Genomic DNA, 42,954 nt, shown 5'->3' with positions numbered 1-42,954 from the left:
GCGATTGATTTTGAAGCGGTTTGGACTCGTAATAAGAAGTCTACTGCATATTTCGGGTTAAATTCCATTTGACCTCTTTATAAAACGGCAATAATGGATTTTACCTTAAGAGCAAATTTATATTTGTGTAACTGCAAGATTGCGGCTACGCAGTTGAATTAAATTTTTAGAGTGTTTTAATCTGATTGATCAGCCAACTATGCTGACTGCGACTAAGGGGTATTTTTTTTCCTGCAATGTGAACTTCCGTAGAATCAATTGCATCTATGGCTGTCAGATTGATCAAAAAAGACTTGTGAATCCTAGCAAAAAAATGAGTGTCCAGTTTTCTCTCCAACTCTTTCAAGATTGCACGGATTACAAACTTTTTATCTTTAGTAAAGACCTTGGTATAATTTGCATCCGCTTCAAAATAAATAATATCCTGAAACTGGATTTTCACTAACATTCCATTGTGGCGCACAAATAAGCTGTCTTTTAGTACAAACTCATTTTCTTGGTGAGAAATAGAAGATTTTTTTTGTTCTGCTTTAAAATTAGCCAATGCCATTTCCAGTGTTGTATGGATGTCCTTTTCTGCAAATGGTTTAACCAAATATCCATAAGGGAGAACCTTTTTTGCCCTTGAGAGTGTCATTTGGTCTGCATGAGAAGTTAAAAACACAATTGGTATTTTAAAATTCTCATTGATTTCTTCGGCCAATTCGATACCGTCTTTTCCTCCCTTGATTTTGATATCGAGTAAAGCCAAGTCTACATCCTCTGTCCCCAGAATCTGTAAGGCTTCTCTTGCTGAAATAGCAGTACCTACCACATCGTATCCCAGATTTTCTAATATATCGCTCAAATCCTCAGCGATAATCAATTCCTCTTCAACTATTAAAACTCTAGACTTTTCCAAGTGACTCAACTATATAGAATAATGGATTTAAAGAATAACTTTTAATACTAAAAATAGAACTAAAGTGTTTAAATCAAACAGCGAATAGAAGATTTTAAACTTTTTCGCCGAAAACTAGCTATCAAACACTTTTTCTTAAATCAAAGCCTCCCAAAGGATCTCCACCGGATGCTTGGCTTTGCGACCGGTACCATCCGCAATCTGATGTCGGCAGGAAGTTCCAGGAGCAGCGATCAGTGTATCCGCTTCAGCTTTCCTTACCGCGGGAAATAGCACCAACTCTCCGACTTGCTGAGAAACCTCAAAGTGCTCTGCCTCATAACCAAAAGAACCAGCCATTCCACAGCAGCCACTTGGGATCGTTTCCACGGTAAAATTAGATGGAAGCGAAAGGATCTTTTGCGTCCAGGTCAGGGAAGAAAGTGCCTTTTGATGACAATGCCCATGCAACTTGATTTTTTGAGCCCTGTCCGTGAATTGTTCGGATCTGATATTTCCGGCCGCTACTTCCTGACCTAGAAACTCATCGATCAGCTTGACATGAAACTTAAGTTTTTTCGCTCCTTCTACCAACTCTTTTCCTACAATTCGAGGATATTCATCTCTGAAACTCAAAATTGCTGATGGCTCCAGACCAATTAGAGGAGTATTCCCGTCAATCAGTTTTTCGAAAATTTGCACATTGGCCTCGGCGTGCTTTTTAGCTTTTTCCAAAAGACCTTTGGAAAGAGCCGAACGACCGCTTTCCTCATGATCTACCACCTTGACCTCATATCCCAACTTCTTTAGAAGCGAAATGGCTTTGATCCCAATTTGGGTATCATTGTGGTTGGTGAACTCATCCACAAAGAAGTACACCGATTTGATCGTCTTTACAGGCCCGTCAAGGGAAGGATAGTTCTTTTTGTACCACTTTCTTAGGCTGATTGGACTGATTTCCGGGAGATGACGGCTTGGAGCTACTCCCAAAATGGATTTCATTAGCCTCCCAGTTAGAGAATTACTCAGGAAGAAATTAGCGATTCCAGGAACTTTGGAACCCAGCTCATTCAATTCATTGATATAGGCAAAGGCCTTGGATCGAAGAGGAATGCCATGCGTCTTCTGATATTGATAGAGGAATTCTGCCTTCATGCTAGCCATGTCCACATTGGAAGGGCACTCAGCCGTACAGCCTTTGCAGCTTAAACACAGGTCCAAGGCCTCTTTGATCTCTGGGTGGTCAAAGGCATTTTCCTTTTTATCCAAAGTCAAAAACTCCCGAAGCGTATTCGCTCTGCCTCTGACTGTATCTTTCTCATTTCGGGTTGCCATATAGCTCGGACACATGGTTCCGCCGGAACCCGGAAGTTTACGGCAATCCCCAGAACCATTGCATTTTTCAGCCAAACGCAAAATCCCTCCCACATTGGAAAAATCGATGATTGTTTTGTGGTCTGGAGTTTTCATCCCTGGCTCGTAGCGCAGGAATTTATTCATCGGCGCGGCATCCACGATTTTGCCGGGATTGAAGATGTTTTTGGGATCCCAGGTATATTTAATCCTTCGGAAAAGCTCATAATTCTTTTCTCCCACCATCAGCGGGATAAAAGCAGCGCGTACTCTGCCGTCTCCATGTTCCCCAGAAAGCGAACCCTGATATTTTTTCACTAACTGTGCGGATGCCAAAGAAATTTGATAAAACTCCTCCACATCCTCTGCCTTTTTCAAATCCAAAATAGGACGCAAATGGATCTCTCCCGCTCCGGCATGGGCGTAGTGAACAGGCTTTTGGTTGAAACCTTCCATCATGGCATCGACTTCATCGATGTAATCTGCTAAGTCTTCTATATCCACCGCGGTGTCTTCGATACAAGCAACTGCTTTAGGGTCGCCGGGAATGTTTCCCAAAAGGCCCAAGCCTGCTGCACGAAGAGCCCAAGCTGAAGCGACTTTTTCAGGCTCAATAATCGGAAAGGCATAGCCATAGCCGCCAGCTTTCAGGTCAGCTACTAATGACTCTCCTTTTTCCATGGCTTCCTCCAAGGTTTTGCCCCGGAACTCAATCATCAAAATCGCTTCAGGATCTCCCTCTACGAAATAGCGGTTTTTGGAGTACTCTATGCTCTCTTTGGTACAATCCAAGATGATTTTATCCATCAATTCCACCGCTGTAGCCGGATGCTTCATGGCGACCTGAGCGGACTTCATGCTTTCGTGTATGGTCGCGAAGTGAGCCGCTACGACGATTTCCACCGGATCGGGCAAGGGATCAAGACTGATTTTGATTTCGGTGGTAAAAGCCAAAGTTCCCTCCGAACCTGCTAATAGTTTACAGAAGTTGAATTTTTCCTTTCCTTCGAAAAGCTCTGCTTTCAGCAACTCATCCACTGCATAGCCGGTATTTCGGCGGTGGATGGACTTTTTGGGAAATTGAGCATGGATTTCTTCCCTGATTTCAGGGTTATTGAGTTCGTCGAAGATTTGACGGTAGATTATTCCTTCCAGATCCTTTTGTCCACATTTCCGATCAAACTCATCCTGAGAGATCTCTCCGAACACGACCTTATTCCCATCACTGAGAATGGTATTCATAGAAATTACCTTGTCCCGAGTTACCCCATATACAATGGAAGTAGTTCCTGAAGAATTGTTTCCCACCATGCCACCTATCATCGCCCGGTTGGCAGTAGAAGTGATAGGGCTGAAAAACAATCCATGTGGCTTCAAAAAGCGATTGAGTTCATCCCGAACCACTCCCGGCTGCACGCGAACCCAGCGTTCCTCCTTGTTGAATTCAAGGATTTGGGTGAAATGCTTGGAGACATCCACGACGATCCCGTTTCCCACACATTGCCCGGCCAAAGAGGTGCCTGCTGTTCGGGGAATCAAGGAAGTTCCGTTTTCATTGGCAAACTGAATCAGTTTCTGTATATCCGATTCAGACTTAGGAAAAGCTACCGCCAAGGGCATTTCCCTATAGACAGAAGCATCGGTGGCGTACAGGGTACGAGTGAGTCGGTCAAACTGCAAACTACCCTCCAGTTGGGTAGCTAGTTTTTCCAATTGAGGAACTAGATTGGGTTGGTTTGAAAGCATCATCAAAAATAGCTCTCTGACCAGATTAAAGAAATGATATGGGAAGAAATAAAATGAACAATAGTCAATGAGCCCACACCATACTCAAAGATTCCAATCCTCCTTAGAAGAGTCTACTTGAATTTAAAAATTAACCATCCGCACCGGTATGCGTCCCCACAGACCGTAGTTCTTTAATCAATAAATGCTTTCAAGACTCTTTCTTTTGGCCAAATCAAAGGATCAACTAGCAATGACCACTTCTACCAGTCCTTCAATCCACTTGAGCAGTCCATCCCAAGATCTCGCAGACTCGCAGAAAGCAGATTTTCCCGGTTTCTCAACTCCATCGGAGAACCCCTGTCTTTCAGCATTCCTTTTTCCAAGATCAATACCTCATCTGCAAGCAATGCCGGTTGGATGCGATGAGTGACTACCAAAACAGGAATCTCTTTCTTTACCTTCAGGATCAAGTCAAGCATTTTCTGCTCGGTCATCCGATCCATGGCTCCGGTGAATTCGTCCAGCAGAAGTACCTTAGGACGTTTGATCAAAGCCCTGGCAATGCCTACCAGCTGCCTTTGGCCTCCCGATAGATTCACTCCTTCTTCTCCCACCTGAGTAAAATAGCCCTGAGGCATCCGATCGAAAAATTCATGCAAGCCCAACTCTTGGCATCGCCGAACCACCTGTTCAAAACAAGCCGGATTGGGATCCAAGCTGAGGTTATACCCCAGACTCCCGTTGAAAATCTTGATCTCCTGAGGCGCATACCCCACCGGTCCACGCCAGCTTTTTTTAGAAATATCTTTCATGGACCTATCCTCATTGATCAGCATAACAGGAATCTGAAGGGCAATCAATTGAATCAGTAATTTGATAGGATAAGTTATCCATAGCCATTCTTTACGAAAATCAAGCAACTCATAAACTCGGGATTCGGAAAACTTATCAGAATAAAATTCATAAAGAACCAAATCATTCAAAACAACATAATCAATTAAGAAATAGAAAAGAACATAAAAAATAAAGTATATGATAAGAATTACCTTCATTACTTGCTAAAGAAAACATTTAAGTCCTTAATCCACTCTTTCAAAAGTCATTTCGGTCGGGCCAAGTTATCCACCTTTCCTTACAAACCTTAATTTCAGATTCGAATCATTTACAGAAGATACAAAGAACTTTAGAGGGTTTACTTTTCCAGATTCAAAAACAATCAGAGTATCTGATTTTAAGAGAAATTTTCCTTTCTTTTCCGAGACAGAGAAGTCAGGACCTGCATTCGTGAAAAAAATAGAGTCCTTCTGAAATGAATAAAAGGTATTATTCAAAACGAATTCCATACCTTGAATAGCATCTAACTTCTTTTCCTCCGACAATTTATTAAATGCATCGCTACCGACCATAGTCGTAAAACCAGTAAAATCAATCAACTTCCACCTTCCTTCTAACTTACTATTAAGATGGAAAGCAAAAATGGTGAATAAGTAAAAAGCCAAGATCATAAATACTTTTTTCAAAAACCTATTTTCGAATAAACATCCCTACTTCTAGCTAAATCTCCATTTGGAAAAATCAACCTAGTATATAATTCTTCTTCTCGACTTAATTCAATTAAATAGTTGTAAGTATAAATTTTATCATAATCAAAAATTTTCAAAGTATCTCCAATAATTATCCATTTCCCCTTTTTATGAACAATCTTTTTATCTCTTGGATTAACATCAACCCAATAAACTGTATCCTTTTTAAACTCTAAATAAGCATTTTTAAGGTATAGTTCATTTACTTGAATAATTTCATCTTGTTGTTCCTTTGGGGTTGCATGGAATGCAGGTGAATTAATCATATTAAAGTGTGCTTCAGCAAACTTTAAATCCCACTTTCCAAATAGAAGCGTTGGATCAATTATTAAAATGAAAATAAATATCTTAAGCATGAAATTGTTGATTTAGAGATAAAGGAATGAAGGGAGAAATTCTCCCTTCACTTCAAATCGAGTTAGGCTTGGGGATCATAATCTCGACAATAGGTATCAAAGTACTGTACTGCCATAGCATAAAGCTCATCGCTCCCCTGAAATGGACCAATAAAAATAGTCGCATAGAGATTTGCACAATAATCGTTTCCCCCCACTAGATTTTCCATCTGATCATTTGTTAATTTTTCCATAGTTGTTAATTGTTAGAAATAATTAAAAGAATGGTTGATATTAAACTATTTAGTTCATACTTCCAAATCATTGAATTTCAATAGGTTAAAAAAATACGAAAAATACAATTCCCAAAACTATATTTTACGAAATAATATTCTGAGTTCTACCTGCCCCCCCATATTAAAACAGTAGTTTATTTGACTTAAAAATAAACTAACAAAATATTTCATTGATTTTAAACTAATTATTTTTTTATCTCCACTTAGAAAAATACAACGAAGGATGTAATTATAAGTGGCCTATGATTAATTTTCAGGGAATTGAATTCACTTGACCATTAAGTTTGATAATTGCCCATTTCCCTCCTTTATTTGTGTACCACGATCTAAAGTTCCATGTTCTTCTACCTCTCCCAGTTTTTGAGTTTTTTGGCCATGCCTCTGACCATCCTGTTAATCTTGATAATCATTGGAGCGATTTATATCCGAAGAAAATGGGGCAAGAAATTACTTTGGACAGGGATAAGTCTTATGCTCTTTTTCACCAATCCATTTCTTTCCAATCTGGCCTTATTAGCTTGGGAACCTGAATTCAAATCTTTTGAAGAAATAGAAAGTCATGAAATCGGCATTATCCTCACTGGAGTAACCAATATGAGCAAAACCGCCTATGATCGAACCTTTTTTAACAAAGGTGCAGACCGAATCACCCATGCCCTTCAACTCTATCGAATGGGAAAAATCAAAAAAATTTTGATCACAGGCGGGCAAGGTCTTAATCCTTCCAATCCCCAGACTGAGGCTGAATTACTCAAGCGATTTCTAATCATGACCGGAATGCCAGAAGAAGATATCTGGATCGAAGACCAAGCCAAAAACACCGCTCAGAATGCGCAGTTCACCAAAGACTTTTTGGCCCAGAAAGGAATTCCTTTATCCCAGGAATTTATCCTGATCACTTCAGCTTTCCATATGGCCCGAGCCAAAGGTTGCTTTGATAAAGTAGGCCTAAAGACCACGACCTTTCCCACTGATTATTATTCCCACGACATCAAATATGACATTCCTTCCCTTTTATTCCCAGACCCTTTCTCCCTGGAATATTGGACCAAACTATTTAAAGAATGGATTGGGATTACGATGTATAAGCTTGTTGGATATATGTGATTTCGGGAAAGGAATTAAACCAACAAAGTCCCCTGAATAGAATCTCTTAATCTCGGCTCTACTTTCGCCTCCTCAGCAAATTCCTTCCAACGCTTGACAGCTTGCTTCACTTGCTCGATTTTCTCTTCCGGTTTTTTGATATTCATTTTCCGGGCCACTTCCAAAAAATCTGAATCAGTAATTCCCTCCCTTTTTCCATTGACCTGAAGGGATTGCCTACTCACCCAAATGCTACTAGGCCTGTAGGCATGGCAAATATCGTAAGCAGGAGACAAGGCCCACTTTCCAGTTTGATTCATCAAAAACGCAAAGTTTTTGGTATGATCATCACAGTTTCGGGCCAATACATTGAATACCATTCGGACAAACTGCTGCTCTGCTTCTGGATAAGTTAACCTCAGCATACGCATGGTTTCAAAAACCTGCTCATAACTATAACCCCCCACTTGATTGAAATCAAAATGGCGGATACCACAGAGACTCTGCATGTGGATTTTTTCTCCTGAATCCGTCCGATCGAATCGTTTGGTCATAAAATGAGCCCGACCGTTCTCCTCCAAAAGTCGGCATTCATTCATTTCAATTCCAGCTTCTTTAGCCATCAGATAATAGGCCATTTCCACCCTGCCATAACCTACCGTGGCTCCAAACTGGGTGTCATGTACTCCGTCAAATTTGATGATCCAATGAGAGAATCCTTTGGGGGCCTTCACCTGACCGCTTTTCACTTCTCCTGTATCAGGATTAAAAGCAATTACCGCCTTGGCCCTGGCGCCGCCGGCAGAGGTGCCAATCTTCAAAATATCTGCTAAAGCCTCCTCTTCCTCAAGGGAAAGATCAGTTTGAAAATTTTCTTTGCTGTTCAGCACTTTTTGGGCTATGCCCACCAAACTTTCAATCTCCAAAGAACTTGCCCGACCCATTTCCGTACGCAGTGCAGGTTTGATTTCTAATGCCCCTACCCCTCTCTTTCCAATAAAACAAAGCAGTTCCACTGGATTTAAGCTATCGGAAGGCCTTCCATTCTGAACCAACCAAGCGTTGATTAGCTGGTTCCCGTACTTATCAGGCAGCATGTCGGCCAGCAACCCCGGTAAACCTTTAAACGTATCAAACGCATCATCCCGGGATCTCCGGGTTTCAGGAAAAGAGTAGAGTCTTTTTCCCTGTGATAAAGGCATCAAAATAGGTGAAATATCCCATCCCGAGCGAAGAAAATTCCGATCAAATTCAAAACTGGCGACTTGCCTAGATTCATCCCAAAGCACGGCCCCTACCAACTTATTCCAAAGCCAAATCTCAGCTGCATTTACCATTCTGAAGGAGGATTTTCGGCTGCCTGATCAGTATTGCGGACTCGCTGCCGCTCTTGCTTCTTTTGAAGCTTGATGTATTCAAGCGGGCTGATCTGGGTCTGTGTCTTAAAAACCTCCAGAATCTGCAACTCATCCAAAACACGTAAGACCTGAATCAAGGTGATTAAATTGACCTTTTCGCCACGCTCCAATAAGCTGAGTGTAGAACGACTGATCCCAGCCTCATAGGATAATGTATCCTGAGTCTTATTGAGGTCCATTCGCTTCTTTTTGATAAAGTCTCCTATCATCTGAAGAATTGCTGCGTCTGATAATTGTGAGATATTCATGACTTATTTATCATTCATTATAATCAAAATTACAATTTTATGAATGAAAATTCAAACATTATATTATTTATTTTTGAATGATTAATCATGCGTATTTAGATTTTAATACATTTTATGAATGATTTATCACTCATAATTTATTTTTTGAATGTACACTTTATTTTTTCCCGCAGATTTTCACAGAGAAATTCACAGATTTCCGCAGATTTTTAACTTTATACTTTTGACTATATGAGACTAGCTACCCCTACTGACTAATTTTCATTGGCTCTGCTATCCACTACGGAGAAAAAATAAATCAAATCGCTTCTCCAAAGCTCTTATTTTCTCATCATTCCATTTGCTTCAACCAAAACGCCTCTCTGAGGCTGTTTGCAACCCAACCTGTAAATAGCACCAGAGATGTGATTTGGTAAATGCTTTGAAAAATTCCTTTTTCATTTAATACTCTATGTGGTAGAATTTATCGCTGCGACACTGCGAGCTTTTTTTACAAAACCTGCTAAAAGACATTGAGATTGCTTCGTCGTCGTACATCCTCCTCGCAAAGACGGTACGATTTACGCTTTCTAACTTTAGCTTTCAGCCTTTCCAGCTCTCTCACTTCAGACTTTATGCTTTATGAGACCGCTTCGTTCCTCGCGGTGACGACACTATTGATAATCAATGAGCAATCCCATACTGCAAAATGCCTACTGTCTACTTTCAGCTTTCAGCCTTTCCAGCTTTCTCACTTAAGCCTTCATACTTCCTTCCCTGCTCCAAACCATCTTCCATTTCCAGCCTTTTTCTTCCAATAAAATAGGATGATAAGCTAAGGCTGCTTTGGCCGTGGGTGAATTAAAAAAGCGTTGATCATCAGTTAAAACAGCAACCTGATCACCAGAAGGGTCGGCTCGAAGCAAATCCATGACTGCCGATGGTATATGACTGGAATAAGCTGGATCGCTTTCCATCAACTTCTTTTTCAAACTCCAATCAATTTCAAATTTCTCAGCTTCAACTTCCGGTGCAGGAATGGCTCTTTGCTTGCTTTGCTCCCGCACCCAAATCAAATAGGATCTTAAAAGAGATAGACCGGGATTTTGCAATTGACCGGGACGAAAGTCTTCAGGATCTATGGAAGAAATCAGGTGTAATTGCTTTCTGGCTCTACTTATAGCCACATTGAGACGGTTTTCTGCTCCCGATTTACTCAATAAGCCAAAATTGGTTACCAATTTCCCTTCACGATTAGGAGCATAACCCAGGGATAAGATCACCTGATCAAACTCATCCCCTTGCACATTTTCTATATTACGAACTTTGATTCCTGTCTGCTCTACCCCTGCTTTCCAGAGCTTCTCCCGAATCAACTCCATTTGAAAATAGTTGCCTGTCACTATCCCAATACTATCTCCTGAAAAATCTTTTTGAATTTGCCTAACTCTAGTCAAAACTGCATCAGCCTCCACTTGATTGACCTGATTTTCCCAAATCCCCTCTACCTTTTCCCAGGAAAAAGGAGTTTTTCCGGCTTGAATGATTGAATAATCAGGAAGGGTTTCCAATTGACCTTCATAAAAATGGGTATTGGAAAAATGAATCAAGGCAGGGTCAGCAGACCGATAGTGCCCCTTTAGCCTTGCACTTTCGAAGAAATTCCCGGCCAACTCCAACAATGACTCTGCCTCGAATTCCAAACCCTCCTCCTCACTTTCCCATTTGACCTGATAGAAATCTGAAGGCCGCAACTGTTTACTATCACCCGCAATAACCACCTGCTTTCCGCGAAGCATGGCCGGTAAGCCCAATTCAACAGGACATTGGGAAGCTTCATCGAAGATCACCAAATCAAATTGATTCCTTAGAGGAAAAAGAGCAGATACAGTCTCCGGACTGGCCAACCAGCAGGGCAAAAGTTTAAAGACCTCTTCACCCAACTCCTGAACCAATTTTCGAATAGCCCAACGCTGCCTTTTTTTACTAACCTGATGCAAAAGCTCTCTATAAGTCACCCTGTTTCCAAGTCGGTTGTATTCCAAATGCTGACTCATTTGCTCCCGCAACCTCAAAAGAGCCATATGTTGAGACAAGCTTCTTTTTTCCAAAATAGCTATTCGAAGCTCCTCCAGCTCTGACTCCATTTTCAGGGAACCTGCCTCTGCCAATACAGGAAATCTCCGTTCCAACTCGGCAATCCAGGCTAAAAACCAGCCATTCCAAAAAATCTGAACTTTGACAGCAGTACTTTCTTTGGGAAACTCTTGCCAAAGTTCTAATCCTAAATTTTGATTATCCCAGCCTAGTAAAAAGCGATCAAAAGCCACTAATTCCGTATAAACGGCATTCCAGTTCAATTCATTTTCGGGTATGCACGAAGAAAGTCCTTGTTCTAAAAGTGATTGAATCTGAGATTCACTCAACCAGGTATTCCAGAAAGTCCAGGAAGCACTTCCATTCTCCAATACCCCCATCCAAATTTTCAATTGCCCGAAAACATCATTCGTTGAATTCAATAGAGAATACCAATCACCTAATTCCTGCGAAGCGTTTATCCAATCTAAGGCAAGATTTAAGCGATTTATATCGACTTCAGCATCTTCCGAAAAAGGAATAGCCAAGCTTTGAGGTATAGCTTGTTTTTCTTCCTGAAGTTGGATTCTGATTTGAAGTTCCTCTTGAATATCCCGAAGAATGCTAGGACCTAATTTCAGCTCATTAGCCTTCAAGAGTTCAAATACCAAAGGGTACTTTGATTGGTTCAAATTGGCCCAAAACTTTCCGAAAAATGATTGGGATTTAGAAAGCAAAACTTCTAATTCTACTTGATATGCCTGGGGTTCAGCTTTCAATTCAAATTTCAATTGAGCCAATTGTTTCTTCTCTTCAACCAAGAAAAGTTGTTGTTTTCTAAGCTTTTTAACTTGCTCTTTATCTAAAATCAGATGAGAATCCAATTTTTCAGAATTCAACTGCTGCAAAGAATTATAGGCTCTGTGAAACTTCTGGAGTTTATTTTGAATTTGAAGCTCGGTGCTCACTTCTTTTTTCGCTAAACCAGAAGAATCTAACTCCAAAAGCTGTTTTCTAAAGCCCTCCACTTCCCAAATTGCCTGAGAAATACGGGGAAAATCAGCAGCTTGAACTTGGGCAAATGACTTTCTTTCATTCCAGAAACTAGGCTCAAACCTTTCCTGGTAGCGTGCATAGATTTTAAAATCTTGTTCAAAAGTCTTTGCCTGTTCCTGATTGAGTTTTAATAGGCTGCTAGATTTTAGGGCAGGTTTCTCCAAATCCACATTGAGGTACATCGCCTTAATTGGCATACCTGCCATACTATTATCAAAAAGAGCCTGACGGAAATCCTCCAATTTATCAGAAAGTCTGGCTATGCCTCTTGAGTATCGAGAGATTTCTCGTTCCAGATGAATGGCATCTATTCCTCTATTTTGCTCTTGATAGGCTTCGATGGATTCGATCTGCTTTTTAATTTTTTCAAAAAGTTGATTTCGATCCCCCTGAAAATCATGTACCAAAGCCAAAAATTGGCCAAACCCAACTTTTGCCATACGTTCAAAAACCACATCCAAAGCAGCTCTCTTTTGAGATACTACCAAAACCTTCTTTCCTCGAGCAATGAAATCTGATACCAGATTGGAAATTAACTGGGATTTGCCAGTTCCGGGAGGACCCTCTACTACCATACTTTTACCTTGTCGAACCTTCAGGAACACATTTTCCTGTGATGCATCCAAAGGAAAAATGGGAAACATCGCATCTTCTCTGGGAAAGGGGCGATTTTCTGGTACTTCAAAATGGGCTGAGAACAAATCTTCAAGACTCATATCCTGGCCTTCAGCATTCAGCTCCTCATAATCAGAAAAAAGGAAGCTCCCTTTTTGGGCAAAAGGACCCAACACAGCATAGGGTTTTAAAGTAAGCTTTCCTTCCTGATACTGATTCTGATCCGATTGAATCTGAGAATTTGGGAAAGACTGAATCCGATCTTCAAACAAATTGGATTGAACTTGAATTGAGAAATTATTCTGTACTATCTGATTGAGAGAAGTTCTAAATTCAGTAGGATCAGCAGGTAAATTTTCCAATTGCTCATCAGAAAAATTATCCGGTAATCGCTGTTTGGTGGCGTGCCTCCAGGCCAACAAAAAGGCTGGATTCCATCTCCAAGGTTCTGAGGAATTCAATTTCCATTGAGCATCAATCCGTTCTAATCCTACTGGCTTGAGTATCAATGGAGCTCTCATTAATTGTCCATTGATCAACTTCCCCTCTACAAATAGCCATGCCAGATAAAGACTTTGCTCTCCGGTTTCTTCCTGAATTAATTGATCTCTAAAAGCCAAGCGGGAAAGACTTTTTGAAAGCTGATTGGAGCTGGCGGATCTAGGATCCAATTCTGGAATTAAAGAAACTTGCCTTTTGCCTTGTAGTAGCTTTCGAATCAGTTCAAACGCTGGCGCTCCGGTCAAAAAATCAAAATCCTGCAAATCAATCATCCCAAATCCACTCAATCTTGGCATATACAGGGATCTGTTTTTAGTCGACAAATCCGTGAGCCGATTGAGATAAGTTTGAAAGATGGATTCGGGCATTTATTTAAAAGGCGAGTCTTTTTCTTTGGCCATTTGATTATACACAATTCCGTCCAGAATTCCCGGCATCCATTTATTCAGAAACACGGCCAATTTTCCCTGAAAAGTCAAAACCATATCCCTTTTTCTTTTCAATGTTGCCTTCAAAATATGTTGTGCCACTTCCTCCGAAGTCATCATTTTGGCCTCGTCACGGGGAGATTCACCTTGTGAGGAACCATCAGCGGTCAAGGCAGTATTTCGGATATTGGAAGCTGTAAAGCCTGGAGCGACAACAAGAACATGTACTCCTTTTTTCATCACCTCTGTACGGAGGGATTCAAAAAAACCATTCATTGCATATTTACTGGCAGTATAGGCTGTTCGGGCGGGAGTGCCTCGATACCCATTGATGGAAGAAATCCCGATGATCGAGCCTTTGGATTTTAAGATTGAAGGAAGACAATATTTGGTAGCATAGACAGTCCCATAAAAGTTGGTGTCCATCACTTTTCTAAAAACCTCCATATCCAAGTCTTCAAACAAAGCTCTCATGGAAATCCCTGCATTATTGATCAAGACATCTATCCGTCCAAAGTGATTGAGTGTTTTTTCAGCCATGTGACGGTTATCCTCTTCCTTAGCAGCATCTGCCAAAATCGAATAAACCTGAATACCAGATTCCTTTAATTTTTGTTCGGCGTTTTTGAGTTTCTCAGGATTACGGCCAGTGATAGCAATTTTCGCCCCTTCCTTTCCAAAAATTTCGGCACATGCTTCACCGATTCCCGAGGTAGCTCCAGTGATGAGAACGACTTGATCTTTGAATTTCATGAATACGATTTAATGGGATAAAGATAGGGAATGAGTAGCCTTTTGAAAATTTGATTCTGAAATAGAAGAATTTTTGTTGATTTCAATCAAATCGCACCGCTAGGCCTCTGGAAATAAAAAACCTCTTTTTTCAATCTAAAAGTACCGCTGGCGATTTCCTTCCAAAAGGAAAAAATCAAAAGCCACAGAGAGGCGCTTTCAGAAAAATAAAAACTTACATAGACTCGGAGAGGCGTTCTGATTGTAGAAATTAGTAGTGATTAAGTATCCAGAGCTTCGGAGAAGCGATTTGAAATTTTAAATCACCTTTCAAAGAGAAAAGATCTTTGCAACTTCAAATCGCCCCGCTGGGGCTCTGGGGGATAAAACTACCTCTTTCTACAATCAAATCGCGCCGCCGGCGTTTTCATATTTACATGAAACTTCCAATAGCCTCGAAGAGGCGTTCTGGTTGTAGAAATTAGTATCTATTGAGAATCCAGAGCTTCGGAGAAGCGATTTGATTATAAAAAATTATAGTGATTTTAAATCTCATCAGGGTAAAATTCAAATAAATATTCATTCTTGAATTCTATCTCAAACTTCTTTAAAAACCCTATATATTCCTCCCGAAATGACATTGTTTTATGATGTTCCTCTTGGTTTAAAATGTATTTATAAACCTTATCTATTTGAGATTTTGAGTACGAGAAAGCACCATATCCATTTTGCCACTGGAACTTTGAATTTGACCATCTTTTATCTGATAAAAAGTGACTGGACTTAGTTTTTAAATCCTTTACTAATTCGGAGATTTTCATGTCTGGATTTAGTCCAACCAAGCAATGAACGTGATCAGACATTCCGTTTACACAAATAGGAAAATGCCCTAAATCCTTGATCAATGAGAACATAACTTTGAAAAAGTCGTGTCTATATTCTTTTTTTAAAAAGCTTTGACGTCCTTTCACTGCAAAAATCAGATGAATATAGATCTGATGATAGGTGTTTGCCATAACTAAATAAATTGATAAACTTAATCTACTGCAAAATAACATTTTTTAAAAACTTTAGTTATAGATATTTTCTTTTTTCAAATCGCCCCGCTGGGGCTCAGAGGTATAAAATTTTTGCTTTCTACAATCAAAACGCGCCTCTGGCGCTTTCCTACTAAAAAGAAATATCCAAGAGCCACGGCGAGCCGCTTCCAGAATAATAAATACTTCCAATAGCCTCGAAGAGGCGTTCTGGTTGTAGAAATTAGTAGTGATTAAGTATCCAGAGCTTCGGAGAAGCGATTTGACAAAAACAGAAAAACTTGTTATTCCAATGGGTTTTAAAAACCTCAAAGGTCTTCTCCTCCTTTTTCCCTAATTTTGCGGCCATGTCGAGAAAAATGAAAAATAAGGTCATCACCAACCTATTGATCGAGCGGATTGCTTCCGAAGGGAAGTGCGTAGGGCATCATGAAGGAAAAGTGGTTTTTGTCAATCAGGTTGCTCCCGGAGATGTGGTGGATGTTCGAATTACTAGAGGAAAAAGCTCCTTTATGGAGGGTGAAGCAATTCACTTTCACGAGTATTCCAAGGACCGAATCGAGCCATTTTGCTCGCACTTTGGCACCTGCGGAGGTTGCAAATGGCAGCATATCAATTACGATCTTCAGAAAAACTACAAAAGACAGCAGGTAGTCGACCAATTTCAACGAATCGCCAAAGTCCCTATTCCTGAAGTGCTTCCGATCTTAGGATCAGAAAAAACCAGGTACTACAGAAATAAGTTGGACTTTACTTTTTCCAACAAAAAATGGCTAACCCTAGAGCAGATCAGATCAGGAGAGGATTTTGACCGAAATGCCTTGGGCTTTCATATCCCCAAAATGTTTGATAAAATCATCGATATCGAACATTGCTACCTTCAAGGAAATATTTCCAATGATGTCAGGAATGAGTTAAGAGCTTTCGCTTTGGCCAATAAACTCAGCTTCTATGATATTCGTGAGCAAGTGGGCTTATTGAGAAATCTCATCATCCGTACCACCTCTACTGATCAATCCATGGTCATTGTGCAGTTTGGTGAAAATAATCCTGCCGGAATCGAGTTGGTGATGGAGTATTTGAAGAATAAATTCCCGGAAATCACGTCTTTGCTTTATGTGATTAACACCAAAGGCAATGAAACCTTTCATGACCTGGATCTGGTAACCTATGCCGGTTTGCCATATATCGAAGAGGAAATGGAAGGCTTAAAATTCCGAATCGGACCTAAGTCTTTTTATCAAACCAACTCAGAACAAGCTTACGAATTGTATAAAGTCGCACGGGATTTTGCCCAATTGAAAGGTGATGAAGTGGTGTTTGATCTTTATACAGGTACTGGCACTATCGCCAATTTTGTTGCTAAGCAAGCCAAGCAGGTAATCGGCGTTGAGTATGTAGCTGCGGCAATTGAGGATGCCAAGTTGAACTCAAAGATTAATGAGATAGAAAATACGCTTTTCTATGCCGGTGACATGAAGGATGTATTAAATGAAGAGTTTATCCAAAACCACGCTGCACCGGATGTCATTATTACCGATCCACCAAGAGCAGGCATGCATGAGGATGTAGTGAATATGCTTCTGAGATTAGAAGCTCCAAAGGTGGTTTATGTATCCTGCAATCCTGCTACTCAAGCAAGGGATATTGCTATGATGGGAGAAAAATACCAAGTGGAACGAATTCAACCAGTAGATATGTTCCCTCAAACCTATCACGTAGAAAATGTCGTACTCTTAACGCTCAAATCATGATATCTGATTTCAACGATCCAGAATTAAGCGGGAAATATCTAGGAACAATTACCTCAGATTTTGTAAAAATCTCTGATGTACTGAAAGAAGCCTCCTACCAAGTAAGGTCCAGAGGCTTTTCGGATTTCCCGATTTTTCCAATCTCCAAAGAGATGCAACCCATCGGTAAAATATTCTTGGGGAAAGCGGAGAAAAATCTAGACTGGAATTACTTCATCACCTATGTAGATGAATTTGTCCAACGAAAATTGATCGCTGAGGATGCTCTGGAAGAATTTAAAAAGGCCTACAAAGATCCAGATGAATTTTGTTGCCTTTTTGTCATTGATGGAGCCTTTACCAGCTTCGTTTATGTGCCTTATCCGGAAGAGTAGTTAAACATAACAAACCCTCCAAGTCTATTTTATTGCTTGGAGGGTTTATTTTTTTTCGATTTAGGATAATCTGCCTTGGGTTCTTTTACCAAATAATCTTCCAATGCCTTTTCCACCAATTGATTCATTGAGTAGCCAAACCTAGTCGCAGTTCTTGCCGCAGCTCGATGGATTTCAGGTTTTACCCGAACATTGAAAGTCCCCTTGTACGTTTTTTCAGGATTCTTTCCGACACTTTTGCAAATTTCGAGATAGTCTTTAACAGCCTCATGGAAGGCTGTTTTCAATTCCTCTACAGATCTTCCTTCAAAGGTCACCAAGTCCTCTATTCCTTCAATTTTCCCATGAAACAACTCATCTTCTCCAGAGTAGGAGACTGAGCCAATGAATTCTTTAAATTCTAGTACATTACTCATAGTAAATCATTACTTTTTAAAAGACTTACAATTTCTTTAATCATGTAGGATTTTAAAATTGGAGAAGGGTGAGGTTTATGAAGTCGAATGATAAGATTCAATTCTTTATGAAAGAAAGCTTTCCTTGACCCTGCAGTTTTTCCCAATTTCTTCTCTTCAAAACCCAATTGAGAAAGTAACTTTTCCAATTCCTCGAAACTAAAGTTTTTAGGATTTGAGAGAAATCTAGCTTTCAGTTTGTCTAATTGAGTCATTAGCAACTAACATTCAGTTGCAAATATAGTCAAAAAAATAGCCGGATTATCTTCCGGCTACTTTTTATTGAATCATTAAAAATGCTTCCAGCCTTGAGCCTTTAGCTGAACAGCAGTCCCACTTTTGGTAACCAAAAACTTCCCTTCTTCAGGCTTGGAAATATGTCCGATGAAATGAATATCCGGATGCTTTTCCAACTTTTTGAAATCCTTCTGATCTATAGTGAACAGCAACTCATAATCCTCTCCCCCATTCAGTACGCAAGTAATTGGATCCAGATTTAGTTCAACAGCTGTATCAAAGGTTTGCTTATCGATTGGCAATTTATCCTCATAGATTGTGGCTCCCACATTCGAAGCTTTGCAAATATGAAATATTTCTGAAGCCAAACCATCCGAAATATCCATCATAGATGTAGGTACTACATCCAATTCCCTCAACTCATGAATAATATCCATTCGTGCATCAGGCTTCAATTGACGACCTGTGACAATCGTATATTTTTCCAAATCCGGTTTCATATCCGGGTTGGCTAAGTAAACTTGTTTTTCCCGCTCCAGAATCTGAAGTCCAACTAAGGCTGCACCCAAGTCACCGGTCGCGCAAAGAATATCATTTACTTTTGCACCGTTTCTATAGCTAATTTGCTCCTTTTTGGCCTCTCCTATTGCTGTCACAGATATAACCAAGCCACTTCTTGAAGCAGTAGTATCTCCACCTATCAAATCCACTCCATAATGCTCACATGCTGCATGTATTCCGGAATAAAGTGCATCCACAGCCTCCACGGAGAAGCGATTGGATAGAGCGATGGACACTGTGACTTGTTTTGGGATTGCATTCATTGCTGCTATATCAGAAACATTCACTGCGATAGCTTTGAACCCTATATGAGGCAGTGGGGCATAAGCTAGGTCAAAGTGAACACCTTCTAAAAGCAAATCAGTGGTAATTACTTTGACATGGTCACCCGCTTCAATCACTGCAGCATCATCTCCAATTCCTTTAAGTGAAGATGGGTTTTTGATGGCTACTTTTTCATTCAAATGATCAATGAGTCCAAACTCACCTAATTCACTTATTTCTGTTCTCTTTTCTGACATTTCTTGGTATGTGATTCGTTATTGAGTTATTGGTTATTGAGTTAATGAGTTATTGGTTATTAGAATTTAAGGCAATGTTTAAAGCTCCAAATTGATACTATAGCTAGGAAAGCCTCGGTCTCTCAATGCTGACTACTGCCCACTTTCAGCTTTCTTACTTTAGACTTCTGACTTTCTTTTTCAGCTTTCTCACTTTAAACTTCAGACTTTTTCAGCTTTCAGACTTTAGCTTTCAGACTTTCCACTACCGCCTACTTTCTTTCTTGACACAATTCCACCAACACCCCATTCGTACTTCTGGGATGCAAAAATACAACTAATTTATTGTCGGCTCCCTCTTTGGGCGTTTCATTCAATATTTCGAAACCTTCTCCTTTTAATCTTTCCACTTCTGCATGGATATCTTCTACATCGAAAGCAATATGATGAACTCCTGGGGATTTTTTCTCCAAATATTTAGAGATGGCACTTTCCGGACGGATTGCCTGCAATAATTCCACTTTGGTTTCCCCAACTTGAAAGAAGGAGGTTTCCACGGCCTCTCCCTCCACTACTTCTGTTTTAAAATGCTTTTTACCCAAGAGTTTTTCAAAAAGTAGATTGGATTCCTGCAGATCTGCCACAGCAATTCCTATATGTTCGATTTTCCTCATTTATAGTTTTATTTCGTTCAAATGTCTAGTCTAATGAATCTATCTAAAAGCTGATTTATTGTCAAATCCGTCTTCGGTCTTAGAGCTTCCTGCCCGCAATCAAAGCGAAAAAGAACAATAGTACGATTCCTGCTAGTTAGATTTTGTATATTTGTAATTGAATCTTTTCAGCATGCAGCATGTTCTGCATCTGAGTTAATTTGAAGACGTAAAGTTATAAATATATGATCATCGTTTCTGACAAGGCCAAAGAGCGTATTTTGGAGTTGAAAAAAGAAGAGGGCCGAACTGAAAATGAAAACATCCGAGTTTCCGTCAAAGGCGGCGGCTGTTCAGGCCTGATGTATGATTTAGGCTTTGATGCAAAAACCGTGGATACAGACCATGTATTTGAGGACAAAGGCATCAAAATAATCGTAGATCGTAAAAGTCTATTGTACCTAGCTGGTACTACATTGGAATTTACAGATGGACTGAATGGAAAAGGCTTTCAATTCATCAATCCAAACGCAAGCAGAACTTGTGGCTGCGGAGAGAGTTTCTCTGTCTAATTCTACACTTCTGGAATTTATCGACCAAAAAAATATATAAGGCAACCTCATCAGGTTGCCTTTCTTTTTGGGCTTAAACCTAGCCCATTTTAGACTTCATTCCTTACCTTTGCCCTCGTTAAAAAAAGAACCCAAATAATGGAAGATCAAATCAAAAAAATCCAACTGAATGACTTGCACATTGCCTTAGGAGGCAAAATGGTGCCTTTTGCCGGCTACAATATGCCTGTACGATACAGTTCTGATAATGAAGAACACCTTTGTGTAAGAAATGGAGTTGGAGTATTTGATGTATCCCATATGGGTGAGTTTATGGTCGAAGGACCTGAAGCTTTGAATTTGATCCAAAAGGTCACTTCAAACGATGCTTCAAAATTAGTAGATGGACAGGCTCAGTATTCTTGCTTTCCCAACGAAACCGGAGGAATAGTAGATGATTTGATCGTCTACAAGTTTGCCGATGAAAAATACATGCTCGTAGTCAATGCATCCAATATTGATAAAGATTGGACTTGGGTGAATAAGCACAATACCATGGGAGCTCAATTGACTAATATTTCTGATCAAATCTCACTATTTGCTGTTCAAGGCCCTAAAGCAATCGAGGCAGTTCAGTCTTTAACCCCAGTGAATCTTTCAGAGGTGAAATTTTACCATTTTACAGTTGGTGAATTTGCAGGAGTTCAAGATGTGATTATCTCTGGCACAGGATACACGGGAGCTGGTGGATTTGAAATTTATGTGAAAAACGAGGATGCTGAAAAAGTCTGGAATGCCATATTTGAGGCAGGAAAAGACTTTGACATCAAGCCCATAGGATTGGGTGCAAGAGATACGCTGAGAATGGAAATGGGCTATTGCCTGTATGGAAATGACATCAATGATGAGACTTCCCCTCTCGAAGCGGGATTGGGTTGGATCACCAAGTTCACTAAAGATTTCATCAACTCAGAAGCGCTAAAAGCACAGAAAGAAGCTGGCGTAGACAAAAAGCTAGTAGGGTTTGTCATGCAGGAAAGAGGAATTCCAAGAGGGCATTATCCTATTGTAGATGAAGCCGGAAACACTATCGGTGAAGTAACTTCTGGAACTCAATCTCCATCAATGAGTGTGGGAATTGGTTTAGGCTATGTAAAAACAGAATTCAGCAAACCTGGAACAGAAATCTTCATACAGGTAAGAAATAAAAATCTGAAAGCTCAGGTTGAAAAACTACCCTTACTGAAAGGATGAGAAACATTGAAGTCTGCTTCAGCCCAGAATTAATTCATTTGCATGATTTGCAGGGGAAAATCGTGGTGGTAGTTGATATTTTTCGGGCTACCTCCACGATGATCGCTGCTTTGGCAAATGGCATTAATGAAATCATGACTTTCGCTGATTTAGAAGCCTGCCGAGAAATGAGAGGCAAAGGGTATTTGATCGCAGCCGAAAGAAATGGCTTAAAAGTAGAGAACTATGACTTGGGGAATTCCCCGGTAGCTTTTTTGAAGGATGATTATTCCGGGCAAAAGTTGGCAATGACTACGACCAACGGTACTTTGGCCATTTCAAAATCCAGTCAGGCTGATGAGATATTGATCGGAGCTTTTCCGAACCTATCTGCTACGGTAGCCTATATTCAGCAGCAGGAAAAGGATGTATTGGTTCATTGTGCGGGTTGGAAAGGCAGATTTAATCTGGAAGACTCTCTCTACGCGGGAGCACTAGTCAAATCCTTGGAAAGCACTCATGCTGCAGATGAAGATGGTGCATTAGCGATGAAATCACTTTTTGAAAAGGAAGGACATCAACTTTCAGCTTATTTAAGCAAGGCATCTCATGCCAAAAGACTTCAAAATCACGGAATAGAAGCAGATATTGATTTTTGTCTAACCTTGGATCTGTATGATTTGGTGGCGAAAGTAGAGAATGAGAAGGTAAAACCAATTTCCTTTTAAAACTTCAAGTTCTTTTATTTCAGATTAGTAAAGGCTATTTTCAAAAATTGACGTAGCATCCTCTTTACAATTCTAGAAAATGAAAACCTTCAACTACAAAAAGAGAATTTTTTTTTCAGGCCCTCACCTATTGGGATTGATTTTGCTATTGGTTGGAATTTTTGTTTTGGTCAGCCCGACTTTTTTAAAAAGTGGAAGTTCCTTGGAAAAAGTCATCACAGTGGGGCTAGTAACTCTTACCATTGGACTCATCATTCTTTCATCCTACAGTGGGATCTTGCTTGATTTTTCAAAAAACAGGTATAAAAACTACTTTTCCATTGTGGGCTTTCGATTTGGAGAATGGAGCCTATTGCCTCAAATATCCAAGATTGAAGTACTTCCCTACAGCTTTAAAAGTCAAAATGTGCAAAATGGAATTAGTCCTACGCTTTCCGGAACAGTAAATTCATTTAAGGTAATTTTATATTCCAAATCCTCTCAGCATGTTTTTTCTTTTGATTATTCTAATTTGAAAAAGGCGGTCAAAAAAGCGAATCAAATTGCAAATGATTCTAACTCTGACTTAATTATTCCGTCAACTCAATAAAATTGATTTTCTGTTTAGCTTAAATTATTTTCCATGTCAGGATTCATCTGGAGTATTTTTAATATTCTTTTCTTCATAGCCTTTGTCTACTTTTTCTTTAAAGTAATCTTTAGAGGAATCAGACAACTTTCACCAAAACAGCGGATATATGCTTCCCCGATTTTGCTCATTGGAATTATAGCCATGATAGGAAACTCCGGAAAGTCAGATAGTACTTCAACTACTGGACCTGGTGTAGATTATGAGCTCCAAAGCATTACCATTCCACGCTCTTTTTCCAATAAATTGGCAGTGACCTACTACATCAATAAAATAACCGGAGAATTACAACCAACTCAATCCAACTCAGCTTTAATTGGTTTGGTTATTGGTAGGGAATGGAAGCATTTCAATCTAGTGCAGACTCCAATGGGTTTAGAATTAAGGGGATCCATGCATTACTCACTTTTGGGAATTGAATTTTTTGAGGGAGGAATGGAGACTTTATATTTGGAATAAGTGTCTTTTTCCCAAAAAAAGATTTCCCCAATCATCCCCTTTCTTTCAGAACTTTCCAAAATTGCTGGTATTTTCAACAATCCATTCTAACCAGCAAATCATGAAGAATCTATTAGGCTTTGCACTGATCATCTTACTTTTTTCCTGTCAGCAAGAGAAAAAGCTCCCAAGAGTTGCCATTGCAGGTTTAGCTATAGAATCCAGTACGTTTTCACCTGCTAGATCCACAGCAGAATCATTCAAAGCACGAATCGGAGAAGATATTTTCAATTACTACCCTTTCCTGGCAGATAGCACCACCAATCGTAGCCGAGCTGAATGGTTTCCAACCTTAAGAGGACATGCGATTCCAGGCGGTATGGTTACCAGGGAAGCTTATGATTCTTTGGTGAATTTGACTTTGGACATGCTGAGAGAAAGCCTGCCCTATGATGGTTTGTTTTTTGATATTCATGGTGCGATGAGTGTGGAAGGATTAGAGGATCCGGAAGGAGATTTTATTCTGAAAGTTAGAGAAGTGGTTGGCTACGAAACGCTCATCTCTACCTCCATGGACTTGCATGGTAATGTTTCCATGCGATTAGCAGAAAACTCAGATTTGATTACCTGCTACAGAATGGCTCCTCATGAAGATGCTTTGGAATCCAAGCAAAGAGCTGTAGAAAATATGTTGGCTCGATTGGAGTCAGGGAAAGGCAAACCAAAATATAAAGCTTGGATTCCGGTTCCGATTTTATTGCCCGGAGAAAAAACAAGCACTCGAATTGATCCCGGAAAGTCATTGTACGCGAAGGTGGACCCCATCACACAAGAAGAAGGAGTCATTGACGCAGCAATCTGGATTGGTTATGCCTGGGCGGACGAACCCAGAAATCATGCTGTGGTGATGGTGACAGGAGATGATAAAAACCAAGTGAAAGAAAGTGCCGAATTCCTTGCTAATAGTTTTTGGGCAGTAAGAAATGAATTTGAGTTTGTAGCTCCGGTTGCTTATTTGGATGAGAGCTTGGAAATGGCACTAAACAGCGAAAAGAAGCCATTTGTCATTTCGGACATGGGAGACAATCCTACTGCTGGAGGAGCCGGAGATGTAACTTGGACCTTGAATGAATTGCTGAAAAGACCAGAGTTCAAAAGCGAATCCGGGCCCGAACTCATCTATGCTTCTATTCCAGGACCTGATTTGGTGGCCAAAGCCAAAGAAGCTGGAATTGGAAATCAAGTGGAAGGTTATGCGGGTGCCATGGTTGATGACCGATTTGCTCCACCACTATTATTGAAAGGAAAAGTTTTAGCCATTAAAGAGGGAGACTCGGATGCCAAGACAGAAGTGGTGGTTCAGATAGGATCCATCAAAGTGATTGTAACTGAAAAAAGGAAACCCTATCACCATGTCAAGGACTTTACTGATTTGAATCTGGATCCTAAAAACACGGATATTTTGGTGGTAAAAATAGGATACCTGGTGCCGGAACTGTATGACTTAAGAGGAGACTGGATCATGGCTTTGACTCCGGGAGGGGTGGATCAAGATCTGGAAAGATTAGGCTATCAACGAATCAATCGACCTATGTTCCCCTTAGACAAGGATATGGCCGATCCGGATTTATCTGTTAGATGGGTGAAGAAATCTGGGAAGTAAAACTGAAATATTTAGGATTAAATATACTTGGAGCTAAGACCTTCATTGTTCTTTTGTTCAGGATTCAGCGTTCATTTCCCCACCTCTATGCTCTTTCAAAAGGAAAGGGATTTCTTTTCCCTCTTTAAAAATGACTTGGTAATTCATTTCAGACTTCTGATTTTAGCCTTTCATACTTCTATTTTCAGATTTCTGATTTTAGCTTTCTGACTTTATCCTTCTGACTTTCAAAAAGCTTCTCCAAAAGTGAAATAAAACTGAAAAGGTTCTCCGGGGGAATGAGCTAAATCAAGTCGTAGGTTAAGTCTTTTTCGTTTGTTAAGCTGAAACCTCCCCCCTGCCCCATAGGTGAATTTAGTCTGACTCAGAACAAAGGGATTTTCTTGTGAAAATGCATTTCCCAGACCACTGAAGGCCGTTATCCCCCATCTAGGGGCAAATTTATATCGATACTCCGCCTGCAAAACCACAACTTGTTTTTCTCTGTACTTCCCTTCAAAAAGACCTCGCATCAACCTGTTCCCTCCAAGCATTGGCAAGGCAAAGAATGGAACATCTCCAAAAGTCATTTCTGTGAGGCCTTGGGTGGCAATGATTTGATTCTTTCCTATTGGTATTATTTTTCGATAATCTGCAAAGATTCTCGCGTAAGGGAACTCACCGCCCAAAGCTTTTCCATACCCTTGTATGCTTGCTTCAAAATAAGCGCCATCCACAGGATAGAGCTGATTATCCCGAGAGTCATAAAGCACCACAGGGCCCAAACCTGAATTTCTTCCACCCTCGTTACCCAATATCCCATCATTTACCAATTGGCCAGATTCTTCTTTTTGGTAAATATCCATTGCATCAAATCGCAAACCTCCACCTAAATACCAATTGGAGCCCAGAGCCCAAGCATAATTTATTCTTACACGAGGAAACTTTGCCGAATATACCTCCTCATTTTCTTGGCTGACATTCATCCCCTGACCGAAATAAAAATACACATAATCATACCAACCTACTTCTCCGTAGATCAACTCCTTATTTCCTGGAGTGAAGATTCTTCCGCTTAGATAGCTTAAAAACTGTTTCCTCAAAGAATAAGCTACTCCAGCAGCTAATTGACTTTCGTAGGTACTTACTGAGTCTCCCAAATTGAAATTACTTACAGCTCCGGCGCCAAAAACCCACCGAGTCTCAGGGGTGTAATAGACCAATGGCAAAACTGACAAGGTCCAATCTTTTGACTTCTCCTGAACTGAGGCTTGAGAAAATGCTTTCTGGGTAAAAGCGAAAAATATAAGAAAAAGGAGAAAGGTCTTTTGAGAACTATTCATAATTGAATCTACGAGGATATTTACACCTTCCGATGAAACAGTTTAGGAAAAGCTATTATTGAAGCTTTTTATTGTCTTTGTGCCTTGTATTATCTCTGATATTTTTCTTTTCAAAATTTCTTTTCAGAGCTTCTGTCAAATCTACCCCTGTCTGATTTGCCAAGCAGATCAAAACCCAAAGCACATCCGCCATTTCATCTCCCAAGTCCTTGCCCTTATCAGATTCTTTGAAAGACTGTTCCCCATAAGTTCGTGACATAATCCTAGCCAGCTCCCCCACTTCTTCCATAAGGATAGTCATATTGGTCAACTCGTTGAAGTATCGAACTCCCACCGTTTTTATCCAATGATCGACCAGTTCTTGAGCTTCTGCTATAGTTATTTCTTTTTTATCTGAGTCCATTATTGTTCTTTCATTTTATTCTCATCTAAGTAACTAAGAAAAAACGGAAGGGATTGGCTACTTTTCATAAAAAATCAGCGAATGAAAGCATTGGTCTACGAACAGTTTCAAAGCCAACCCAAAATCCAAAAAGTAACCGATCCTTCACCTGAAGACAATGGTGTAGTTATACAGGTCAAAGCTACAGGACTATGCAGATCGGACTGGCATGGCTGGATGGGGCATGATTCAGATATTGTTTTGCCACATGTTCCCGGACATGAATTTGCTGGAGAAATAGTAGCAACGGGAAAAGATGTCAGAAAATGGAAAACCGGCGATCGCGTGACAGTTCCTTTTGTCTGCGCCTGTGGGATATGCCCGACCTGCGCATCCGGAAATCAACAAATCTGTGATGAGCAATTTCAGCCAGGCTTTACTCATTGGGGGTCTTTTGCTGAGTATGTGAGAATTGACCGAGCGGACACCAACTTGATCCGTTTATCTGATTCCATGGATTATGAAACAGCAGCCAGTTTAGGGTGCCGGTTTGCCACCTCCTTTCGAGCAGTTGTAGATCAGGGTAAGGTAGCGGGAGGACAGTGGGTAGCGGTTTTTGGATGCGGAGGGGTGGGTTTATCAGCCATCATGATTGCCAAAGCTTTGGGGGCTCAGGTCATCGCCATCGACATTTCTGAAAAGCAACTAGATCTCGCAAAGACTTTAGGAGTTGACTCCATTTTAAATCCCAAATCTATTAGCTCAACTCCAGAAGCCATTCACGAAATTTCAAAAGGAGGTGTTCATGTATCCTTGGATGCCTTGGGAAATAGCAAAACGGCCTATGATTCTGTCTCAAGTTTAAGAAAAAGAGGAAAACACATTCAGGTGGGACTCTTATTGGATCAAGATAAAGATACTGCTTTGCCTATGAACTTGGTGATTTCCAAAGAACTGGAAATTCTGGGAAGTCATGGAATGCAGGCATGGAGATATGCTGAGATGATGAATATGATAGAAATTGGAAAACTGAATCCGCAAGCACTCATAGGAAAAACCATCAGCTTGGAAGATGCTGTAACTGCATTGCCGGAAATGAATAAATTTGAAAACCAGGGCATTACCATCATCAATCAATTCTAAAATGGGACCGAAAGCGGAAAATATTGAAGAATATTTCAGCTGGTTTTCTCCTGAAATTCAGAACCAATTAGGCCAGATCAGAAAGGCAATAAAAGAGGTGCTCCCTGAAGCTATTGAAGTTATAAGCTACCATATGCCGGCTTTCAAAACCACCGAAGTGCTGATTTATTATGCAGCGATGAAAAACCATATAGGTTTCTATCCAACCAACTCTGCAGTATCTGAATTTAAGGAAGCTTTAAAGCCCTTCAAGACCAGCAAAGGAGCCATTCAAATACCATATAATGAAAAGTTGCCATTAAAATTGATTCAGGACATAGCGATTTTTAGAAAGGAAGAAGCAAAAGTCCGAACGGAGCAAAAGCTTAAGACAAAGCAAAAACGCGGTCAATGATTTCTGGAACATCTTCATCGTAATGGCTCACGTAGATTAAGGATAAAGAAGAAATTTCACAGACTTTTTGAATGGTATTTTTAAACAATTCCCGCTGAAGCCTATCCATTCCCTGAGATGCTTCATCTAAAATTAACAGCTTTGGCTTTTTGATCAATGCCCTAGCTAACAAAGTCCAACGTTGATATTCAAGAGAAAGCCTTTGAATCGGGATGTGTTGCACTTTCTCCAGTTCAAATAATTTCAGCCAGCAATCTGCCAGACTTTCTTGCTCGGCTGTAGTTTTTTTGAATAAACCCATCGTATCAAAAAGTCCTGAAAGAATAACTTTTCTACAAGTTTGATTTGCAGGAAAAAATCTTGATAATTCAGGAGCCACAAAGCCAGTCGGCTTTTTTACATCCCAAATACTCTCTCCAGTTCCTCTTTTTCTTCCAAAAAGATAAATATTTTGAGAATAAGCCTGAGGATTCTCACCAATCAACAATGAGATCAAAGTTGACTTACCCGATCCATTAGGCCCCTTTAGTTGCCAGTATTCTCCAGAGTTTACTTCCCATGAAACTGAATCCAAAATCAAGTTTCCCTGATAGGAAATATTCACCGCATCCAATTTGATCAAAGTTTCTGAAGGCATTGATTCGTTAGAAAGAAGTTTTCCCAACAAAGCCCAATCCCATGATTTAGCCTTACTAGCATGACTAGTAAGATGGAAATCGTGGCTACTCCAGCGCTGAATAATGCCTTCATCTGTCAATTTTGCCACATGGGTAATCCCATCAGGTATATCTTCAACATTGGCAGTAAGTAATACATGTGTCCCAGCTTGAATTATTTCTTTCAGAATTTCTCCAAAAGAACTCCTTGTTTTCACATCAAGTCCCGTCAAGGGATGATCCATCAAAAATATCTTTGGCTGTCTCATCAAGCCAGCAGCGATGGCTAATCGACGGGTTTCTCCATTTGAAAGCTTCAATAAAGACTCATCCTTAAGGCTTTCCATATTCAATAATTTCATCACCTTTTCCAGAGTCCAAGGACCGGAAATTTTAGAATCTATTTCACTGAGGAATTGAAATACGGTAGCTGTATCCTCTGATTCACTAGAGTTAAATCGCTGTTGGAAATAGAAGTTTTGCTGATTGAATTTATTTCTAAATTCATATTTCTGAGAAACATAAGCCATCAAATCCCTGAAGCTATGAACTTCCTTTTTTTTTGATTTTTCTTCAGAATACACTTTAGCAAAATCTCTAATGACCATCCCTTGGGATAAAATAGTGTTTCCTCGGATGGTTTCTAAAAAGGCTGTTTGGAGCCAGCCTGAATCACTAACAATTGCCCATTGCTCTCCTTTTTTCCAATCAAAGCTCAAATCATGGAAAGCATGATTTCCCTTAAAAAGCACCTTGGCGTGTTGGATTTCCAATAGGTTTTGAGGCATTTTGAAAGATAAAAAAAATGAAGCACTTCTATGGAGATTTTGAGCTTTGATCAATTATGTAAAGTCGCTTTTCGGAAAAACTTACCTGTAACTTAAAACTTATCCTATTGAGAATTCCAAAATGGCAAAAATTGGATACTACCTTTTTAGGATGTCACAGCATTTAAAAAAGCTTTTTCTATAGGCGCAAGTGATTACTTGAACACAATATCGATTCAATTAAAATAAATAAGCTTTTATTTTTTATCGTTCATGTCAATTATTTCATTAATCACTTGGACGATATCAAACCTATAAAAATTAAAATGAACGGCTTATTATCATAAACGAACGAAAAACAAGTGTCTTTAGAAGACATCAATTTTTAAATCAATGATCATTTTCTAGATATATTTTCGCTCAATTTCTACAGGATATAATTATTTTTTGAAAGAAATTAACTATTATTAGTTTATAATTTTAACCTCAATAAATTCTATGGAAAACATAAACCAAAATTTTAAAAGAACAGAAAAAGTATGGAGAAAGTCTCTTTACTTCGGACTAGTCGCTAGTGTACTGACTTTCACTTCCTGTTCAGACCTTTCAACTGAAAATCCACAGGTAGATTTTCAAGCCGAACAAAACAAAACGCTCACACTTTTCCAACCAACAGAGTTTTTGACTTTCAATGCTCAACAACTAGATGGTACCATCAATGCCAGAGCGACTGATGCTGCTGGTGTGGATAGAGGAAGATTTAATTTGACTCTTAGGTACCTAACACCTGTTACGGAAAGACAAAGAGCAGTTTTCGAATCTGCAGCTGCAAGATGGGAAAGAATCATTATCAAAGATGTTCCATCTATCACAGCAAATGGTTTTGAAATCCCCTCTTCATTTAATGGATTCCCCCCTGTTTTGGCAGATGGTGAGACATTGGACGATCTGATTATAGAAGTAGCCATTGCTCCAATTGACGGACGTGGAGGAATTTTAGGTCAGGCTGGTCCTAGATTCTACAGAACTGCTGATTTCTTACCCTTATCAGGCGTAATGTTTTTTGATGTAGCTGACTTGGATTTTCTGGAGAGCTTAAATTTATTTGAAGATGTAATTGTTCATGAAATGGGTCATGTATTAGGAGTGGGTACCGCCTGGAACAACTTTGGTAGGGCTTTACGGGTTGGCACGAATACTCCTGACGTTTACTTCGCTGGTGAATCAGCGAATAAACATTGGAATGCAGAAGGAGGGCTTGGCTTTTTACCAATTGAAAATACAGGCGGACAGGGTACAAGAAATTCTCACTGGAGAGAAAGTATTCTTAGAAATGAGTTAATGACAGGCTTCTTGAATCTAGGTTCAAATCCATTAAGTAGAATTACTGCTGGTTCCTTGAGAGATCTGGGTTACGGAGTTGGAATAGTAGGAGAGCGCTACGAATTACAAAGAGGTGCAGAAGGCATTGATGCTTCTCACAATGATAGCGATCAGGCAGGAATCAATATTGCAGAGATGGAGGTACTCCTGGAACCAATTGGGGCGGTAACTTTCTCCAACGAGAATTAATAGAAATTAAAGATCTAATAGCTTAAGTCTAGAGGTTGTCTTACTAAATGAGGCAGCCTCTTTTTTCTTAAAAAAGGTATGAGTTTCACAAGAAGAAATTAGATTATCAAACCCTATTCTTGGAATCTATTACAATGGTAACAGGACCATCATTGATCAGGGAAACTTTCATATCCGCACCAAACTCTCCTGTTCCAATTTCTTTCCCTAATTCTTGTTCTAAAGCACCTATCATTTGCTCATAAAGAGGTATGGCTACATCGGGTTTGGCGGCCTTGATATAGGAAGGCCTATTTCCTTTTTTGGTACTGGCATGCAAGGTGAATTGTGAAATCAGGAGAATCTCACCATTGACGTCTAGCAGGCTTTTGTTCATTACCTCGTTCTCATCAGGAAAAATGCGAAGGTTGACTATTTTCTTGCTCAACCAATCGATATCATCCAGTTGGTCTGCATCTTCTATGCCCAGTAATACCATCAGACCCAACCCAATTTGAGATTTGACTTTTCCTTCGATTTTTACAGAAGACTCAGAAACTCTTTGAATTACTGCTATCATTTACTTAAATCCTGCATTTCTCCAGAAGGAATGATTTCAACTCCTTTTCTGGAATTATCTAAAGCTACCTTCACCATACTTTTTGCCACCTGATAGTCATAAATAGGCCTCATATTTTTGAAGAGCTTTAACCAAACCAAGGGTTTCATTAAAATCGTGGCAACTTTTTCCCCAAACCTAAATTCATTCCTGTTACCCAAAAGCAAGGATGGCCTGAATATTCCTAAATGTCCAAAATCAAGTGCTTTCAAATCTTCCTCAGTTTTCCCTTTGACCTCATTGTAAAAGACAGAAGATTTTGGGTCTGCACCCAGGGCGGAAACATAATAAAAACCATTTGCTCCCAAGCTTTTCGCCCACTTTGCAAAAGCCAATACCAAATCATGATCTATCTCAAAAAATTTCTCTTTAGAACCTGCCTGCTTGATGGTAGTGCCTAAGCTTGAAAAGGCTTGAATCGTACATTTCTTTTCTTTTATAGCTTGAGTAAGGGACACATATTCACCCCCCAGTGATTGAGAATTAATTTGATCTTCCCAGTCCCAATTTTGGATTTGGGACATATTTCCAGCCAATTGCACAAGGTTGGCATGTTTAAGCGCCAATTTCCTCCTACCTACACTGATAATATAATCGTATGTATTTTGTTTTAGAAGTTGATGCAGTAACTGCATGCCAACCAAACCGGATGTGCCGGAAATCAGGGCTATGTTCATAAAGGAAATATTTCTTTGATACGATTCATCAATTCTTTTTCTAAAGATTGATTTTTATCCCGAGCATACCAAAGATGAGTTCCTTCTGTAAATTCTTTTGAACTTAGCCCTTGAGGATCCAATTTATAGGCCCTTTGCCTGTCGAGTAAAAATTGAGGTTTTGGTCCCCAAGTAAAATATTCTTTTTTCAAGCCAGGACTTAAGGCGATCAGCTTAGGAATTGATCTTGCTCCATTCGTTAGGTATTGTTCCATTAGTTCAGGATTTTCGTCCCTCAATACCAATCGCAATTGAATTTTCGGATTGACCTCCGCAAGCTTATTCATGTATGGAATGGTTTGGGCGGCATCTCCGCACCAAGCTTCTGTAATCACCAACCAAATTTGAGGAGGAACACCTAAGATCAATTCCTCCATCTCTGGTGACACCTTCGCTGTTTTATCCCATCTATGCATGCGTTGAGCTGCCATTCGGGTATATTCCAAATATGCTTCTGATTGGTTTGGACCTGTAGTTTTGTTTTCCAGCACCAATTGTTTCACCATTTCCCTATACTCAAAATAGGTTTGGGCTTGGGTAATCAGGTCTGGAGTAATTGTTCTTGTTAGTTGGTCAAGCATTTTTTAAAAGTTTCAGAAGAAACAGCTATGCCTATATCTGAGTTCGCTCCCAATCCAAAAATTGCTCGATTTCATCTTTTACTTTGGCATAAACAGCTAAAATCACTGAAAGGTCATCTGCAAAACCAAAAATGCCTAAAAAGTCAGGAATCAAATCAAAGGGTGATAAAAAATAAACCAGTGCCAAAAGCAAAAGACCCAAAGTAGTTCCAGAAAGCTTATGAGTCCCAGCAAAATGAGCTTTAATCATTCTAATAAATACAGAAACAGGTTCGATTAGCTTCTGAATTCGTGGGTTGTTTTTCAGATTCGCAAGTTTATTGCCTACACCGCTGATTAGTTCTCGGATTTTGCTCTCCTTACCTGATAGAGCTTCTACCTTTTCCCCAAAAAGAGCTTTGGCTTTATCCAGAATTTTCCCTGCTTTTGATTTATTTTTTGCCATGTTTCTAGAAGTAAAGTTGAATTTCAGCCTTTACCTTTTTTAAAGCATAAGCGATTGCATCGTTTTTTCGTTCCAGAGATTGGGCAAAGATAGCCTTAGCTAAGTCCATTCCCGAGGCTTCTTGATCCAATGTCTGTCGAGCCAAATTAATAATTGTAGTCACTTCCTCCACGGCACGTTTAACAGCTTCCCATGTCTCCTCGGAAAAATATACTTGCTGAGAAAAATTATGATTAAACTCTTCTCTTACTTCATGTAGCAATTGCCCCTGCAACTCCGCCGCTGTCATCCCCCCGGGACTGGATCTTCTCACCAAATTATTGGGAGTAATCCTTTCTAATAGAAGGCAAAGTCTCTCTGCAGCCTGAAGACGAACAGGAATAATGGTTTGGGTGTTTTTGGTCTTCAACTCCACCAGCATCTTTTCACGCTCTTTCGAAATAAAAGAAACAACTACTAGATACATGCCATATAGCACAGCAGCAGCTGGCAACAAAATCTTCAATAAATCAAATAGGTATTCCATAGTGGGATTAAATAAAGTCGAATATCTACAATTTATTCCGGCCTAGAAACGGAAGTCTGTGTAAATTTGGTTTCAAATCGAACCAATTTCCTGCCAAAATCATTCGAATTGCATGCTAGTTCCAATTTCTATTACAGAAAAAGCTGAAGCTGAGATCAAAAACATCATGGCTCACAAAAATATACCTGAAGAATATCACCTACGGGTTGGTGTCAGAGGTGGTGGCTGTGGGGGTATGTCCTATGCTTTGGGTTTTGACAAGGCTAAACCTGAGGATCAAAAATTTGAAATTGCAGGCATCCCTGTTCTAATAGAAAAAAGGCATTATATGTTTTTGATGGGGATGCAGATTGATTTTTTTGAAGGAGATGAGGCGAGAGGCTTTACTTTCATCAATCCCGATATTCCAAAAAGGCATGATGTTGAGGACGATTCTTAAGGATGAAGGCTGAAAGCTAAAAATTGGAGAACATCGGGTTTTCACCTGGCCCGTTTCCCGATTTTGGTTTTAGTCCATTTGTTCAAGATTCACTATTCAGGCTCCGATCCAGGTGAATTTTTTAAGGATTAATTTCTTATTTTGAATCAAATTCCATTCAAAATGAAGTCAATCATTCTATCTCTCGCCTTATTTCTTTTTTCTGCTCAGTCATTTTCCCAAGAAGTAAAAACCCTTAGTCTCGATGAAAATCCGGGAAAAGGAAAAGTATCCGAACTGGATTGGCTTTCTGGTTATTGGTTGGGCACAGGATTGGGAGGAGAATGTGAGGAAGTTTGGCTTCCCCAAAAAGATGGCCAAATGATGGGGACTTTTAGATTTTGGAATAATGGAAAATTACAGTTTACTGAGTTTTTTCAATTAGTAGAGGTTGGTGATTCCTTTACCTTAAAGCTAAAGCATTATGGAGCCGACCTGAGTCCATGGGAAGAAAATGAAGAATGGACGGAGTTTAGGCTTATAGAAGTAGGAGAAAATAAAGTTTGGTTGGATGGGCTCACCATGGAGCGAGTTGGAGATCAAATGAGCGTCTGGGTTTTGATGAGGTCCAAAAACGGAGATCATGTTGAGAAGTTTGAATATCAAAAAGGCGATTTTTAAAGTCAGAAATTTGAAAGCTGAAAGCTGAAAATCAGAAGATCTTGGCTAAGATATCATTAACAAGGCTAAAATAGACTCCTGTATAAATTATCAATTCTGAGGCTCCTCTAAAATACTATTATATTAACTTTTGATTAGTTTATTGTATTGAAATGTATGGTTAGATGATTTTGATACTGTAGGAAAATAAATCGGCTTAAAGGCTGCTCTAAAGATCAATTAATGCAAACTTCGGTCATCGGTCTTCCGGCTTCCGTCTCGATTGACAAGGAAAATCTGGCTTATAGCAAGTTTCCGAATAATTCTTAAATAAATCACAAATCCTCAAAACCGGGCTTGACCAAATCCCAAAATTCATCCAATGCAATAATTCTGGGCTTGAGAAAAGAAATGATAGCCGGCCAATCCTTCTTCTCCATCACATTCACACCTTTTTTTACCATCTCAATTTTTGAAATGACTTGCCCTACTTCGTTTTCAACATGGAGCTTCCAATCCCACTTTTCTTGGGTGCAGGATTCTAGAATTTTCCGGAGTTGGGTAAACTGCTCAAATATTAACTCTTGAAACTCTTCGTCAGCATGGGTAATTTCTATACCTATTGAGGCAAATCCCCTTTCTGCCTTCATCCGAAAATAAATATCCTTAATCCCCGTCTTATAATTTGGCCAATTGACTCTTCTTCCCTGTGCATTGGGAACAGGCTTCATATATTGCCCAAAGGCTATCCAAAAATCCTTACGGATTCGGGAAGTCTCGGCTTTGGAATACATAGTTAATCTTGGTAATCTTCGGGATATTGAATTTGGACGGCAGAATATTTTACCAATCCGCCTAATGCTGGACCATGTTTTTTAAGGGTCAGTCGAATTTGTGTTGTACTGGGATAAGCTCGCAATATATCCGTCACAATCATATGCCCCAGATGCTCCAAAAGCTTCACTTTCACATCCATTCTAGCCTTAATGATCTGATACAATTTTGAATAATCTACCGTAGCATTCAAGTCATCTTCCAGCATGGCTTTTTTGAAATTAGTCTCTAATTCCAAATCCAAGGTAAAGCGGTTTCCTAAAATAGATTCTTCAGGATAGGCTCCGTGATAGGCATGAAACTCAATTCCTTCGAGTGCAACTTTTCCCATCAGTCAAATTGATCAAAAAATGAACCCGATTGCTTTTTTGGATCTTCCGACTCATTTTCTTCCCTTACTTCCTGAGCCTTTATTTCTTCTTTGATAGGTTCTTCTTCTTGAATTTCTTCCTCCTGATCTACCACTTCTTCTACTTCCTCTTCCCTCTCTTCATTTCCTACTTCAACTTCCTCATTAGCCTCCACTACATCCGGAGCACTATCATGCATTTCCAAATCAATAGCTTCCTCTACAGTTTCCATTTCTTCCAATGGATCTTCGTCTATAGATTCAGGCACATATTCATCCTGTGGCTGTTGTGGCTCAGGAGCTTGCGCGACAAGATTGGCCAAATTTCCAAAAGTAAATGTATGTGACCTGCTGAGTTCATCAATGGCACGTTGGTGTGCTTTTGCATCGATTCTGGAATAATGAGCTTCTGCCAAATCCAATTGATTCAGAGTGTCCTGAGAAATTCGCTTCAAGCTTTTCACCAAAGCTTCCCTTTGCTCTGCCAATCCTTCGTAAGACCTTACCAGTCCCTGCATGCTTTCGCGAAGCTCAATGATTGTTTCTTTTGCTTTTGCTTCTGCAGCTCCAATAATGGTAGCAGCATCTTCCTCTGCCTTTTTCTTTGCCTCCTCCATCATTTGATTAACGTGGGCTGTGGCATTTTTTGCTGTATGATTTGCTTCTGCGATAATCTGATCGGCAGCTTCATTGGCCTCTTCAATGATACTCGCCCCGGTATCCTCAGCAGTTTTCAATGTTCTAAAAAGTGAATCCTCCACATCCTTCAGCCTTTTGGCCTCAGCTTCCACCTGTTGCAGTTTGGATTTCAATTCCAGGTTTTCCTGATTGAGCTGTTCTACGACCTGACTGACCTCATCCAAAAATGCGGTAACTTCTTTTTTTTCAAAGCCTCTGAAGGAGGTTTCGAATGATTGCGAACGAATAGCTGCGGGTGTGATTTTCATGTATGTTGTGGTTCTATATTCCAAATTGAAATGCTTCTATCATCAGAAACAGAAATGACTTCGTGAGTATAACTACTCCAAACTACCTTATTGATACTGGTGCCATGACCTGCGTTTCGGGCCTTATCTATGACTTTTAGCAGTTTTCTTTCTTCAGTTCCCCAAACTTTGATGGACTTGTCCATGGAGCAGGTAACCAGCATGGATCCATCTTCTTTAAATGAAAGATAATTGATTGCATACATATGCGCTACAATATCTTCAGATAATGCATAAGGATCTACGCTCCAAAATTTCAAATGTGCATCCCTAGCACCACTGACCAGAATTTTTTCATCCGGAGAGTAGCGCAAAGCAAACACCGAGTTGGCATGCCCTGTTAAATTAGCAATGGGCTGATATTCATTAGCCAAATCCAAAATCTTAATGCTATGGTCAGACAATCCTATAGCCAAATGCCTTTTCCCCAAGGCAATATCCATTACCCGAATACTTTTTGAGGATAGCTTAATATGCTTTTTGATGCTTTTTGAAGGGATATCAACAACGATTAAAACTCCATCTCCTGTTCCTACAAAAACCTCATCTCCTAAAACCTGAATATCAAAGATCGCCTGATCTGTCAATTGAATCGACCAAAGCTCTTTATTCTCCTGGAGATCAATCAAATGAATTCCTTCAAAATTATGTCCAATGACTAAATAGTTCCGCTGCTTGTCAACTGCCAATGAATATACAGAGTTGGGAAGCTTAGCAATTAGTTTTCCATCCTTTGGATTATCCAAATCCCACTCCACTACCATTCCATCTCCTGCACCTGTATAAAAATAGCGAGGATCCGAGCCTTCTGCCAATGCGTATATACAATCATTATGGCCAGTTAGCGTGTGCGATTTAATTACTTGAATTTTTGACATATATTGCCTTATGCTTAGATTAGCCCTACAGGCCTATGCAAACAAAAATAGAAAAAATTGATAGTTCCTCTGCCTTAGCCATCAAGATAATTGATGACTACTCTGAGGATGAACTGGACTTCCTCAGTTTTAGGGAGAAACTTGCCTTGGCAAATATCTCTCATCCTGAGAAAAAAAGGGAGTGGTCTACAGCGAGAGTAGCGATCAAAGATGCTTTGGATTCCCTTTCTGTCCCCTATCCCGGATTTTTTAAAGACGAACACGGGAAATCCCAATCCATGAATGGTTCCGGATATGTGTCTCTTAGTCATACTCAAGGATATGCCGGTGCGATTTTCCATAGAGAATATCCCGTAGGAATGGATATGGATTTTGTGAGAGAGAAAATATTAAGAATCGGTAAAAGATTTTTAGACCCAGATGAATTGGATTTTCTGGAGAATGATCCAGTTCATTTCACGCTTGCTTGGTCTGCTAAAGAATCAATCTTCAAGTGCCAAGGGAAAAAAGGAGTTTCTTTCAGAGACAACATTCTACTCGAGCCTTTTGAAAAAGGAAGTACTGTGATTAAAGGAAAAATAAGAGGAACAGATTACGCGGATCATCATTATCGGGTGCAGGCACAAGTACTTGGAGACGTGATTCTGACTTACACCATTTGGTAATATGAAATGCCCATGAGGAAAAATCTCACACAACTTGTCCCGAACTTGTTTCGGGAGGGGGATAATTATTTTGGGCATTCCATCTGACCTCTAAAAACAAATTATAAACAGATGAAAAAAATATTTGCTGTTTCTATTCTTTGCTGCTTAATCCATTTCAATAGCTTTTCCCAAACTTTTCAATCCATAAAAAGGATAGATGCAGTAACCGGAAAAAGTACAGACTTGAAAAGCTTAATCAGTGGCAAAGCGCTGGTGTTAATTTTTCACAGCCTAGAATGCCCGTATTCCAAAATGTATGAAAAACGATTAATTGCATTGAGGAATAACTATTCCAACAAAGGGATTCGATTCGTACTTATCAATCCTGAATCAGAAATTGATCCTGAAAGTCAAAAAGTATTGAAATCATATGTCGATGACTCAGGACTCAATATGAATTACCTGATTGATGAGGAACAGGTTTTGGTTAAGCAATTGAATATTACTAAAATTCCTGAAGCATTAATTATTCTGAATACTGAGTCAGGGTTAAACGTGGTTTACAGAGGAGCCATCGACAACAATCCCCAAGCTGAATCAGCCGTTTCGGAAAGAATTTTGGAAAGAGCAATCAATCAAGTACTGAGAAATGAAGAACCCAGTCCTGCAACAGTCAGAGCAACGGGTTGCAACATGAAGAACTTTTAGGGTTCTAGAATTGCCAACATTTCCTTGATTTCATCTACTTTTTCAGCTTCCCCAAGTTTATCGAAAGAATTCCCCAGATTCCTCAAGCTTCTCATAATGATTTGAAGATTATCGGTGGGCTCAAAGTATTCTTCTTTTGGCTCAATTTTCAGATGATTCAAGTAATTCTGAATGTCTTTCCTGCTAAAAACCAAGCCTTTATTAAAGGCATTAATATAAAAAGTCAATTCATCTGTTTTGTAAGTCAGCACAAATAAATTTGGCAAATTGACTCCATAGATCGGGAGTCCCAGTTTTTTAGCCACCAACATGTAGATAGCACACAAGGAAATAGGGTTCCCCTTTTTAGTATCCAAAACGGTGGATAGCATACTATTTCCAGGAGAGTGAAAATTTTTGGTATTTGCTCCGAATCTCAAAGTATTGAAGAGAACATTATTGATGATCCGGATTTGATCATAGGGTTCCAAATCATTTCTAAAGGCAGTCCATACATCAAAATAGATCTGATGCATTTCCGCATTGAGTTTTTCAAATTCCAAGTCGGGATATTGGTAGGTATTGATAATCCAAAGCCCTGTTAACAAGTCCTGATCCTCGGAATTTTTCCATTCCTCCAGTCTTCTTTTCACCAAAGAAAACTGGAGGTCATGGACTAGAATTTCAATCTCTTTTTGGATCTCCGGATTAAAACTATTTTCCCACTTTTTTTCCAAGTAGGGAATGATCTCAGTTCCCAAGGATATAATCCGCTCCCTTACATGATTTTTGACTTCAAGGTCTGTATCGTCAAGCAAGGAAACTAAGGCGTTTAATTCAGAGGCTGACAATTCACTCATAAATGAAAATAATCAATTAATCTTTAGGTTTGAATAACACCCACATTAAATCTTTCCATAATAGGATTGTGATTAGCTGCTTTAATTCCCATGGATATCACCTTTCTGGTTTCTCGGGGATCTATCACCCCATCAACCCACAATCTGGCAGCAGCGTAATATGGACTCAACTCCTCATTGTACTTATTGGTGATTTCGTCCAATAGTTCCTTCTCCTCTTCCGGAGTGATCTCTTGTTTACCTGCCTTTTTCAATGAAGAAACTTTAATCTGAAGCAAAGTTTTAGCTGCTGAAGCACCAGACATTACCGCCATTTGTGCTGTCGGCCAGGAATAAATCAGTCTTGGATCATAGGCTTTCCCACACATGGCATAATTGCCCGCTCCGTAAGAATTCCCTAGAACAATGGTGAATTTCGGTACAACCGAGTTGACCATGGCATTCACCATTTTCGCACCGTCTTTGATAATTCCGCCATGCTCCGCTTTACTTCCTACCATAAAGCCGCTGACATCCTGCAGAAAGACCAAAGGAATTTTGCGTTGATTGCAGTTCATGATGAAACGAGCCGCTTTATCTGCAGAATCAGAATAGATAACGCCTCCCATCTGCATTTCACCTTTTGCAGTTTTTACAATCTTTCTTTGATTGGCTACTATTCCTACAGCCCAACCATCGATTCGTGCTGTTCCACAAATCAGGGTTTTCCCATAATCTTTCTTGTACTCATCAAACTCCCCGGCATCTACAAGGCCTGAAATCACTTCAAGCATATCGTAGGGCTTTACTCTGTCCAATGGGAATTTCTTCAACAGCTCTTCACCCGAAAAACCGGGATCTTTAGGTTCTGATCTATCAAAACCTGCATTTTCAGATGCTCCAAGCTTGTCAAAAATATTCTTGATAGCATCCAGACAATCCTGGTCAGAGTCATATTTGTTGTCAGTCACCCCTGAAATTTCACAATGGGTAGTAGCTCCTCCAAGAGTCTCATTATCTACAGACTCGCCGATTGCTGCTTTCACTAAGTAAGAGCCGGCCAAGAATATGGAACCTGTCTTATCTACAATCATAGCTTCATCGGACATGATGGGTAAATATGCTCCGCCTGCTACGCAACTTCCCATGATAGCTGCCACTTGAACAATACCTAGAGAAGACATTTTCGCATTATTTCTAAACTGCCTGCCGAAGTGCTCCTTGTCTGGAAAAATCTCATTTTGCATAGGCAAAAACACACCTGCACTATCTACCAGATATATGATAGGAAGTCGATTTTCCATGGCAACTTCCTGTGCCCTCAAATTTTTCTTGGCAGTCATAGGAAACCAGGCTCCGGCTTTAACTGTGGCATCATTGGCGACGATCACGCACATTCTACCACGGACATATCCGATTCCTGTGACAACACCTGCAGAGGGACAGCCGCCTTCTTCCTCATACATCCCATCAGCTGCAAAAGCCCCTATTTCTAAAAAATCCGATTGCTCATCGATCAGGTAATCGATTCTTTCTCTGGCGGTTAATTTACCTTTTTCATGCTCTTTGGCAATTCTTTTTGGTCCTCCACCCTGTTTTACAAGTTTGTATTTTTCCTGCAATTCAGTGAGGAGTTGGCCGAAATCTTTTGGTTCAGTTTTACTTGGGGAATTCATTCGTTATTTGGGTTTACTAAATTCAAACTCCAATCTACAAAAGGAAGTTTGGAAAAATCAGAATTCCGGAGGGAGAAATCCGAAAAGATGGTTTATTGATGCTATAGCTGCTCTAGTCCGCGATATTATCGGGAGCAATCTCGAGCTCTTATCGTAGGATTTGTATTCCGATTAATTCAAATGTTTTCAAAAGCTAAAAATAGTCTAGCTATAATTGAACTTTTGGACACCATGTTCCATACCTACGGCATGGAAAGGATTCTCAGAGCCGTTATTCTACCTAGCTCAAATCCCTACGGGATTGAATATTTACACAATGTTTCTCGGATATCTTGCTGGCACGATGGCATTGTTTCATATTGAAAATTCTGCGCCAGCGCTGGGTTGATTATTGTTCGCATTTATACCCCAGGTTTCACTCGGGCCTGCGCGCCTCAGGCGTGGCTATTGAAAAGTTAAAGCCTTTTAGGCTTTGAAGAGGTTAATTTTTTGATCTTAAAGCCTTAAATCTGAGCAGGATCAATTCCCTCTTTTATAAAGGGGGCAAGGGGGATTTTTCAAATTAACTCGTCCTAAAATAAGTTTACGGGTTTGTGTCCGCTCCCCTCCTAGAGGAGGGGCTGGGGGAGGTAGAAATCCAAAATGCGGATATTTTTTAGGAATCACGCAATACCAATATTCGTAAGGGTGCGGTGGGAGGTCGTGGCAGCGGGGCGTGGGCTGGCATAAGGGGGGAAGCTTTGCCACGACAA

General features: G+C 39.9%; 45 protein-coding genes. 16 read left to right on the top strand and 29 right to left on the bottom strand.

Annotated features, from left to right (window positions below; translation table 11 throughout):
• Window positions 1–166: 166 nt before the first annotated feature.
• The 6 genes from FL972_RS03000 to FL972_RS19350 all read right to left on the bottom strand — a co-directional run bounded on the left by FL972_RS03000 (window position 167) and on the right by FL972_RS19350 (window position 6,133).
• Window positions 167–901 carry a LytR/AlgR family response regulator transcription factor gene (locus FL972_RS03000; RefSeq protein ID WP_144603431.1) on the bottom strand — a complete coding sequence of 245 codons (735 nt, stop codon included), beginning with the start codon at window positions 899–901 and terminating at the stop codon, window positions 167–169.
• A 135-nt stretch (window positions 902–1,036) separates the two neighbouring features.
• The gene (locus FL972_RS02995) at window positions 1,037–3,979 is read right to left on the bottom strand and encodes an FAD-binding and (Fe-S)-binding domain-containing protein (RefSeq protein WP_144603580.1); all 2,943 of its coding nucleotides are present in this window, start codon (window positions 3,977–3,979) and stop codon (window positions 1,037–1,039) included.
• A 242-nt stretch (window positions 3,980–4,221) separates the two neighbouring features.
• Complete coding sequence (locus tag FL972_RS02990) at window positions 4,222–5,013, bottom strand: ATP-binding cassette domain-containing protein (RefSeq protein WP_144603428.1); 792 nt, start codon at window positions 5,011–5,013, stop codon at window positions 4,222–4,224.
• Between the two features lie 66 nt (window positions 5,014–5,079).
• Window positions 5,080–5,481, bottom strand: a complete 402-nt coding sequence (locus FL972_RS02985; RefSeq protein ID WP_144603425.1) for a hypothetical protein — start codon at window positions 5,479–5,481, stop codon at window positions 5,080–5,082.
• Window positions 5,478–5,900, bottom strand: coding sequence for a hypothetical protein (locus FL972_RS02980; protein ID WP_144603423.1), 423 nt, complete (start codon window positions 5,898–5,900; stop codon window positions 5,478–5,480). Before FL972_RS02980 ends, FL972_RS02985 begins: the two co-directional genes overlap by 4 nt.
• Window positions 5,901–5,962: 62 nt before the next feature.
• On the bottom strand, window positions 5,963–6,133 hold the full coding sequence (locus FL972_RS19350) for a hypothetical protein (protein ID WP_166669345.1): 171 nt from the start codon (window positions 6,131–6,133) through the stop codon (window positions 5,963–5,965).
• 378 nt (window positions 6,134–6,511) lie between these two features.
• On the opposite strand from FL972_RS19350, the gene FL972_RS02975 reads away from it, so the two are divergent.
• The gene (locus FL972_RS02975; protein WP_144603421.1) at window positions 6,512–7,282 is read left to right on the top strand and encodes a YdcF family protein; all 771 of its coding nucleotides are present in this window, start codon (window positions 6,512–6,514) and stop codon (window positions 7,280–7,282) included.
• A 14-nt stretch (window positions 7,283–7,296) separates the two neighbouring features.
• On the opposite strand, the gene FL972_RS02970 is transcribed toward FL972_RS02975, so the two are convergent.
• From FL972_RS02970 to tnpA, 5 genes are all read right to left on the bottom strand, one after another.
• Window positions 7,297–8,598, bottom strand: a complete 1,302-nt coding sequence (locus FL972_RS02970; protein ID WP_144603419.1) for a type II toxin-antitoxin system HipA family toxin — start codon at window positions 8,596–8,598, stop codon at window positions 7,297–7,299.
• Window positions 8,592–8,927 carry a helix-turn-helix domain-containing protein gene (locus tag FL972_RS02965; protein ID WP_144603417.1) on the bottom strand — a complete coding sequence of 112 codons (336 nt, stop codon included), beginning with the start codon at window positions 8,925–8,927 and terminating at the stop codon, window positions 8,592–8,594. Before FL972_RS02965 ends, FL972_RS02970 begins: the two co-directional genes overlap by 7 nt.
• A 734-nt stretch (window positions 8,928–9,661) precedes the next feature.
• On the bottom strand, window positions 9,662–13,522 hold the full coding sequence (locus FL972_RS02960; protein ID WP_144603415.1) for an AAA domain-containing protein: 3,861 nt from the start codon (window positions 13,520–13,522) through the stop codon (window positions 9,662–9,664).
• On the bottom strand, window positions 13,523–14,335 hold the full coding sequence (locus tag FL972_RS02955; protein WP_144603413.1) for an SDR family oxidoreductase: 813 nt from the start codon (window positions 14,333–14,335) through the stop codon (window positions 13,523–13,525).
• Window positions 14,336–14,859: 524 nt separating this feature from the next.
• Window positions 14,860–15,330, bottom strand: a complete 471-nt coding sequence (gene tnpA / locus FL972_RS02950) for an IS200/IS605 family transposase (RefSeq protein WP_144603411.1) — start codon at window positions 15,328–15,330, stop codon at window positions 14,860–14,862.
• A 368-nt stretch (window positions 15,331–15,698) separates the two neighbouring features.
• Here tnpA and rlmD point away from each other — a divergent pair, with 368 nt between their 5' ends.
• Window positions 15,699–17,105, top strand: a complete 1,407-nt coding sequence (gene rlmD, locus FL972_RS02945) for a 23S rRNA (uracil(1939)-C(5))-methyltransferase RlmD (RefSeq protein ID WP_144603409.1) — start codon at window positions 15,699–15,701, stop codon at window positions 17,103–17,105.
• A complete protein-coding gene (locus FL972_RS02940) occupies window positions 17,102–17,479 on the top strand; it encodes a hypothetical protein (RefSeq protein ID WP_144603406.1) in 378 nt (125 codons plus the stop codon). Before rlmD ends, FL972_RS02940 begins: the two co-directional genes overlap by 4 nt.
• Before the next feature lie 29 nt (window positions 17,480–17,508).
• Here the strand turns inward: FL972_RS02940 and FL972_RS02935 are convergent, their stop codons facing one another.
• The 4 genes from FL972_RS02935 to mce all read right to left on the bottom strand — a co-directional run bounded on the left by FL972_RS02935 (window position 17,509) and on the right by mce (window position 19,906).
• Window positions 17,509–17,895 carry a type II toxin-antitoxin system HicB family antitoxin gene (locus tag FL972_RS02935; protein ID WP_144603403.1) on the bottom strand — a complete coding sequence of 129 codons (387 nt, stop codon included), beginning with the start codon at window positions 17,893–17,895 and terminating at the stop codon, window positions 17,509–17,511.
• On the bottom strand, window positions 17,892–18,149 hold the full coding sequence (locus FL972_RS02930; protein ID WP_144603401.1) for a type II toxin-antitoxin system HicA family toxin: 258 nt from the start codon (window positions 18,147–18,149) through the stop codon (window positions 17,892–17,894). The genes FL972_RS02935 and FL972_RS02930 overlap by 4 nt, the downstream gene beginning before the upstream one ends.
• A gap of 75 nt (window positions 18,150–18,224) precedes the next feature.
• A complete protein-coding gene (gene thiL / locus FL972_RS02925) occupies window positions 18,225–19,253 on the bottom strand; it encodes a thiamine-phosphate kinase (RefSeq protein ID WP_144603399.1) in 1,029 nt (342 codons plus the stop codon).
• 251 nt (window positions 19,254–19,504) lie between these two features.
• Window positions 19,505–19,906 carry a methylmalonyl-CoA epimerase gene (gene mce, locus FL972_RS02920; RefSeq protein ID WP_144603397.1) on the bottom strand — a complete coding sequence of 134 codons (402 nt, stop codon included), beginning with the start codon at window positions 19,904–19,906 and terminating at the stop codon, window positions 19,505–19,507.
• A gap of 224 nt (window positions 19,907–20,130) precedes the next feature.
• Between mce and FL972_RS02915 the strand changes: the two genes are divergently transcribed.
• From FL972_RS02915 to FL972_RS02890, 6 genes are all read left to right on the top strand, one after another.
• Window positions 20,131–20,457 (top strand): HesB/IscA family protein, encoded by a 327-nt coding sequence (locus tag FL972_RS02915; RefSeq protein WP_091654361.1) that lies wholly within the window; start codon window positions 20,131–20,133, stop codon window positions 20,455–20,457.
• 138 nt (window positions 20,458–20,595) lie between these two features.
• Window positions 20,596–21,690 (top strand): glycine cleavage system aminomethyltransferase GcvT, encoded by a 1,095-nt coding sequence (gene gcvT, locus FL972_RS02910; protein WP_144603395.1) that lies wholly within the window; start codon window positions 20,596–20,598, stop codon window positions 21,688–21,690.
• The gene (locus tag FL972_RS02905) at window positions 21,687–22,397 is read left to right on the top strand and encodes a 2-phosphosulfolactate phosphatase (protein WP_144603393.1); all 711 of its coding nucleotides are present in this window, start codon (window positions 21,687–21,689) and stop codon (window positions 22,395–22,397) included. The genes gcvT and FL972_RS02905 overlap by 4 nt, the downstream gene beginning before the upstream one ends.
• A gap of 79 nt (window positions 22,398–22,476) precedes the next feature.
• On the top strand, window positions 22,477–22,986 hold the full coding sequence (locus FL972_RS02900) for a hypothetical protein (protein ID WP_144603391.1): 510 nt from the start codon (window positions 22,477–22,479) through the stop codon (window positions 22,984–22,986).
• 33 nt (window positions 22,987–23,019) lie between these two features.
• Window positions 23,020–23,484 carry a hypothetical protein gene (locus FL972_RS02895; protein ID WP_144603388.1) on the top strand — a complete coding sequence of 155 codons (465 nt, stop codon included), beginning with the start codon at window positions 23,020–23,022 and terminating at the stop codon, window positions 23,482–23,484.
• Window positions 23,485–23,584: 100 nt separating this feature from the next.
• Window positions 23,585–25,126 carry a M81 family metallopeptidase gene (locus FL972_RS02890; RefSeq protein WP_144603385.1) on the top strand — a complete coding sequence of 514 codons (1,542 nt, stop codon included), beginning with the start codon at window positions 23,585–23,587 and terminating at the stop codon, window positions 25,124–25,126.
• Window positions 25,127–25,353: 227 nt separating this feature from the next.
• On the opposite strand, the gene FL972_RS02885 is transcribed toward FL972_RS02890, so the two are convergent.
• Window positions 25,354–26,448, bottom strand: a complete 1,095-nt coding sequence (locus FL972_RS02885) for a BamA/TamA family outer membrane protein (RefSeq protein ID WP_144603382.1) — start codon at window positions 26,446–26,448, stop codon at window positions 25,354–25,356.
• Window positions 26,449–26,503: 55 nt separating this feature from the next.
• Window positions 26,504–26,851, bottom strand: a complete 348-nt coding sequence (locus tag FL972_RS02880) for a nucleotide pyrophosphohydrolase (RefSeq protein WP_144603380.1) — start codon at window positions 26,849–26,851, stop codon at window positions 26,504–26,506.
• Window positions 26,852–26,932: 81 nt separating this feature from the next.
• On the opposite strand from FL972_RS02880, the gene FL972_RS02875 reads away from it, so the two are divergent.
• Window positions 26,933–27,973: a zinc-dependent alcohol dehydrogenase family protein gene (locus FL972_RS02875; protein WP_144603378.1), complete on the top strand. Its 1,041-nt coding sequence runs from the start codon at window positions 26,933–26,935 to the stop codon at window positions 27,971–27,973.
• A gap of 1 nt (window position 27,974) precedes the next feature.
• The gene (locus FL972_RS02870) at window positions 27,975–28,367 is read left to right on the top strand and encodes an iron chaperone (protein ID WP_144603375.1); all 393 of its coding nucleotides are present in this window, start codon (window positions 27,975–27,977) and stop codon (window positions 28,365–28,367) included.
• On the opposite strand, the gene FL972_RS02865 is transcribed toward FL972_RS02870, so the two are convergent.
• Window positions 28,339–29,811, bottom strand: a complete 1,473-nt coding sequence (locus FL972_RS02865; protein WP_144603372.1) for an ATP-binding cassette domain-containing protein — start codon at window positions 29,809–29,811, stop codon at window positions 28,339–28,341. The two genes, FL972_RS02870 and FL972_RS02865, sit on opposite strands and share 29 nt — an antisense overlap.
• A 477-nt stretch (window positions 29,812–30,288) precedes the next feature.
• On the opposite strand from FL972_RS02865, the gene FL972_RS02860 reads away from it, so the two are divergent.
• Complete coding sequence (locus tag FL972_RS02860) at window positions 30,289–31,362, top strand: leishmanolysin-related zinc metalloendopeptidase (RefSeq protein ID WP_144603369.1); 1,074 nt, start codon at window positions 30,289–30,291, stop codon at window positions 31,360–31,362.
• Window positions 31,363–31,468: 106 nt separating this feature from the next.
• Here the strand turns inward: FL972_RS02860 and dtd are convergent, their stop codons facing one another.
• Genes dtd through FL972_RS02835 form a run of 5 tightly spaced genes read right to left on the bottom strand, consistent with a single transcriptional unit; the run spans window position 31,469 to window position 34,228 of the window.
• Entirely contained in the window at window positions 31,469–31,921 is a 453-nt protein-coding gene (gene dtd, locus FL972_RS02855) for a D-aminoacyl-tRNA deacylase (protein ID WP_144603366.1), read from the bottom strand.
• On the bottom strand, window positions 31,918–32,637 hold the full coding sequence (locus tag FL972_RS02850; protein ID WP_144603364.1) for an NAD-dependent epimerase/dehydratase family protein: 720 nt from the start codon (window positions 32,635–32,637) through the stop codon (window positions 31,918–31,920). Before FL972_RS02850 ends, dtd begins: the two co-directional genes overlap by 4 nt.
• On the bottom strand, window positions 32,634–33,257 hold the full coding sequence (locus FL972_RS02845; RefSeq protein ID WP_144603362.1) for a thioredoxin family protein: 624 nt from the start codon (window positions 33,255–33,257) through the stop codon (window positions 32,634–32,636). Before FL972_RS02845 ends, FL972_RS02850 begins: the two co-directional genes overlap by 4 nt.
• A 31-nt stretch (window positions 33,258–33,288) precedes the next feature.
• Window positions 33,289–33,702 carry a YkvA family protein gene (locus FL972_RS02840; RefSeq protein ID WP_144603360.1) on the bottom strand — a complete coding sequence of 138 codons (414 nt, stop codon included), beginning with the start codon at window positions 33,700–33,702 and terminating at the stop codon, window positions 33,289–33,291.
• A gap of 4 nt (window positions 33,703–33,706) precedes the next feature.
• Window positions 33,707–34,228 (bottom strand): DUF7935 family protein, encoded by a 522-nt coding sequence (locus FL972_RS02835; RefSeq protein WP_091654384.1) that lies wholly within the window; start codon window positions 34,226–34,228, stop codon window positions 33,707–33,709.
• Between the two features lie 112 nt (window positions 34,229–34,340).
• Between FL972_RS02835 and FL972_RS02830 the strand changes: the two genes are divergently transcribed.
• Entirely contained in the window at window positions 34,341–34,667 is a 327-nt protein-coding gene (locus FL972_RS02830) for a HesB/IscA family protein (protein WP_144603357.1), read from the top strand.
• A gap of 162 nt (window positions 34,668–34,829) precedes the next feature.
• On the top strand, window positions 34,830–35,327 hold the full coding sequence (locus FL972_RS02825) for a DUF6265 family protein (protein WP_144603354.1): 498 nt from the start codon (window positions 34,830–34,832) through the stop codon (window positions 35,325–35,327).
• Between the two features lie 314 nt (window positions 35,328–35,641).
• Here FL972_RS02825 and FL972_RS02820 read toward each other — a convergent pair whose 3' ends face one another.
• The 4 genes from FL972_RS02820 to FL972_RS02805 are packed head-to-tail and all read right to left on the bottom strand — an operon-like array spanning window position 35,642 to window position 38,353.
• Entirely contained in the window at window positions 35,642–36,100 is a 459-nt protein-coding gene (locus tag FL972_RS02820) for a DUF4268 domain-containing protein (RefSeq protein WP_144603352.1), read from the bottom strand.
• 2 nt (window positions 36,101–36,102) lie between these two features.
• Window positions 36,103–36,471, bottom strand: a complete 369-nt coding sequence (gene folB / locus FL972_RS02815; RefSeq protein WP_091654395.1) for a dihydroneopterin aldolase — start codon at window positions 36,469–36,471, stop codon at window positions 36,103–36,105.
• Window positions 36,471–37,436: a DivIVA domain-containing protein gene (locus FL972_RS02810; protein ID WP_144603349.1), complete on the bottom strand. Its 966-nt coding sequence runs from the start codon at window positions 37,434–37,436 to the stop codon at window positions 36,471–36,473. The genes folB and FL972_RS02810 overlap by 1 nt, the downstream gene beginning before the upstream one ends.
• Window positions 37,433–38,353: a WD40 repeat domain-containing protein gene (locus FL972_RS02805; protein ID WP_144603346.1), complete on the bottom strand. Its 921-nt coding sequence runs from the start codon at window positions 38,351–38,353 to the stop codon at window positions 37,433–37,435. Before FL972_RS02805 ends, FL972_RS02810 begins: the two co-directional genes overlap by 4 nt.
• A 35-nt stretch (window positions 38,354–38,388) precedes the next feature.
• On the opposite strand from FL972_RS02805, the gene FL972_RS02800 reads away from it, so the two are divergent.
• A complete protein-coding gene (locus tag FL972_RS02800; RefSeq protein ID WP_144603344.1) occupies window positions 38,389–39,018 on the top strand; it encodes a 4'-phosphopantetheinyl transferase family protein in 630 nt (209 codons plus the stop codon).
• 111 nt (window positions 39,019–39,129) lie between these two features.
• Window positions 39,130–39,708: a redoxin domain-containing protein gene (locus FL972_RS02795; RefSeq protein WP_144603342.1), complete on the top strand. Its 579-nt coding sequence runs from the start codon at window positions 39,130–39,132 to the stop codon at window positions 39,706–39,708.
• On the opposite strand, the gene FL972_RS02790 is transcribed toward FL972_RS02795, so the two are convergent.
• Both FL972_RS02790 and FL972_RS02785 read right to left on the bottom strand, forming a co-directional pair.
• Window positions 39,705–40,547 (bottom strand): transglutaminase-like domain-containing protein, encoded by an 843-nt coding sequence (locus FL972_RS02790; RefSeq protein ID WP_144603339.1) that lies wholly within the window; start codon window positions 40,545–40,547, stop codon window positions 39,705–39,707. The two genes, FL972_RS02795 and FL972_RS02790, sit on opposite strands and share 4 nt — an antisense overlap.
• A gap of 23 nt (window positions 40,548–40,570) precedes the next feature.
• Window positions 40,571–42,202 carry an acyl-CoA carboxylase subunit beta gene (locus FL972_RS02785; protein WP_144603338.1) on the bottom strand — a complete coding sequence of 544 codons (1,632 nt, stop codon included), beginning with the start codon at window positions 42,200–42,202 and terminating at the stop codon, window positions 40,571–40,573.
• Window positions 42,203–42,954 lie beyond the last annotated feature (752 nt).

This window comes from Algoriphagus algorifonticola (assembly GCF_007655305.1).
In the GTDB taxonomy this organism is placed as follows: Bacteria; Bacteroidota; Bacteroidia; order Cytophagales; family Cyclobacteriaceae; genus Algoriphagus; species Algoriphagus algorifonticola.
This window is presented reverse-complemented; position numbering and strand designations above follow the sequence as displayed.

Coding starts and splice junctions, on each gene's coding strand:
- FL972_RS02995 (WP_144603580.1), bottom strand. CDS start 3,979: ATGCTTTCAAACCAACCCAATCTAGTTCCTCAATTGGAAAAACTAGCT.
- FL972_RS02990 (WP_144603428.1), bottom strand. CDS start 5,013: ATGAAGGTAATTCTTATCATATACTTTATTTTTTATGTTCTTTTCTAT.
- FL972_RS02980 (WP_144603423.1), bottom strand. CDS start 5,900: ATGCTTAAGATATTTATTTTCATTTTAATAATTGATCCAACGCTTCTA.
- FL972_RS19350 (WP_166669345.1), bottom strand. CDS start 6,133: ATGGAAAAATTAACAAATGATCAGATGGAAAATCTAGTGGGGGGAAAC.
- FL972_RS02975 (WP_144603421.1), top strand. CDS start 6,512: ATGTTCTTCTACCTCTCCCAGTTTTTGAGTTTTTTGGCCATGCCTCTG.
- FL972_RS02970 (WP_144603419.1), bottom strand. CDS start 8,598: ATGGTAAATGCAGCTGAGATTTGGCTTTGGAATAAGTTGGTAGGGGCC.
- FL972_RS02965 (WP_144603417.1), bottom strand. CDS start 8,927: ATGAATATCTCACAATTATCAGACGCAGCAATTCTTCAGATGATAGGA.
- FL972_RS02960 (WP_144603415.1), bottom strand. CDS start 13,522: ATGCCCGAATCCATCTTTCAAACTTATCTCAATCGGCTCACGGATTTG.
- FL972_RS02955 (WP_144603413.1), bottom strand. CDS start 14,335: ATGAAATTCAAAGATCAAGTCGTTCTCATCACTGGAGCTACCTCGGGA.
- tnpA (WP_144603411.1), bottom strand. CDS start 15,330: ATGGCAAACACCTATCATCAGATCTATATTCATCTGATTTTTGCAGTG.
- rlmD (WP_144603409.1), top strand. CDS start 15,699: ATGTCGAGAAAAATGAAAAATAAGGTCATCACCAACCTATTGATCGAG.
- FL972_RS02940 (WP_144603406.1), top strand. CDS start 17,102: ATGATATCTGATTTCAACGATCCAGAATTAAGCGGGAAATATCTAGGA.
- FL972_RS02935 (WP_144603403.1), bottom strand. CDS start 17,895: ATGAGTAATGTACTAGAATTTAAAGAATTCATTGGCTCAGTCTCCTAC.
- FL972_RS02930 (WP_144603401.1), bottom strand. CDS start 18,149: ATGACTCAATTAGACAAACTGAAAGCTAGATTTCTCTCAAATCCTAAA.
- thiL (WP_144603399.1), bottom strand. CDS start 19,253: ATGTCAGAAAAGAGAACAGAAATAAGTGAATTAGGTGAGTTTGGACTC.
- mce (WP_144603397.1), bottom strand. CDS start 19,906: ATGAGGAAAATCGAACATATAGGAATTGCTGTGGCAGATCTGCAGGAA.
- FL972_RS02915 (WP_091654361.1), top strand. CDS start 20,131: ATGATCATCGTTTCTGACAAGGCCAAAGAGCGTATTTTGGAGTTGAAA.
- gcvT (WP_144603395.1), top strand. CDS start 20,596: ATGGAAGATCAAATCAAAAAAATCCAACTGAATGACTTGCACATTGCC.
- FL972_RS02905 (WP_144603393.1), top strand. CDS start 21,687: ATGAGAAACATTGAAGTCTGCTTCAGCCCAGAATTAATTCATTTGCAT.
- FL972_RS02900 (WP_144603391.1), top strand. CDS start 22,477: ATGAAAACCTTCAACTACAAAAAGAGAATTTTTTTTTCAGGCCCTCAC.
- FL972_RS02895 (WP_144603388.1), top strand. CDS start 23,020: ATGTCAGGATTCATCTGGAGTATTTTTAATATTCTTTTCTTCATAGCC.
- FL972_RS02890 (WP_144603385.1), top strand. CDS start 23,585: ATGAAGAATCTATTAGGCTTTGCACTGATCATCTTACTTTTTTCCTGT.
- FL972_RS02885 (WP_144603382.1), bottom strand. CDS start 26,448: ATGAATAGTTCTCAAAAGACCTTTCTCCTTTTTCTTATATTTTTCGCT.
- FL972_RS02880 (WP_144603380.1), bottom strand. CDS start 26,851: ATGGACTCAGATAAAAAAGAAATAACTATAGCAGAAGCTCAAGAACTG.
- FL972_RS02875 (WP_144603378.1), top strand. CDS start 26,933: ATGAAAGCATTGGTCTACGAACAGTTTCAAAGCCAACCCAAAATCCAA.
- FL972_RS02870 (WP_144603375.1), top strand. CDS start 27,975: ATGGGACCGAAAGCGGAAAATATTGAAGAATATTTCAGCTGGTTTTCT.
- FL972_RS02865 (WP_144603372.1), bottom strand. CDS start 29,811: ATGCCTCAAAACCTATTGGAAATCCAACACGCCAAGGTGCTTTTTAAG.
- FL972_RS02860 (WP_144603369.1), top strand. CDS start 30,289: ATGGAAAACATAAACCAAAATTTTAAAAGAACAGAAAAAGTATGGAGA.
- dtd (WP_144603366.1), bottom strand. CDS start 31,921: ATGATAGCAGTAATTCAAAGAGTTTCTGAGTCTTCTGTAAAAATCGAA.
- FL972_RS02850 (WP_144603364.1), bottom strand. CDS start 32,637: ATGAACATAGCCCTGATTTCCGGCACATCCGGTTTGGTTGGCATGCAG.
- FL972_RS02845 (WP_144603362.1), bottom strand. CDS start 33,257: ATGCTTGACCAACTAACAAGAACAATTACTCCAGACCTGATTACCCAA.
- FL972_RS02840 (WP_144603360.1), bottom strand. CDS start 33,702: ATGGCAAAAAATAAATCAAAAGCAGGGAAAATTCTGGATAAAGCCAAA.
- FL972_RS02835 (WP_091654384.1), bottom strand. CDS start 34,228: ATGGAATACCTATTTGATTTATTGAAGATTTTGTTGCCAGCTGCTGCT.
- FL972_RS02830 (WP_144603357.1), top strand. CDS start 34,341: ATGCTAGTTCCAATTTCTATTACAGAAAAAGCTGAAGCTGAGATCAAA.
- FL972_RS02825 (WP_144603354.1), top strand. CDS start 34,830: ATGAAGTCAATCATTCTATCTCTCGCCTTATTTCTTTTTTCTGCTCAG.
- FL972_RS02820 (WP_144603352.1), bottom strand. CDS start 36,100: ATGTATTCCAAAGCCGAGACTTCCCGAATCCGTAAGGATTTTTGGATA.
- folB (WP_091654395.1), bottom strand. CDS start 36,471: ATGGGAAAAGTTGCACTCGAAGGAATTGAGTTTCATGCCTATCACGGA.
- FL972_RS02810 (WP_144603349.1), bottom strand. CDS start 37,436: ATGAAAATCACACCCGCAGCTATTCGTTCGCAATCATTCGAAACCTCC.
- FL972_RS02805 (WP_144603346.1), bottom strand. CDS start 38,353: ATGTCAAAAATTCAAGTAATTAAATCGCACACGCTAACTGGCCATAAT.
- FL972_RS02800 (WP_144603344.1), top strand. CDS start 38,389: ATGCAAACAAAAATAGAAAAAATTGATAGTTCCTCTGCCTTAGCCATC.
- FL972_RS02795 (WP_144603342.1), top strand. CDS start 39,130: ATGAAAAAAATATTTGCTGTTTCTATTCTTTGCTGCTTAATCCATTTC.
- FL972_RS02790 (WP_144603339.1), bottom strand. CDS start 40,547: ATGAGTGAATTGTCAGCCTCTGAATTAAACGCCTTAGTTTCCTTGCTT.
- FL972_RS02785 (WP_144603338.1), bottom strand. CDS start 42,202: ATGAATTCCCCAAGTAAAACTGAACCAAAAGATTTCGGCCAACTCCTC.